This window comes from Mesorhizobium sp. M2A.F.Ca.ET.042.01.1.1, assembly GCF_003997405.1.
Classification (GTDB): Bacteria; Pseudomonadota; Alphaproteobacteria; order Rhizobiales; family Rhizobiaceae; genus Mesorhizobium.
Genome location: NZ_RZRX01000006.1, coordinates 1 through 43595 on the forward strand (window position 1 = coordinate 1; position 43595 = coordinate 43595).

Annotated in this window: 44 protein-coding genes, 3 tRNA genes and 1 pseudogene; 15 read left to right on the forward strand and 33 right to left on the reverse strand. The window is 61.0% G+C overall.

Features of this window, described 5'->3' with window-relative positions:
* The 5 genes from EOA23_RS01785 to EOA23_RS01805 all read right to left on the reverse strand — a co-directional run.
* Positions 1–626 (reverse strand): medium chain dehydrogenase/reductase family protein (locus EOA23_RS01785; RefSeq protein ID WP_148669350.1); only part of this gene is annotated, 626 nt, incomplete at its 3' end.
* Positions 627–635: 9 nt separating this feature from the next.
* Complete coding sequence (locus EOA23_RS01790; protein WP_127302683.1) at positions 636–1649, reverse strand: Gfo/Idh/MocA family oxidoreductase; 1014 nt, start codon at positions 1647–1649, stop codon at positions 636–638.
* A 7-nt stretch (positions 1650–1656) separates the two neighbouring features.
* A complete protein-coding gene (locus tag EOA23_RS01795) occupies positions 1657–2724 on the reverse strand; it encodes an alcohol dehydrogenase catalytic domain-containing protein (protein ID WP_127302684.1) in 1068 nt (355 codons plus the stop codon).
* Between the two features lie 22 nt (positions 2725–2746).
* Complete coding sequence (locus tag EOA23_RS01800; protein ID WP_245473957.1) at positions 2747–3544, reverse strand: glucose 1-dehydrogenase; 798 nt, start codon at positions 3542–3544, stop codon at positions 2747–2749.
* Positions 3545–3904: 360 nt separating this feature from the next.
* Positions 3905–4573, reverse strand: a complete 669-nt coding sequence (locus EOA23_RS01805; RefSeq protein ID WP_127302685.1) for a TetR/AcrR family transcriptional regulator — start codon at positions 4571–4573, stop codon at positions 3905–3907.
* A gap of 183 nt (positions 4574–4756) precedes the next feature.
* Between EOA23_RS01805 and EOA23_RS01810 the strand changes: the two genes are divergently transcribed.
* From EOA23_RS01810 to EOA23_RS01840, 7 genes are all read left to right on the forward strand, one after another.
* On the forward strand, positions 4757–5677 hold the full coding sequence (locus EOA23_RS01810) for a shikimate dehydrogenase (RefSeq protein WP_281058739.1): 921 nt from the start codon (positions 4757–4759) through the stop codon (positions 5675–5677).
* 24 nt (positions 5678–5701) lie between these two features.
* Positions 5702–6688, forward strand: a complete 987-nt coding sequence (gene dctP / locus EOA23_RS01815) for a TRAP transporter substrate-binding protein DctP (protein ID WP_127302687.1) — start codon at positions 5702–5704, stop codon at positions 6686–6688.
* A gap of 60 nt (positions 6689–6748) precedes the next feature.
* Positions 6749–7267: a TRAP transporter small permease gene (locus tag EOA23_RS01820; protein WP_348628540.1), complete on the forward strand. Its 519-nt coding sequence runs from the start codon at positions 6749–6751 to the stop codon at positions 7265–7267.
* Positions 7264–8565, forward strand: a complete 1302-nt coding sequence (locus EOA23_RS01825) for a TRAP transporter large permease (protein ID WP_127302688.1) — start codon at positions 7264–7266, stop codon at positions 8563–8565. The genes EOA23_RS01820 and EOA23_RS01825 overlap by 4 nt, the downstream gene beginning before the upstream one ends.
* A 15-nt stretch (positions 8566–8580) precedes the next feature.
* Complete coding sequence (locus EOA23_RS01830; protein WP_127302689.1) at positions 8581–9012, forward strand: type II 3-dehydroquinate dehydratase; 432 nt, start codon at positions 8581–8583, stop codon at positions 9010–9012.
* A 180-nt stretch (positions 9013–9192) separates the two neighbouring features.
* Positions 9193–9957, forward strand: coding sequence for a cyclase family protein (locus EOA23_RS01835; RefSeq protein ID WP_189341466.1), 765 nt, complete (start codon positions 9193–9195; stop codon positions 9955–9957).
* A gap of 13 nt (positions 9958–9970) precedes the next feature.
* Positions 9971–11872 carry a sugar phosphate isomerase/epimerase and 4-hydroxyphenylpyruvate domain-containing protein gene (locus tag EOA23_RS01840; protein ID WP_127302691.1) on the forward strand — a complete coding sequence of 634 codons (1902 nt, stop codon included), beginning with the start codon at positions 9971–9973 and terminating at the stop codon, positions 11870–11872.
* A 1325-nt stretch (positions 11873–13197) separates the two neighbouring features.
* Here the strand turns inward: EOA23_RS01840 and EOA23_RS01845 are convergent.
* The 11 genes and pseudogenes from EOA23_RS01845 to EOA23_RS35520 all read right to left on the reverse strand — a co-directional run bounded on the left by EOA23_RS01845 (position 13198) and on the right by EOA23_RS35520 (position 21095).
* A pseudogene (locus EOA23_RS01845) lies at positions 13198–14507 on the reverse strand (integrase arm-type DNA-binding domain-containing protein).
* Between the two features lie 228 nt (positions 14508–14735).
* Positions 14736–14811: transfer RNA gene (locus EOA23_RS01850), tRNA-Phe, on the reverse strand.
* A gap of 342 nt (positions 14812–15153) precedes the next feature.
* On the reverse strand, positions 15154–15369 hold the full coding sequence (gene yacG / locus EOA23_RS01855; RefSeq protein ID WP_126062560.1) for a DNA gyrase inhibitor YacG: 216 nt from the start codon (positions 15367–15369) through the stop codon (positions 15154–15156).
* Positions 15366–15992, reverse strand: coding sequence for a Maf-like protein (locus EOA23_RS01860; RefSeq protein ID WP_042640800.1), 627 nt, complete (start codon positions 15990–15992; stop codon positions 15366–15368). The genes yacG and EOA23_RS01860 overlap by 4 nt, the downstream gene beginning before the upstream one ends.
* A gap of 19 nt (positions 15993–16011) precedes the next feature.
* Positions 16012–16230 carry a translation initiation factor IF-1 gene (gene infA, locus EOA23_RS01865; protein WP_006200926.1) on the reverse strand — a complete coding sequence of 73 codons (219 nt, stop codon included), beginning with the start codon at positions 16228–16230 and terminating at the stop codon, positions 16012–16014.
* Between the two features lie 87 nt (positions 16231–16317).
* Positions 16318–16770 carry a low molecular weight phosphatase family protein gene (locus EOA23_RS01870; protein ID WP_281058738.1) on the reverse strand — a complete coding sequence of 151 codons (453 nt, stop codon included), beginning with the start codon at positions 16768–16770 and terminating at the stop codon, positions 16318–16320.
* Positions 16771–16924: 154 nt separating this feature from the next.
* Positions 16925–17410, reverse strand: coding sequence for a UPF0262 family protein (locus EOA23_RS01875; RefSeq protein ID WP_127302692.1), 486 nt, complete (start codon positions 17408–17410; stop codon positions 16925–16927).
* A gap of 2 nt (positions 17411–17412) precedes the next feature.
* Positions 17413–18705 (reverse strand): histidinol dehydrogenase, encoded by a 1293-nt coding sequence (hisD, locus tag EOA23_RS01880; protein WP_127302693.1) that lies wholly within the window; start codon positions 18703–18705, stop codon positions 17413–17415.
* Between the two features lie 2 nt (positions 18706–18707).
* Entirely contained in the window at positions 18708–19142 is a 435-nt protein-coding gene (locus EOA23_RS01885; protein WP_042640811.1) for a DUF2948 family protein, read from the reverse strand.
* A gap of 345 nt (positions 19143–19487) precedes the next feature.
* A complete protein-coding gene (murA, locus tag EOA23_RS01890) occupies positions 19488–20780 on the reverse strand; it encodes a UDP-N-acetylglucosamine 1-carboxyvinyltransferase (protein WP_127302694.1) in 1293 nt (430 codons plus the stop codon).
* 138 nt (positions 20781–20918) lie between these two features.
* Positions 20919–21095, reverse strand: a complete 177-nt coding sequence (locus tag EOA23_RS35520; RefSeq protein ID WP_189341467.1) for a hypothetical protein — start codon at positions 21093–21095, stop codon at positions 20919–20921.
* Positions 21096–21320: 225 nt separating this feature from the next.
* On the opposite strand from EOA23_RS35520, the gene EOA23_RS01895 reads away from it, so the two are divergent.
* Together EOA23_RS01895 and EOA23_RS01900 are read left to right on the forward strand one after the other, a co-directional pair.
* Positions 21321–21395, forward strand: a tRNA-Thr gene (locus tag EOA23_RS01895).
* Between the two features lie 78 nt (positions 21396–21473).
* Positions 21474–21548: transfer RNA gene (locus EOA23_RS01900), tRNA-Cys, on the forward strand.
* A 67-nt stretch (positions 21549–21615) separates the two neighbouring features.
* Here the strand turns inward: EOA23_RS01900 and EOA23_RS01905 are convergent.
* Both EOA23_RS01905 and EOA23_RS01910 read right to left on the reverse strand, forming a co-directional pair.
* Positions 21616–22362 (reverse strand): GGDEF domain-containing protein, encoded by a 747-nt coding sequence (locus EOA23_RS01905; protein WP_245456175.1) that lies wholly within the window; start codon positions 22360–22362, stop codon positions 21616–21618.
* Between the two features lie 210 nt (positions 22363–22572).
* Complete coding sequence (locus EOA23_RS01910; RefSeq protein ID WP_245473961.1) at positions 22573–23283, reverse strand: thermonuclease family protein; 711 nt, start codon at positions 23281–23283, stop codon at positions 22573–22575.
* 217 nt (positions 23284–23500) lie between these two features.
* On the opposite strand from EOA23_RS01910, the gene EOA23_RS01915 reads away from it, so the two are divergent.
* Positions 23501–24037 carry a hypothetical protein gene (locus EOA23_RS01915; protein WP_127302695.1) on the forward strand — a complete coding sequence of 179 codons (537 nt, stop codon included), beginning with the start codon at positions 23501–23503 and terminating at the stop codon, positions 24035–24037.
* Positions 24038–24067: 30 nt separating this feature from the next.
* Here EOA23_RS01915 and EOA23_RS01920 read toward each other — a convergent pair whose 3' ends face one another.
* From EOA23_RS01920 to EOA23_RS01970, 11 genes are all read right to left on the reverse strand, one after another.
* Positions 24068–24628 carry a hypothetical protein gene (locus tag EOA23_RS01920; RefSeq protein ID WP_127302696.1) on the reverse strand — a complete coding sequence of 187 codons (561 nt, stop codon included), beginning with the start codon at positions 24626–24628 and terminating at the stop codon, positions 24068–24070.
* Complete coding sequence (locus EOA23_RS01925) at positions 24625–25200, reverse strand: L,D-transpeptidase (protein ID WP_127302697.1); 576 nt, start codon at positions 25198–25200, stop codon at positions 24625–24627. Before EOA23_RS01925 ends, EOA23_RS01920 begins: the two co-directional genes overlap by 4 nt.
* On the reverse strand, positions 25187–26350 hold the full coding sequence (locus EOA23_RS01930; RefSeq protein ID WP_127302698.1) for an AAA family ATPase: 1164 nt from the start codon (positions 26348–26350) through the stop codon (positions 25187–25189). Before EOA23_RS01930 ends, EOA23_RS01925 begins: the two co-directional genes overlap by 14 nt.
* The gene (locus EOA23_RS01935) at positions 26347–26949 is read right to left on the reverse strand and encodes a TadE/TadG family type IV pilus assembly protein (protein WP_245473962.1); all 603 of its coding nucleotides are present in this window, start codon (positions 26947–26949) and stop codon (positions 26347–26349) included. Before EOA23_RS01935 ends, EOA23_RS01930 begins: the two co-directional genes overlap by 4 nt.
* A gap of 41 nt (positions 26950–26990) precedes the next feature.
* Positions 26991–27521, reverse strand: a complete 531-nt coding sequence (locus tag EOA23_RS01940) for a TadE/TadG family type IV pilus assembly protein (RefSeq protein ID WP_127302699.1) — start codon at positions 27519–27521, stop codon at positions 26991–26993.
* 5 nt (positions 27522–27526) lie between these two features.
* Entirely contained in the window at positions 27527–29107 is a 1581-nt protein-coding gene (locus tag EOA23_RS01945; protein ID WP_127302700.1) for a pilus assembly protein TadG-related protein, read from the reverse strand.
* Between the two features lie 68 nt (positions 29108–29175).
* On the reverse strand, positions 29176–29472 hold the full coding sequence (locus EOA23_RS01950) for a hypothetical protein (protein WP_127302701.1): 297 nt from the start codon (positions 29470–29472) through the stop codon (positions 29176–29178).
* Positions 29459–30904: a type II and III secretion system protein family protein gene (locus EOA23_RS01955; protein WP_127302702.1), complete on the reverse strand. Its 1446-nt coding sequence runs from the start codon at positions 30902–30904 to the stop codon at positions 29459–29461. The genes EOA23_RS01950 and EOA23_RS01955 overlap by 14 nt, the downstream gene beginning before the upstream one ends.
* Before the next feature lie 49 nt (positions 30905–30953).
* Entirely contained in the window at positions 30954–31991 is a 1038-nt protein-coding gene (gene cpaB, locus EOA23_RS01960; RefSeq protein ID WP_127302703.1) for a Flp pilus assembly protein CpaB, read from the reverse strand.
* 101 nt (positions 31992–32092) lie between these two features.
* Positions 32093–32332: a Flp family type IVb pilin gene (locus EOA23_RS01965; protein ID WP_127302704.1), complete on the reverse strand. Its 240-nt coding sequence runs from the start codon at positions 32330–32332 to the stop codon at positions 32093–32095.
* 53 nt (positions 32333–32385) lie between these two features.
* A complete protein-coding gene (locus EOA23_RS01970; protein WP_127302705.1) occupies positions 32386–32622 on the reverse strand; it encodes a Flp family type IVb pilin in 237 nt (78 codons plus the stop codon).
* Positions 32623–33115: 493 nt separating this feature from the next.
* Here EOA23_RS01970 and EOA23_RS01975 point away from each other — a divergent pair, with 493 nt between their 5' ends.
* From EOA23_RS01975 to EOA23_RS01995, 5 genes are read left to right on the forward strand one after another with little or no spacing between them, the layout of a single operon-like run.
* Positions 33116–34501 carry a CpaF family protein gene (locus EOA23_RS01975; RefSeq protein ID WP_127302706.1) on the forward strand — a complete coding sequence of 462 codons (1386 nt, stop codon included), beginning with the start codon at positions 33116–33118 and terminating at the stop codon, positions 34499–34501.
* On the forward strand, positions 34501–35472 hold the full coding sequence (locus EOA23_RS01980) for a type II secretion system F family protein (RefSeq protein ID WP_127302707.1): 972 nt from the start codon (positions 34501–34503) through the stop codon (positions 35470–35472). Before EOA23_RS01975 ends, EOA23_RS01980 begins: the two co-directional genes overlap by 1 nt.
* A gap of 12 nt (positions 35473–35484) precedes the next feature.
* Positions 35485–36441, forward strand: a complete 957-nt coding sequence (locus tag EOA23_RS01985) for a type II secretion system F family protein (RefSeq protein ID WP_127302727.1) — start codon at positions 35485–35487, stop codon at positions 36439–36441.
* Between the two features lie 52 nt (positions 36442–36493).
* Positions 36494–37042 (forward strand): tetratricopeptide repeat protein, encoded by a 549-nt coding sequence (locus EOA23_RS01990; protein WP_127302708.1) that lies wholly within the window; start codon positions 36494–36496, stop codon positions 37040–37042.
* Positions 37042–37581, forward strand: coding sequence for a prepilin peptidase (locus EOA23_RS01995; RefSeq protein WP_127302709.1), 540 nt, complete (start codon positions 37042–37044; stop codon positions 37579–37581). Before EOA23_RS01990 ends, EOA23_RS01995 begins: the two co-directional genes overlap by 1 nt.
* Positions 37582–37601: 20 nt before the next feature.
* Here the strand turns inward: EOA23_RS01995 and EOA23_RS02000 are convergent, their stop codons facing one another.
* The 4 genes from EOA23_RS02000 to EOA23_RS02015 form a co-directional block, all read right to left on the reverse strand.
* Complete coding sequence (locus tag EOA23_RS02000) at positions 37602–38588, reverse strand: phosphatase PAP2 family protein (RefSeq protein WP_127302710.1); 987 nt, start codon at positions 38586–38588, stop codon at positions 37602–37604.
* Between the two features lie 25 nt (positions 38589–38613).
* Positions 38614–39939 (reverse strand): penicillin-binding protein activator, encoded by a 1326-nt coding sequence (locus EOA23_RS02005; RefSeq protein WP_348628541.1) that lies wholly within the window; start codon positions 39937–39939, stop codon positions 38614–38616.
* A gap of 72 nt (positions 39940–40011) precedes the next feature.
* Positions 40012–40380, reverse strand: coding sequence for a hypothetical protein (locus EOA23_RS02010; RefSeq protein WP_042640852.1), 369 nt, complete (start codon positions 40378–40380; stop codon positions 40012–40014).
* Between the two features lie 72 nt (positions 40381–40452).
* Positions 40453–43595 (reverse strand): tandem-95 repeat protein (locus tag EOA23_RS02015; RefSeq protein ID WP_189341469.1); only part of this gene is annotated, 3143 nt, incomplete at its 5' end.

Consider the following 43595-nt stretch of genomic DNA (forward strand, 5'->3'; position numbering starts at 1 on the left):
TCCTTGATCCGGTCGGCTGCAGCGATTGGGATGGGAGCAAATGTTGTCGTTGTCGATCCGATCCAAACCCGCCGCGACGTCGCGCTGAAGCTCGGCGCAACGGAAGCGATCGACCCGTCCGCTGCAGCCGCCGATACAAGACCGATCGTGCCGCCGCCGGAGACAACCACCGTCTCGCTGGCGTTGGTCCCGCCGGAACGAAGCACGGCGTAGAAGCCGCAGGTGAAAGGCTCGATCAGAGCGCCACGATTGTCGTCCACGCTGTCCGGCAGTTTGTGCAGCCAATCGGGGTTGACGTTGAAATACTGCCGATCGGCGCCATCCATCGAGAAGCCGAAATGATGCAGGCGCTCCGGCGTGCGAACCACGCACTCGCCCACAACACGGTCCCCGACGCGGAAGTTCTTGACGGCCTTCCCGACTTCCACGATCTCGCCGCACCATTCGTGCCCGGGCGTCACTGGATAGGAGATGGGAATGATGTACCGCCCAGCCAGGAGCTCATAGTCCGAGTGGCAGATGCCGACAGTGCGGGTGCGCACCATAACCTCGGTGTCATCAATGACAGGCATCGGAACATCAACGACGACCGGTCGATCAGGCTTTTCGAAAACAAGGGCCTTCATGGTCTTCTCCTAGACTGCCACGACCGCCCCATCCTGCGCCGCGGAGGCAATGATGGCTTCGAGGATCGCGATGTTGTTGACGAGTTCTTCGCCGGTGACCGGATACGGCGCGTCGCCGCGCACGGCACGGGCAAATGCCACGAGGTTGTCGCGCACAGGCTCAGCTGGGGCCACTTCCTTCACGGTGATGGGTGAGCCCGTTTCGGCTGATGTCACGACCCAGCCCGCCGGGGACTCGACATGCGCCTTGTCGCGGATGTCGATCCACCCCTTGGATCCAAACACCGCGAAGCGCGAGACGAACGGCGTCACAAGCGTCGCGGAAATATAGGCCGTGCCGCCCGACTTGAAGCGGATGTGGGCGCTCATCGTGTCACCTTGCGGAAAATCAGAACCAAGGTTCTCGCAGGACACGCGGACGTCGCGCGCGGGACCGAACAGTGCTGTCGAGAGGTCGGTGAGATGAATGCCTGTGGCGGTCATGCCGGCCACAGGGGCTTCGGCGGCATTGAGGCGCCAGTTGTCGGCATTGAGGGCCAGGAACTTGTCATGGCTGAAATTGGCCTCGACCTGCAGGAGGCGACCGAGCTTCCCGGATCGGGCAGCCTGAAGCATTTCCGCCACCGGCGGCTCCCAGCGGCGCTCATGCCCCATGCCGAGCACAAGATTCCTTGCGCGGCAGGCATTAACCGCGGCCTCTGCACCCCTTCGGGTATGGCTCAGGGGCTTTTCGCAGAACACATGCTTGCCCGCAGCAACCGTACGCTCGATCTGCTCGGCGTGCAGCGAATGAGGCGTTGCAAGAATAACCGCCTCGACGCCCGGATGGGCCAGCGCTCCCCTGTCGTCCGGATAGCAGACCAATCCGTTCGCGGCTGCGAACTCGGCTCCCGCTGGACTGGGCTCGGCGGCGCAAACGATATCTATCTCGTCGGGAGCCTTCTGAAGGACGGCGGTCATCTTCTTGCCCCACCAGCCGAGGCCGATCATTGCGACTTTTACAGGCGGTTTCTTGCTGCTCATGTCGAACTCAAACCGTAACGAGAATTTTCATGTGGTTGACGGACTTGTCGAGAAGGGCTTCGAAGCCCTTGGCGACGACATCGTCGGCCGAAATCTGCGCGGTGCAGATCTTTTCAACCGGCAGCAGTCCTGCCTCGACCATTCGGATGATCCGTGGCCAGGACTGCACGGGGTAGCACCAAGTGGCCTCCACGGTGATGTCCTTCAGTGCCCAAAGCATCGCGTCGATGGATGCGGGCTTCATATGAAGGCCGGTCTGCACCACCTTGCCCTGTCGACGGATCGAGGCAGCGCAAGCATTGAGGCTGGATTCGAGGCCGACGCATTCAAGAGCAACATCGACGCCGACGCCTTCTTCCGTATGATCGCGGATGAGGGCGGGTACGTCGTCTTTTGTCGGATCGAGACAGATCGCGTCGGGAACCAACTGCTTGGCGAGGCCACGGCGATAGGCATTGGGCTCGCTGACAAAGATGACGGCCGCGCCAGCCGCCCTAGCGGCAAGTAGCGCCAGTGCGCCGATGGGGCCCAGACCGGAGATCAGCACCGTAGAACCCGAAGTCACTTCGCCGCGGTCGACAGCATACACCGCGACGGCCGCCGGCTCGATCATCGCAGCCTGTACGTCGCTGACGCCTTTCGGCACTACGGCAACGTTGTAGTCGTTCACGACAGCGTATTCCGCCATCCCGCCCCAGGCCCAACTCAGCCCGACACAGCCCATCTTCTCGCTTAGATGATAGAGTCCCCTTCGGCCATAGTAGTCATTGCGGGGCGAGATCAGCGGCTGGATCGACACCCGGTCTCCGACCTTAACATTGGCGGCTGCCGACCCCTTGTCGGCCACAATGGCGCTGAACTCGTGGCCGAGAATCTGCGGATTGGTGGCGCCGGTATAGACGTGGGGTGTTTGCGGCGTGACGATCGGCCCGGCAATGTATTCATGAAGATCGGTGCCGCAGATGCCGGTCACCAGCGGCTTGACGAGCACGTCGTTTGGGCCAAGCACTTTTGAAGGCCCGGCTACATTCTCGACACGTATATCCCTGGCTGCGTGAAACCTTACTGCCTTCATCAAATGCGCTCCTGAGACAAGTTCATGTCAACACCATTCCACCGTCGACCATGAAGGTCTGCCCGGTCACATAATCCGACCCTGTCGACGCAAGGAATGTGGTGACGCCGGTGATGTCTTCCGGCTGCGAATAGCGGCCGATCAAGATCGACTGGCTGAATTCGTTGATCGCTTGATCCGGCTTATCAGTCAGGCCGAGCGTCATGAACTCGCGGTCGAGTTGTTCCCAGAGCTCGGTGCGCACGACACCGGGTGCGAAGGCGTTCACGGTGATCCGGTCAGCTGCCAACGCCCGCGCCGCCGCTTGAGTCAGTGCCACTACGGCAAACTTCGACGCACAGTAGTGCGCGAAGAGCGGATAGCCCTGCTTGCCAGCAATCGAGGCCGTGTTGAGGATCTTGCCGCCAGTCCCTTGAGCCTTCATCTGCGCGGCAGCCTCCTGGGTTCCGATCAACACGCCCAGGGCGTTGACGTCCATGATGCGACGCCAGTCATCCTCGGTCACATCCATGAATGGGCGCGTCTGGCTGATGCCGGCATTGTTGAACATCACATCTAGCCGCCCGAACGTTTCGACCGCTGCGGCGATCAATTTCCGGGTGCTCGCTCTGTCGGTAACGTCCACCTCACCGGCAAAGGCCGAGCCGCCGATATCGTCTGCAACTTTCTTCGCGGCTTCGATGTTGATGTCGGCGACACAAACCCTAGCGCCGTTGTGGGCGAGATCGCGTGCGATCTCCGCGCCAATGCCACGGCCTGCACCGGTGACGATGATGGATTTTCCGCTCACTGAGCCCAACACCGTGTCCTCCCTGATCACGGTTAACTCTGTTTCGTTCACTGTTGCATGGACAGCATTATTCGCTTTTACAACAAGAACTTGCGGGACAAGCTCCTCTCAAGCCCGCACCAGTGATGGTAGCTGCATGGGGCCGTTCAGCCCGTCCTAATTTTCTCAAATTGAGAATTCTCGCGGAGTTGAAGACCAAGGACCGATCAAGTTTGACGCGACGGTTCGAGCAGCTTGCGAGGCTCACTGGCCAGGCAAGCATTTGTCGTCGTTTGGCTGATCGGCTTTCGCGTTCAATATCGGGCGTCGACACTGTCGCCCGTTCCTTGCCGGCGCCGACGTTTGTGTTTGGCCCGGAAACGTCGCTATTGAGTGATTCACAACCGCGCTTCATCTACGTCCGTGGTTATCCGGCTTCAGTGCCAGCCCGACCACCATCTCCACCATGTGCTGCTTCAGTGATCTTTGCCCGTCGGCCCCGAACAACGTGTCGCCAAATATGTGCGAGAAGGTCGCTCGGTTGGAGACATTAAAGAAGCTCATTGCACTGATGTGCCAATGGAGCTCAAGTGGCGCCACATCATCGCGAAAAAGGCCCAATTCCCGCCCGCGTCGGCAGATCGCCTCAAGGTTCTGAACCGCGCCTGCATTGAGCAGGCGGATCTGCTCCGATCTCGCCAGATACTGCCCGTTATGAATGTTCTCGATCATGACCATCCGGATAAAGTCCGGATGGCGGCTGTGATGATCGAAGGTAAACTCTGCCAGCCTCGTGAGCGCAGCGACCGGACTAAGATGGTCGAGCTCGAGGTCTTCTTCGCCAGCGCGGACCTCGCGGTAGGCTTCTTCCAGAACCTTGCCGTAAAGCCGTTCCTTGTCGCCGAAATAATAGTAGATCATCCGTTTCGACGTGTCCGTCTTGGCTGCGATCTCATCAATGCGCGCGCCCGCAAGGCCGTTGGCCGCAAACTCCGCCATTGCCACCGCGAGGATGTTCTTGCGCACGCCCGCCGGATCCTGCTTCCAGCCGCCTCGCCCATTCGCTGTCTTGTTGTCCATGGCGGGCTACGATCCTTCCTTGGCTGGCCATCCGTTCGCCCAGCTTATTAGCAAATTAACTGCCTCGTACAAAGCTGTTGACGAAATTAACCAGGCAGTACAATGTTGGCGCGGATTACGGGAGGAACTTGCCGCGGCAAGGCCGTTATCCGGGAGGATGGGTTGGCTTCAGTAGCGACCAGCATCAAGACCAGGCGGGACGCTGCTCCCGATACGCAGCGCATACTTGTCGGTTTGATAGGACGCGGTATTCAGTTGTCGCGCACGCCGGCGATGCATGAGGCCGAGGGTAGGGCACGTGGCATCGCCTATATCTATCGCCTGCTGGATGCCGACGGCATGGGCGATGGCAGAGTGCGGCTGGAGGAAATAGTCTCTTTCGCCAGCTATTTCGGCTTCGATGGGCTGAACGTCACCTTCCCCTACAAGCAGGACATTATTCCGCTTCTCGACGAACTGTCCGAGGCGGCGGAAGCAATCGGATCCGTCAACACCGTCGTGCTGAGGGGCGGCCGCCGTATCGGCCACAACACCGACCTGCACGGGTTCAGGGAAAGTTTCACGCACGAGATGATCGGCGCGCGCCAGGACAGCGTCCTTCTGCTCGGCGCTGGCGGCGCGGGTGCGGCGATCGCCTACGCATTGCTGGAGAGCGGCATCGGGCAACTGCGCCTGTTCGATGTTGCGCAGGGCAGGGCCTCCGCGCTTTCGGAGCGGCTTGCGGGACGGTTCGGCGCCGATCGTGTGACAGTTGCTCCCGACGTCGTGGCGGCAGCGGCTCGGGTCGATGGGATTGTCAACGCAACGCCCGTCGGCATGGCCAAATCGCCTGGCATTCCCCTTCATCCAGCGTTGCTGAGGCCAGACTGCTGGGTAGCCGACATCGTCTACTTCCCGCTTGAAACGGAGTTGCTCGCCGAGGCACGGCGGCGAGGCTGTCGCACGCTGAGCGGGGAGAGCATGGCTGTCCATCAAGCGGCGCGCGCTTTCCAGCTTTTCACCGGCATCGCGCCGGACATCGATCGAATGAGGACTGCGTTCGCCGCCTTTGATGAGTCGCCCGCTGCGGGACCAGAGGGCAGCGGGCCAGCAACAGCAGACTAAAACCAGTAAAACAGGGAGGAAGATATGACGTTGAACGCAACCCGACGCCAGTTTCTTGTCGGCACAGCTCTTGTGGCGTCCGCCACGGCCTTTCCGGCTTTCGCCCAGGACAAGACGAAGCTGCGCTTCTCAGCAGTGTTCTCCGAGCAGGACATCCGCGCGGAGATGATGAAGAAATTCGCTGACGCCATCAAAGACGACTTCACCTTCGAAGGCTACTACGGAGGTAACCTCTTCAAGCAAGGAACAGAGCTTGTCGCCATGCAACGCGGCAACCTCGAAATGGGCAACATCGCTCCGCAAGACGTCTCCAAGCAGATCCCGGCATGGTCGATCGTCACCGCAGGCTATCTGTTCCGAGACGCCGGCCATATGAGGAAATTCTTCGCAAGCGAGCCGGGCGCGGACCTGAAGAAGATGACTGAAGACCAGCTTGGCATAAAAGTGCTGGGCCCGACATATTTCGGTGTACGCCAGGTTGGCCTCAAACCTGACAAGCAGGTCAAGACGCCGGAAGACCTGACCGGCGTGAAACTCAGGATGCCGGGTGGCGACGCCTGGCAGTTCCTCGGCAAGGCACTGGGGGCCAACCCGACCCCGATGGCCTATGCGGAGGTCTATACCGGCCTGCAGACAGGCGCCATCGATGGGCAGGACAATCCGCTGCCGAATGTCGAGAACATGAAATTCTACGAGGTCATGTCGCAGATAGTGCTCACCTCGCACCTCGTCGGCTTCGATCTCCTCGCCGTCTCGAAGAAGGTGTGGGACGAGATGGGCGCCGAGAAGCAGGGGCGGTTCCAGGCAGCGGCCGACGCGGCCATCGAGTTCTCGACCGGCAAGCATCTGGCGCGGGAAAAGGAGTTGGTCGAGTTTTTCAAAGGCAAGGGGCTGAAGCTCTATGAGCCAGACGTCGCCGCCTTCCGCAAGCACGTGCAAGAGCAGTATCTGGCCTCCGACCTGGCGAAAGACTGGCCGGCCGGCATGCTGGAGAAAATCAACTCGCTCTGAACAATCCAGGTCCAGGGTGAATACCCTGGAGCCGGCTGCCGCCGCCGTGAGGGACCAATCTTGAACGCCAATCCGCGCGAAATCGCCGGCCGACTCTATCGCTTCGCGGAGGCCGTGCTGGCCGCCATGATGGCGCTGATGTTTGCCGTGTTCATCCTGCAGATCGTCTTTCGCTATCTGCTGAACTTCCCGATCGGCTGGACCAACGAGCTCAGTGTGATGCTGTGGATCTGGCTGGTGCTTTGGGGGGCCGCCTTCGTGATCCGGGAGGAAGAAGAGATCCGCTTCGACCTCTTCTATGCATCGGCAGGACCAGGCATCCGCCGCATCATGTTCCTGACTGCGGCCGTGGCGCTCATCGTGCTCTATACGATCTCGTTGCCAGCGGTGTTCGACTACGTGACCTTCATGAAGGTCGAGCACACTGCCTACCTGAAGTTCCGTTTCGACTGGCTCTTCTCGATCTATCTGGTCTTTGCCGTCGCGACCCTCGTGCGCTACCTTTGGCTTTCCTGGCAGGCAGCCTTCGGTCCGGCCCCTGAGAAGCCGGATCCGACACAAATGGGGTCCGGCACGTGAACCTCGCCAGCCCCTTCTCACTGTCGGTCATAGCGATCACCGCGCTTGCCTTTCTGGGTCTGCCGATCGGCCATGCCATGATCGCCGGCTCGATCCTCTATCTGCTGCTTGCCGGGCTCGATATGGGCACCGTCGCCGAGCAGCTTTTGAACGGCATGTACGCCAACTATATCATTCTCGCCGTCCCCTTGTTCGTGCTGGCTGCGGAGCTGATGAATATCGGCTCGATGACGGAGCGCCTGCTGCGCTTCTGCAATGCCATCGTCGGCCGTTTCCGCGGCGGCCTCGCCTTCGTCAACATCGTCCAGGCGATCATCTTCGCCGGCATGTCCGGATCCGCGATCGCAGACGCCGCCGGCCCAGGCAAACTGATGCAGAAGATGATGACAAAGGACGGAAAATATCCGCCGAGCTACGCCGCCGCTCTTTCGGCCGCGACGGCGGTGATCGGGCCGATCATCCCGCCCTCTATCCCGATGGTCGTCTACGCGCTCGTTTCCGACGCCTCGATCGGCTACCTTTTCCTCGGTGGCGTCGTGCCCGGTCTTCTGATGGCCACAGGTCAAATGATCATCGTCGCTTACCATGCCCGCGTCCGCGGCTTCCCGGTCGAGCCGCCGACGCCGCTGCGCCAGATGCCGCGCATCACCTGGCAGGCGCTACCCTCCCTGATGATGCCTGTGGTGCTCCTGGGCGGCATCTACAGCGGCGCAACAACGCCCACGGAGGCTGCCGCCGTCGCAGGCGCCTACGCGCTGCTGGTTTCGGTCGTCTTCTACCGCAGTGTCAGCTTGGCCGATTTCTATCGCTCGGTCCTGGTCAGCGCCCGCACCAGCGCCTCTATCGGCATGCTGATCGGCGGCGCCCTGGTGTTCAACTATGTGGTCACCGTCGAGAACATCCCGCAATCGGTCAGCACGCTGCTGCAGCACTGGCAGCTGTCGCCCATCGGCTTCCTGATCCTCGTCAACATCCTGCTGTTGCTGCTTGGATGCGTGCTGGAGGGGACGACCATCCTGCTGGTGATCGTCCCGGTGCTGATCCCGACCGCGCGGGCGCTGGGTATCGATCTGGTGCATTTCGGCGTCGTGGTCGTCGTCAACATCATGCTTGGCCTGGTCACGCCCCCTTACGGCCTGCTGCTCTTCATCATGACCAGGATCGCGGAAGTGCCATTCAAGGAACTAGTCCGCAACGTGCTGCCCTTCCTCTGGGCGATGATCGCTTCGCTGGCGCTGATCACGTTTTTTCCAGGTCTCGTGCTCTGGCTGCCGCGCCTGCTCGGGTACCAAGGCTGACGGGAGTCGAAGGAAATGAAGCCGATCTTTGTGATCAACGGCCCGAACCTCAATCGCCTCGGCACTCGTGAACCCGAGATTTACGGGAGGACGACGCTCGACGAGATCGAGGTCATATGCCGCCAGGCGGCGGGTGAGCATCCTTTGCGCTTCCACCAGTCCAATTTTGAAGGTGAGATCGTGAGCTGGATTCATGAGGCAATTGATGACGGCGCCGGCATCGTCATCAATCCGGCCGGCTTTTCCTTCACCTCGATTGCCATTCTCGACGCCTTGAAGATGTTCAAGGGGCCGATCATCGAGCTGCATATCTCGAACATCCACCGGCGTGAGGAAATCTATCATCGCTCGCTGGTTTCCAAGGCCGCGACCGCGGTCATCGCCGGTCTCGGACCTCGCGGATATTCGACTGCCCTGAAATCGCTGCGCGAGTTGATCAAAGAATAGCAGGCCCATCAGCGGTCCGCGGGGTCCGCGCGGACAGAAATGAACGAACTGGTTCGTACAGTAAGTGCGTGGATCTTGAAACCAAACAACAGAGGAAGGAGAAATCGCATGTGCCCTCCAGGATGTCTTCATTCGATCTGCGAAACCGCCACCCGCAGAGGCTTGCTCAAAGCTGGGTTCATGCTTGGACTTGGCGCGGCGGCCGTCACCGCACTTCCGTCGGTGCGCCCAGCCGAGGCGGCGGCACCGATCAGTTTCACCGATACGGTCGACCTCTCGCACGCGCTCTACGAGGGCTTTCCGACCTTCAGCGGCGAGAAATGGTTCACCGTCGAACATCTCGTCACCTTCGCCAAGGACAAGGTAAACCTCAATCGCTGGACGATCGTCGAGCACAGCGGCACGCATATGGACGCGCCGATCCATTTTTCCGCCGACGGGATGACGGCCGATCTGATCCCGATCCATGATCTCATCGTCCCGGTCGCCGTCATCAACATCGCGGCCCGCGCCGCCGACAATGCAGACACCGCCTTGACGCCGGACGACATCAAGGCTTGGGAAGCGAAGAACGGTCCGTTGCCGGAGGGCTGCTGCGTGGTGATGAACTCCGGCTGGCACAAGCTGGTCGGCGATCCAAAATTTTCCGGCCGGGACGACCAGAAGCGCAACCATACTCCGGGCTTTCACGTGGAGGCCGCGCAGTTCCTGATCAGCGAACGGAAGGTGAAGGGTATCGGCGTCGACACGCTTTCCCTCGACACAGGTCTCAATTCGGGCGGCACATTTCCGGTCCACTATGAATGGCTGGGCAGCGGCCGCTGGGGCGCGGAATGCCTGGCCAATCTCGACGCGATCCCGGAATCCGGCGCGCGTCTCTTCCTCGGCATTCCAAAAGTGAAGGGCGCGACCGGCGGACCGACACGGGCGATCGCGCTTCTATGATGCGCAGGCAACCATGAAGACCTCCATCGCCACCGTCTCGATCAGCGGCGACCTTCGCGAAAAGCTCGCCGCCATCGCTGCGGCCGGGTTCGATGGCGTGGAGATATTCGAAAACGACTTCCTCGCCTTTGACGGCACGCCGGCAGAAGTTGGGCGCATGGTTCGTGACCACGGACTGGAGATCACGCTCTACCAGCCATTTCGCGATTTTGAGGGCCTGCCGGAGCCCCAGCGAAGGCGCGCCTTCGACAGGGCCGAGCGCAAGTTCGACCTGATGCAGCAATTCGGCACCGATTTGATGCTGGTCTGTTCCAACGTGTCACCGGCGGCACTTGGTGGGATCGACCGGGCCGCCGCCGATCTTCGCGCGCTCGGCGAGCGCGCGGCACGCCGTGGTCTGCGCGTCGGCTACGAGGCGCTTGCCTGGGGACGCCATATCAACGACCCCCGCGACGCGTGGGAGATCGTGCGGCGCGCGGACCACCCGAATGTCGGACTTATTCTCGATTCTTTCCACACGCTTGCGAGAAGGATCGACGTCAAAACGATCCGAGCCATCCCCGCAGATCGCATCTTCATCGTGCAGCTTGCCGATGCACCAATGATCGATATGGATCCGCTCTATTGGAGCCGCCATTTCCGCAACATGCCGGGGGAGGGTGACTTGCCTGTCACCGATTTCATGAGGGCGGTGGCGGCGACCGGATATGATGGGCCGCTGTCGCTGGAGATCTTCAATGATCAGTTCCGCGGCGGCTCGCCGAAGTCGATCGCCCTCGATGGAAGACGCTCACTGATCAATTTGATGGATCAAGTTCGCCGGGCCGAGCCCGCGACATCACTGAATGTGCCTGACATGCCCGACCGTGTCGGCGTCTTGGGGGTCGAATTCGTCGAGTTTGCCGCCAATGAGAAGGAAGGTGAGGAACTTGCGGCACTTCTTTCGACGATGGGCTTCTCGCTATCGGCTCGTCACAAGAACCGCGACGTGACGGTGTGGCGCCAAGGCGGTCGCCGAAGCATGAACATCGTCATCAATACGAGCCATGAAGGTTTTGCGCATTCCTCGTATGTCGTCCATGGCACCAATGCGTATGCGATGGGCCTGCGGGTGATCGACTCTAGCGCTACTGTCAGTCGGGCTCGAACTTTGGGTGTCGAAACATTCTCGGAGCAACGCGGGCCCGGCGAGTTGTTCATTCCTGCCATCCGTGGGGTCGGCGGCGGTGTCATCTATTTCGTGGACGACGCGCTTAAAAAGGTCTGGGACCTGGAATTTGAGCCCAACATTTCCGATGCGCAGGACGAAGCAGGCCTCACGCGGATAGATCATGTAGCGCAGACGATGAACTATGGCGACATGCTGACCTGGCTGCTTTTCTACACGTCTATCTTTCAAACAAGGAAGCTGCCGATGGTCGATGTTGTCGATCCGGGGGGATTGGTCCGCAGCCAAGTTGTCGAGAGCGACGGCGGCGGGATGCGTATCACGCTTAATGGCGCCGAAGGCCGCAAGACACTGGCTGGGCATTTCATTGCCGAAAGCTTTGGCTCCAGCATCCAGCACATAGCTTTCGCCTCTGACGAAATATTTGCCACTGCGGCCAAGCTCAAAGCTTTCGGCTTCCAACCGTTGCAAATTTCCCAAAATTACTATGACGATCTGGCCGCCCGCTTTGATCTAAATCCCGAATTTGTCGATCGCCTAAGGCAAAGCAATATACTTTATGATCGTGACGACATAGGCGAATACTTCCAGTGCTACAGCCGCAGCTTTGGCGATGGCTTCTTCTTCGAGATCGTTGAACGTCGCAATGGCTACAGAGGCTACGGCGCCGTTAATGCACCGTTCCGCATTGCGGCGCTGAAACGTCTGATGCCACCTGCCGGAATGCCAGGAAGTGTCTCAATTTAAAGTTACGATTCCGGGGGAGCCTGCCGCCACCGTGTCGTTAGGCATGCGGTTTTGTGGCTGTTCGATGAACTAACGCGTAGCGTACCGCGGACGTTCAGGAACATCCGCTGCCCGCCAGGCTGCGCCAGCAACCTGGAGCCTCCCGAGAAGATCCGGTCACATCCGCTGGGCGAGTTTGGCTTTGCCTACCACAATGCTTGTGGACGCCGACAAGGTTGTCGAGACTATGCTGGCTTGAAGGTCGGCTTCCTAGTTCAATCATCACCAATCGGAGCTTCCGATTTCCGCCCCATTTCGGTTATTCATTAGGAGGAAGTTTCCTGGCGACCTGCGGCCGCAGCGTCGATCTAATGGTTAGTCTCGTTTGTCGTCACTAGGTTCGCCAGACCATACGAGATCATAGGAAGGAAATGGGTTGGCGAACCAGCTGCTAACGTATTGATTTCCTGTAGAAAACGATGACCCTCCGGGTCCACCAAATCCATCGCAACTGCCCGGCTATCGATCGTTGAGCGCCTCGCAATATCGCCATAAGCAGTGCGGGAAAGCCTGAAACCAACCACGAGGGGTGGCGCCGCTTCGACGTTGCGATGGATGCCAATGCCTTCGCAGGGCGCGGAACTGCCAGCTGCGAGGCGTGCTACAATTTGTGGCACCTATTGTGATACAAATCGCCGGCCAAAGAGGAAAAAACAAAGCAAAAACAACGACATAATCGATGCAGCGATCCCAGCCAACTGAACCACGAGAAGTTCTCTCTATGGCCTTGGCGCATTTAAACCGCAACCCGCGGTCGGGGCGATATGACGAGAAGACTACTAGGTTCGTGGTTCCTCCCGTAATCGTTTGACACGCTCGCGCACCTCTCCGAGGCGTTTCTCCTTGGCCTGAAGGTCTCGCATCGCACGTTCCAGGCGATCATAGAGCGGAAGCCATGCCTCGCCTTTGTCGCTACGCGCAACGATGATCTCTGCAACACGGTCAAGCGCACGCGCGATCCGTTCTACAGTAACCGGGCGAGGGGTGGCTGAGTACCGGCTCATGGCGTCGCTCTCTTGTTGCCTGCGGGTCTGACCTTCCCTATTGCAAAATTGCCTTATGAGCAAAGCGCAATGCCCGGCCTAAATCTTTTCCGATACGTTGCTGTCGGCGGTGAAACTTGACAAGGCAGGCTATGCTTTGCCTACTGGACGCCGGATGAAGCGAGCCTGCACAGCGCTCAAATGACCGCTTTCTCCAGCCGTTGCCGCGCCACACCGCCCGGAAAAGTAGCCGGGACGGCTGACGATCTGAAGAGCAAGGCTTCTCTCACACCTCCTTGGGCGTCAGCGCCATTTCCGGAGATTGGAGGTTCGTCTCAATTCTTCGCTGGCCGCCGAGTTTGGATTCGAAGTGGGCGACGGCAATGCTGCATAGGGAGCAGACTCCCTGTGCCCTCTCATTGAGATTACGCGCGCATTTTTGCTCTCGAGTTCATCCAGATAGTCGGCCCACCATTGCATCATCTTCATGCGCTCTTCCCAGTGCTCAGCCCTGGCGTAGGCGCGGCGAACGTCGTTGTTCTCAATGTGGGCCAGCTGACGCTCGATGGCATCTGGATGCCACTTTCCGCATTCGTTTAGCAGAGTTGATGCTGTTGCTCGAAAACCGTGCGCGGTAGCCTCTTCCTTGCCGTAGCCCATACGCGCAAAGCGGCGTTAAGCGTGTTGTCGGAAATCGGACGCGAATCCGATCGAACACTAGGAAACAGAAGCGATCCACCACCGGAGATTTCTCTAAGCGAGGTCAGGACACTGACGGCCTGCCTCGAAAGGGGAACGCGGTGCGGCCGTCGCATTTTCATGCGTGCTTCAGGGATGATCCACACCGAGCTTTCGAAATCGAACTCTCCCCATTCTGCCGCGCGCAGCTCACCCGGGCGGGGAAACAGCATTGCCATCAGCTTCAGGGCGGCTCGGGTTGAAGGCTGTCCGTCAAACGCATCGACCGCCCTCAGCAAGCCGCCTAGGGCCTTTGGATCGGTAATCGCCGCACGCGGCGTGACAGTCGGGCTGATGAGTGCGCTCCTCAGAGCGATCGTCGGATCTGCCTCTGCGCGTGCCGTTGCGATAGCGTATCGAAACACGGTGCCGATTGTTGAGCGTAGGCGCCTGGCCGACTCGTATCGACCGCGAACCTTCACGCGACGAAGGGCAGTGAGGATGGTGGCCAGATCGATTTCCCGAATGCACTTGTCGCCGATTGTCGGATAGGCAAAGCCGAGGAGCCATTTGACCTTGCTGATCGTCCGGTCGGCACGTTCCCTCCTTCTTCAGCTTCTCAACATATTCGTCCGCAATTGAGCGAAAGGAGTCCTTTGCCGAGTCGGCCTTCCGCAAGCTGCGTTCCTTTCCAGCATCTATGCCAGCCAGCAGGAGCCGTTTAGCGTCATCGCGCGCCTGGCGCGTCTCGGCGAGGGAGATAAGGGGATAGCCGCCCAGTGCTAGCAGTTTCTGCTTGCGTCAAAGCAGTACGCGAGCCTCCAGAGGCGAGAGCCCGTGGGCTGCACTCATAGCTGCAGCCTGCCTCCGTCTGATAGTTTGACTAGCTTGGAAGCGGGGCGGGCGTTGCGGCATTTCACGTCGGAGAGGACCATTTGTCAGGTCTCTCTTGGCTGTTTCGATACCATCAGGATGTCGAATACCAACGGAAATACCATCCCCCCGCCTCGTTGGACCAAATGCGCCCGAAGCGCTCCCAGCCCTGCTCAAATGCGCCATTCGACGCAAAAAGGCCAACAATTTCAGCCGCTTGCAGAAGCCGCGGCGTAGAAGCTTCGGCGAAAGGGAATGTCGGGAGAGTGCCCTTCCCGAGAGATGGGGGATGGTGCCCAGAGGCGGATTCGAACCACCGACACGCGGATTTTCAGTCCGCTGCTCTACCAACTGAGCTATCTGGGCCTGCGCCGGCTAACGGGATGCGCCCGCCGGGTTTCGCGAAGGCACCAGGCGGCGCCCCTTGAAAGCGCGTGGGTTATAGCACGGGAATCTTGGGTGTCCAGCGCCTAACGGGCGATTTTCCGGGGCAATTGTCGCAGGCGCCTGATGGGGTTCGAACGATGTCGGCAAAGGAGCAATCGCACTTGCCGGCAAAGCCGGGATCTGATTGCCCGCAACCACGCTAAGCATGTCCCGAAGTGGGAACCGGTTTCGGGATAAGACATGCGTAAAATCAAAACCTAAAGCGCATGGGGCGATCTGAAAGATCGCGACGCGCTTTAGAAGGGGGCGTGCCGCTGGCGCTTAGCCCTCGTCCTTGGGGCCCGGCTTCGGGCTGTCCTCGTCGTCCTCTTCGCCGTCACGGCCGGGGATGACATAGGCGCCCTTCAGCCAGCGATTGAGGTCGATGTCCTTGCAACGCGCGGAGCAGAACGGATAGTGCTCGCGCGAGGACGGTTTTCCGCATTCGGGGCAGGGCCGCTTTGGCCGAAGCGGTGTCACCTTGTCGTCCAGGCTCATGGCCGCGCGACGTGCCAGTTCTTGTGCGCCTTGAAGCCTTCGCCGGAAAGCAGCGCCACGCTCTCATAAAGCGGCAGGCCGACCACATTGGTGTAGGAGCCGACCAGCTTGACCACGAAGGAGCCGGCCAGGCCTTGCACGGCATAGCCGCCGGCCTTGCCGCGCCATTCGCCGGAGGCGACATAGGCGTCGATCTCCTCGCGCGGCAGCCGCTTGAAGCGCACCCTGGTCTCCACCAGCCGCTGGCGCAGCTTGCCGCCGGGCGTGATCAGGCAGACGCCGGAATAGACGCGGTGCGAGCGGCCGGAGAGCAGGCCGAGGCAATTGATGGCGTCGTCGATCGTCTCGGCCTTGGGCAGGATGCGCCGCCCCACCGCCACCACCGTGTCGGCGGCGAGGATGAAGGCGGGCGCGTAATCTTCCTCGCTTTTCAGCGAGGCCAGCGCCTTCTCGGCCTTGTCCTTGGACAGGCGCTTGGCCAGCGAACGCGGATGCTCGGCGCGCTGCGGCGTCTCGTCGACATCGGCGGGCAGCACTCGGTCCGGCTCGATGCCGGCCTGCTGCAAGAGTTCGATGCGGCGCGGCGAACCCGAGGCAAGCACGAGCTTCTGCAGGATGCTCATCGTGCTTAACGCCGATTTGCTACTTGAAACGGTAGGTGATGCGGCCCTTGGTCAGGTCGTAAGGCGTCATCTCGACCAGGACCTTGTCACCGGTCAACACGCGGATGCGGTTCTTGCGCATGCGGCCGGCCGTGTGGGCGATGATTTCATGTTCGTTTTCGAGCTTCACGCGGAACATCGCATTGGGCAGCAGTTCGGTGACCACACCTGGAAACTCGAGGACTTCTTCCTTCGGCATTCGATACCTTTGCTTGGATGGTAGTTCCAGCACCCGGCTGGAAATTGCGGCGGAACCTATATGATAATCGTGCGCTTGTGAACACGCTTAATCCGTGGCGTTTCCTGCCTCTGGAAGCAGGAAACGTCGGCTTATGCGCGTTTTCAGCCGCTCGCGCACGTCGCGATAGGCCGCCATGATGTGCTCGCGCGTCCCGCCGGTGTCGGTCGGGTCCGGCATCGGCCAGTATTCGACCTCGACGGCGAGTGAGCGGGTGAGCTCGAGCGCGGCGTGGTGCGCCTCCGGCGCCAGCGTCACGATCAGGTCGAAATAGTCATCCTCCAGATCCTCCAGCGTCCGGGGTTGGCGCTCGCCAAGCGACAGGCCGTCTTCGGCAAGCACCGCATCGACGAACGGATCGCGCTCGCCGGCGCGTACGCCGGCCGAAGCGACGAAGGTGGTGGCGGGCAGCATGCGGCGCGCCAGCTGCTCCGCGATCGGCGAGCGCACGGCGTTCATGCCGCACAGAAACAGGATCGAGTGGGGTAGGGCGGCCGGCACTAGAGCATCCCAAAAAGTGGGAACTGGTTTTTGGAAAAGATCATGCTCCAACAAAAGACCATGACCCCAAAAAGTGGGAACCGGTTTTTGGAAAAGATCATACTCCAACAAAGAGCTGGACCAGGACGGCGGTTCAACGAAACGTCATCCTGATCTAGCCCCGCCAGTGCAGCACGCAGACCAGCGTGAACAGCCGCCGCGCCGTGTCGAAATCGATCTCGATCTTGCCGGCGAGCCGATCCATCAGGGTCTGCGAGCCCTCATTGTGCAGGCCGCGCCGCCCCATGTCGATCGCCTCGATATGGCTGGGCGTCGAGGAGCGGATGGCCTCGTAATAGCTTTCGCAGATCAGATAATAGTCCTTGACGATGCGCCTGAGCGGCGTCAGCGACAGGATGTGGGTGACCACCTCGGCGCCGTTCTCGCGGCTGACGGCAAAGACCAGGCGCGACTCGGCCAGCGAAAGCTTGAGCCTGTAAGGACCCGCGCCGTCGTCGTTGACCGGCTTGAAACTGTTCTCCTCGATGAGGTCGAAGATCGCCACCGCCCGCTCGTGCTCGACGTCGGGCGTCGAACGTCCGATCGTTTCGTCGAGCTCGACGTCGATCAGCCTGTCGCGGGTTTGGTCGCGGCCGGGCATCGCTACATGTTCAGCCTGATCGCAACGGAGCGGGCATGCGCATCGAGCCCCTCCGCCTTGGCAAGCGCGATCGCGGCGGGCGCCAGCGCCTTGAGCTGCTCCGGCCCGAGCTTCAGGATCGAGCTGCGCTTGACGAAATCGAGCACCGACAGACCCGAGGAGAAACGCGCCGAGCGTGCTGTCGGCAACACGTGGTTGGAGCCGCCGACATAGTCGCCGATGACCTCCGGAGTGTGCCGGCCAATGAACACGGCGCCCGCGTTGCGCATCCTGGAAAGGAAGCCCTCGGCATCGTCGAAGGCGAGCTCGACATGTTCCGCCGCGATCCTGTCGACCAGCGGCAGCGAGGCATCGAGCGTCGGCACTAGGATCACCGCGCCGAAATCGCGCCAGCTGGCGGCCGCCGTCTCGCCGCGCGGCAGGACTTTCAACTGGCGTTCGACCGCCTGCTCGACCGCCTTGCCGAATTCGGCATTGTCGGTGATCAGGATCGACTGCGCCGAGACATCATGCTCGGCCTGCGCCAGAAGGTCGGCCGCGATCCAGTCCGGATCGTTGTCGGTATCGGCCACCACCAGCACCTCCGACGGTCCGGCGATCATGTCGATGCCGACCGTGCCGAACACCTGGCGCTTGGCCGCCGCGACATAGGCATTGCCCGGCCCGACGATCTTGGCGACCGGCCTGATCGTCTGGGTGCCATAAGCAAGCGCCGCAACGGCCTGCGCGCCGCCGACGCGGTAGATCTCCGAAACGCCGGCAAGGTCGGCCGCCACCAGCACCAGCGGATTGATGACGCCGCCCGACGCCGGCACGACGATGACGATGCGCTCGACGCCGGCGACCTTGGCCGGCATGGCGTTCATCAGCACCGAGCTTGGATAGCTCGCCGTGCCGCCGGGCACGTAAAGGCCAACGGCCTCGATCGCCGTCCAGCGCGAGCCCAGTTCTACCCCGGCGGCATCCGTGTAGCGGTCGTCCTTCGGCTTTTGCCGCTCGTGATGCGAACGGATACGGTCGCCCGCGAATTTGAGCGCCTCGACGGTGGCCGGATCGGCCGCTTCATAGGCCTTGGCGATGTCGTCCTTCGACACGGCGATGCCGAGCGCGCCGAGATCGGCTTTGTCGAACTTCAGCGTGTAATCGATCAGCGCCTTGTCGCCTTCGGCGCGCACGCGGGCGATGATGTCCCGCACCACGGCCTCGACATCGGCCGACACTTCCCGCTTGGTGGTGAGGAAGGCCGAAAAATGCTGTTCGAAATCGGTATCGGACTGGCGGAGCGTGATGGCCATCGTCAGCCTCTGTGCACAGGTCGCGAGGTGGCTTCCCAGGCGCCGCCGACATCGGCAAGCCGTGCCTCGACGCATTCGACGTCGAGCATGATGGTGCCGCCGCCCGAAAACACCAGTTCGACGATGCCGGCCGGCTTGCTGATGGCAATGAAGCTGATCGCCAAAAGCGACAGCACTTCGGCGGGCTTGTCGCGTTGTATGCCGCTGGTCTTGACGCCGAGCACGCGGTCGAAATGCAGAACGCTCTGCCGCCGTTCATTATGCTGGCGGAACAGGCCCGATTTCGCTTCCCAGACGAAGCGGTTCATGGTCAGCACGAAGCGCTTGGCCGCCGGCAGGTACTCCAGGTCGGAGACCTTCATCACGGCGTCCTGGACATGCGCCGAGACGATGCTCAGATCCTGATCGTCGAGCGCGATGAGCTTGAGAGCTGCCATGCGGAATTTGTACCTAAGGTTGGTTTCAGCCTTCTGTTAGGCGGTCTTTCCGGTCCGTGCAACCTCGGCACGGATGCAGCAAAGGCAATCACGCCAGGTCTGTGCTGCCCCTCATCGCCCTACCGGGCACTTCTCCCCGTATAGTGACGGGGAGAAGGGAGGCTTTCGTCAGGGATTTCGCCAATCGCGAACGTTCCAGCAAAGGCGACAAGGCTGCAGTCGCGGCCTTCCCCGTTCACGGGAGAAGGTGCCCGAAGGGCGGATGAGGGGCAGCGCCAGCTTCAAAAATTGGCCGCCCCAACGCGCGCGAGACCTATGTTGTCTCGAGCACCTGCTTCGTGCGCGTCAGCCCGAAATGCGCTCGATCACCGCGCCGCAGCCCGAGAGCTTCTCTTCCAGCCGCTCGAAGCCGCGGTCGAGGTGGTAGACGCGGTTGACCGTGGTTTCGCCCTCGGCGGCAAGGCCGGCGATCACCAGCGACACCGAGGCGCGCAAATCGGTCGCCATGACGGGAGCGCCCTTGAGCTTGGCGACGCCGTCGACGATCGCCGTCTGGCCGGAAAGCGTGATGTGGGCGCCCAGCCGCGCGAGCTCCTGCACATGCATGAAACGGTTTTCGAAGATCGTCTCGGTGATGCGCGATTTGCCCTTGGCCATCGTCATCAGGCCCATGAACTGCGCCTGCAGGTCGGTCGGAAAGGCGGGGAAGGGGGCGGTGGTCACGTCGACCGGCGCAATGCCGGCGCCGTTGCGCTTGACGCGGATGCCCTCGTTGGTGGGCGTGATCTCGGCGCCGGTCTCGACGAGAACGTCGAGCGCCGTCTGCAACAGGTCGGGCCGCGCGCCTTCAAGCACCACATCGCCGCCGGTCATCGCCACCGCCATGGCATAGGTGCCGGTCTCGATGCGGTCGGGGATGACGCGGACACGGGCGCCGGACAGCGCCTCGACGCCCTGGATGGTGATGGTGGAGGTGCCGGCGCCGTGGATCTTGGCGCCCATGGCGATCAGGCACTCGGCGAGATTGACGATCTCCGGCTCGCGGGCGGCGTTTTCGAGCACCGTCTCGCCCTTGGCGAGCGAGGCCGCCATCATCAGCACATGGGTGGCGCCGACCGAGACCTTCGGGAAGACGTAACGATTGCCGACCAGGCGGCCATTCCGGGTCTTGGCCAGGACATAGCCATTGTCGACGTCGAGTTCGGCGCCAAGCACCTGCAGCCCCTCGAGGAACAGATCGACCGGCCGCGTGCCGATGGCGCAGCCGCCGGGCAGCGACACCTTGGCCTCCCCCATGCGGGCAAGCAGCGGCCCGATAACCCAGAAGGAGGCGCGCATCTTCGACACCAGCTCGTAAGGCGCGGTGGTGTCGACGATGTTGCGGGCGGAAAAATTGATGGTGCGCGAATAGCCTTTCTGCTGGCTCTCGCGGCGGCCGTTGACGGAATAGTCGACGCCGTGGTTGCCGAGGATGCGGATCAGCTGCTCCACATCGGCCAGATGCGGCACGTTTTCGAGCGTCAGCGTGTCGTCGGTGAGCAGCGAGGCGATCATCAGCGGCAGTGCCGCGTTCTTGGCGCCCGAGATCGGAATGGTACCGGCCAGCTTATTGCCGCCGACAATTCTGATGCGATCCATAAGAAAACGTCCCCTCGGCCAGAACAGGCCGGTTCAATCGGTTGATGCGCCCGGCTTAGACCATTGGCCGGCTTGGTTCAAGAAATAGGATTTTCCTAAAACCGGACCGACTATGGCCGGGCAGTATGGCTGATTTGGTCAGTCCTTGTGCATTTTTCCAGCAGCCGGCAAGCCTTCCGACCGCTGATCGGCGTCGCCAGCGCGCCGCGAACGCGTCTGCGCCTTGCGCTTCTGCAGATTGGCGCGCAGCGCCTCGGCCAACCGTTCCTTGCGCGCGGCTTCGCCCTTTTTCGGTGGATTTGTCTTGTCGTTCATCATCCATCCCTGACCGGCGGCTCAGCCGGCCACGATTCCGCAATGGCTAACATTTTAACGCGCCTATGTCATGAAAGCAGGCCGTCCGGCGGGTTTCACGCTGTGGATCGGCCGCGCATACCGCCCCAAACCGCTTAATGGCGGCCAGGAATCAGATGCGACGCTTTGGGTTTTTCTTGGCCTTGCGCTTGCCGGTTCGATATGGCAGAAGCGCCGCCATCGCAGGCTGCGGTAGCTCAGTGGTAGAGCACTCCCTTGGTAAGGGAGAGGTCGAGAGTTCAATCCTCTCTCGCAGCACCAGCCTTCCCTGTAATTGCCGCATCGGGCAGCGCCTGACGATGGGTCTGGCGCCAACCCATGGCAATGTCGCGCCTGCGAGGCCTCGTGGCGGAATGGTTCACGCAGAGGACTGCAAATCCTTCACTCCCGGTTCGATTCCGGGCGAGGCCTCCAGTTCCAGCGCCACCATAGCCCAGCCGCATTTGCCGGTGCGGCCAAGAAGCAGACCGATCGCGCCGGTTCAGTTGGTGACGTGCGACAGCCGCAGGCCGGCTTCGTCGGGGGCCTCTGCCATGCCTTCCTCCGCGAAGCGGTACATGTCCTCGAAATCGAGCTCATGTTCGAAGACGACGCCGCCGACGCTGATCGCAAGCACGTCCTTGTCGCCCTTCGGCGCGAAATAGATCTCGCCGACCGCGCCGCGAATACGCTCGCCGATCTCCTTGGCGTCCTGGTCGCTCGCACCCGGCAGGAAGACGCCGAACATCGAGGTTCCGAGACGGCCGATCAGATCGTCCTTGCGCACCGCGGATCGGATGGCCGATGCGATCAAGCGCAAGGCCTCGTCGCCCCATTCCAGACCGAAGCGCAGGTTGATCGACGCCAGATGCTCCGGATGGATGACCAGAAACGCGCCGGAGCGCGGACCGGCCGGCCTCGCCGCTCTCCTGTCGACCATCGATGTGAACACCTTGCCGTTCAGACAGCCGGTCAGCTGATCGTAGGTGCCGGATTTGGTGAGTTCCTGCCGGTAACGGCGGATCTCGATCTGTTGCCAGCCGGTGAGGGCAAACAGTGGCAGGCCGATGACGATCGGCACGATGATGGCCGTGGCGGCCCCGCGGGCGAACGGCGTCAGGCTGTCGCTGAAAAGCATCAGGTAGTTCAGCGCCAGCGAAAGGGCGACGCAGCCGGCGGTGCCAAGCACGGCCAGCAAGATGAGGTGCTTCCACGTTTGAGCCGGCGCGATCGGTGTTTTCGTGGTCAAGGGCCAATCTCCTGTTCGACGCATTGCTTTACAGGAGGTCCGTTGCAATTTCGGTTTCAGGGAAGCGTACAATTTGATGCAAAGTCGGCTTCTTCTCCATGGAAGCGCTGGATCCGGCGCACCGGCTGCCGTTGGATCAGGCCAAGTTTTAAAAGTGCCGAACCGCTCTGACCATTCTGCTTTCACGCAATTCCGTGACGGAAACCGGCGCTATTGCGGCGGTCCGAAAATGCCCATCCTGGCTTCTCTCGCCACCGCTTCCGCCTTGCCGTAGATGCCGGTGGGAGCGGCCAGCGCCCAGCCGTTGGAGACCAGCCAGGCCCCGACATCCTGCTTGCCGAGCGCGCAGGGCGCGGCGATGGCGAAGCGGTCGGCATCCGGCGGCAGCAGGCATTTGAGCGCCCGGCCGCGCAGCCAGGCGTTGAGGGCGGCCCGCGCGCGCTGGCCGCAGGGCCAGGCAGTGTTGTCGAACGTGCAGGTCCTGTCGGGGTCCATGCCGATCGTGCCGCTGATGGCGACCCTGCGTCCCATGGCCTCGAAGACCGCCGAGGAGATCGCGACCGGACCGAAAAGCAGCGTCTCGCGCCAATCCCGCGGCATCGGCGTCTTCGGTCGCGGCGCGAGCCCGAGTTCGCCGAGCGGAGCGCGCGGCTCGATGCGCTCGATCCCGGATGGGTCGAGCGGCGGCGGCGCAATGAGATCCTCGGCGATCTTGCGTGCCGGCTCGCCCGGCCGCGTGTCTTGAACCGGGACCTGAGAGGCAGGCTCGAGGTCGCCGGCATCCTGGGTCGGCGCGACCGGAGGCGGGTCGGGCGGCAGCCAGCGCCTGCCCTCGGCGATCAGCAGCATGCCGGCGAGCAGCCCGAGACCACCGAGCATCGGCGCCAGCAGCGGGCGGCTGGGCGGTCTCGCCTGGCTCACGCGCGGGCCTCCATGGGATCGCGCCGACAGCCGGTGATGCTGCTCGAGCCCAACCCGTTAGCTCCTGTCGACACGGCGCCACCCCGACCGTTGATCCGTCCGCACATTAGATCCGCACATTAGACATGAGCGACATTCCTTGAAAAGCAAGGCGTTGCGTTAAGTCTCGCGCAACCAATGCATCCTAGAATCGGTCATCGGATGTCGAGGGGATGACATGATGCGCAAGCCGATCCTGCTTTATGCCTTTCCGGCCCTGATGCTGGTTCTGCTGGCGGCGGAGCGCATGGCGGCGCTGCTTCTCGGCTTTTATCCGGCGAGCCCCGCTGTCTGGCACGCCTGGCTCGAGCTGCGGCCTTACTCGACCATGTTCTGGCAGCAGGCGCATGTCTATCTCGGCGGGTCGATGGCCGTCGACGCCGCTATCCTTGTTTTCGCGGCGGGCGCTTGCTGGATGATTTGCCAGGCAAAGAGGTCGGCCGGCTTCTTTCTGGCCAATCACGCAGCCCTGATCTTCGCGGGGCTTATGATGGCGCAGAGCAGTCACGCGGAAACGGCGAGCACCGTTGCCGCGTTCGTCACACCCCATGGTCTCCAGTTCTCGGTTATGGTCGATCTAAGCTTGCAGAACTGCCTGGTGTTGTGCCTCGGTCTCGCGGCGTGCGCCTATTGCCACGTTGCTTTCCTGCGCGAGGCGAAATTGCGCGCCGAGGCACGTTCGGTGCGTATGCTGGCGCTGCAGCGCGATCTATAGGCGGTCGGGCTCAGGCGGCCGCCCGCGCGATCAGTTGATCTTCTTGTAGTAGACCTTGCCGTCGGGCTGCTGGATGCGCTGGTAGGACGGATTGGGGCCGGGAGGCGCGACCTTGCGCTTGAACGAGGGCTGCGCGTCGGCGGGATCGGCGCCGCCTTCATAAGCCGCTGAAGCATCCGCCACCGTTGTGTTGCTGAGCATGGCCGGCTCGGGCGCGCCGGGCGCCGGCGCGCTGGCGGCGACCGGCTGGCCTTGCTCCAGCCTGGCGACATTGCCGTTGATCCGGCCGAAATTCGCCTGCAGCTGGCGGTCCAGCGTCTCGAACCGGCTCTGGAAACCGTTGTTGACGGTGTCGATGCGGGCGCCGATGCGCTGCTCGAACTGGCCGAGCTGATCCAGCCGCGCCTCGATAGTCTTGAGGTCGTTGACGCCGCGATAGAGATAGACCGCGGCCGTCACGTTGATGGCGGTGACAAGCAACGCGCCGACGGCGATGACGCCGATCATCCTGGCGCGGCTGGGCTTTCCCGGAACGGCCTCCCGGTGACCGAGTTCGATTGCCGGAACGTCCGGCTCGCTGATCATCGTCATTCAACCACCACCTTTGCCCCCACCGAGACGCGCTTGAAGAGATCGATCACATCGGTGTTCGTCAGCCGGAAGCATCCGGACGTGCCGTCGAAACCGACGCCCCTGGGATCGTTGGTGCCATGGATGCGATAGAGCGTGTCGCGCCCGTCGCGCGAAAGATAAAGCGCCCTGGCGCCGAGCGGATTGTAGGGACCGGCCGGCACCATCGCCGGCAGTTCCGGCTGGCGCGCGCGCATTTCCTTGGGCGGACGCCATTCGGGCCATTCGGTCTTGGAGGCGATCTTGACCGTTCCGGTCCAGCCGAAGCCGTCGCGGCCGACGCTGATCTGATAGCGCAGCGCCTGGCCCTGGCCGGTCACCAGATAGAGCGCCTTCTCGTTCTTGCGGATGACAATCGTGCCCGGCTGCTCGCCGGTCTCAAAGGCGACCGCCTTGCGCAGGCTTGGGCCCATGGCGGGCAGCGGCGGCAGCCCCGATGCGGCCTGCGCGAAATCGCAGGCCGACACCAGCGTCAGCCCGGCGAGGCACGCGCCGGCCAGATGCATTGCAGCGAAGCGCCTAGCGCTGGGCATTGTCCAGCCGCTCCTTGAACATGCGTTTCAAGTCCTTGTTGAAGCGCGCGCGTCCGTCCACCTCGGAGGGCAGGATGGCGCGATTGAGCGCATCGGCCAGCAGCGTATTGTCCAGCGCCAGCGACTTGATGTGCGGCGCCTTGAAGATCTTCTCCAGTTCGCTGCGCGAGAAGTGGTTGCCGAACCATTTGCGCTTGTGCTTGTTGGCGACCAGCGTGATGCTGACCTTGTTGCCGCGCAATTCGCGGATCTTCTTGTAGAGCCGCTTGCCTTGCCTCAGCGAAGCGACGTTGAGCTCGAAGACGATGAAGATCTCGTCGCTCGTGCGCAGCACCGAATCGTGCCACGGCGTCTCGATGTTGGGCAGGTCGATAACGATGTCGTCGAAGCGGTAGGCGACGAGGTCGAGCAGCCGGAAGACGAAATCGGAACCGTGCGGCTCGAACGGCAGCTGCGGCCGCTCGAAGGAATAGAGCGTGAGGCCCGACGGCCGCGACAGCTTGATGACGTCCATCAGCTCGACATCGAGCCGGTCCGGCTGGCCGATGATGCCGGAGAGGTCGAACTGGTTGAACTGGTTGAGATAGGCGCCGCAATTGGCGCTCTGGAAGTCGAGGTCGACGAGGCAGGTCGCGGCCGCCCGCTCGGCCGACTTGGAGGCAAGGTACTCCGCCGCCGAGATCGCCAGCGTGGTGGCGCCGGCGCCGCCGCTCGCGGCAATGAAGGTGATGATGCGGCTCTTTGTGCCCTGGCTGCCGGTGTCGTGGAAGGTGACGGCGTTGAGCAGCTCCTTGGCGTCGAGCGGCTTGTGCAGCCAGTCGGACGCGTTCATGCGCACCAGCACGCGCGTCTGCTCGGAGGTGAGCTCGTCCGAAATCGCGATCAGCGGCACCGACGCCCAGGCCCCGCGCGCCTCGACGATCGCCGGATTGCCGAGCAGCTCGCCATTGCCGAGGTCGAGGATGATGATGCCTGGACGGCTGTCGACAGGCGGCCCCTTCAGGAACTCCGCCGCATCCGAGACCTTGACGTCATAGATCGCCAGCGCATCGAGCCGCGTGGTGACGTCGCGCTTGAAATTCGGATCCGACGAAAACAGGGCTACCTGCTTGCGCTTGGTTGGGAGAACTCTTGTGTCGATGGCGTTCATGGTGACGTACTCTTTAAATCTTCACCCGTTACTGTACTCAGCATGGATGGCATCGTTTTATCTGCAAACCCGAGCAGCCCGCCCAAGAAGAAGAATTGGAACGGAACGTTCTGTAGGCTGACGGTGATAGTCGGCACTGGGCCACCCAAGCGCGTCTGGTAACCGAGGCCGGTGGCGGTATAGGTCACCACGACATTGGCGCGTTGCAAGCCGGGAAAAAATTGGCACATCCCCGGTCGTTGGTTGGCGGCCAGTCCCGGGCAGGCATCATCATTAGTCGCTGCCGTATCACCGCGGAAAATGCGGCTGAAAGCAGCAGCGTTGAATATCGCGGAATTGCCGTTACACGAGCCTGTGCTGCCGGAATATTTGCACTCGAACGAGTATGTTCCAGCCGTAATCGGGGCTCCTGGATTTGTACCTGGGTCGGCCGCTGCAAGCGTGGCTGCGTTGACGGCTGGATCGGAGACGGAGGCGAGCCTTGCACCGATCTGCACCGCCTTGGTCGCTGCGTTCCATTGATAAAATGCGTAACCGAAATCGACAAAACCCAAGGTAAGAGTAAGCAGAAGCGTCATCGCGATGGCCATCTCGACCATCGTCGCTCCATCTTCCGCTCGTAGGAATCGTTTCAGCATCATCAAAATCGGATCAACCGCTCCTGATGGCTGGTCCCCAGTGTGACGGTGGTGATGTTGAATAATGACAGCAGGCCGACGCTATCCAGTTCGCTGTATTTGTAAGTGCCGGACGCCGTGACGATACAGACCTGCGATGTCGTCGACAGATAGAGGACAGTGCCGCTTGAATCGATAGCGTTCACGCAGGTGGTGGAGTCGATAGTGACATCCGATTTTTGCCACCCGGGGATACGTGCGGGCGCCGTCCCCGCTATATTGCCGAACACGGTGATGTTCTTTGCCCGGTCCGCGCAATCGATCGCCGCGAGCCCGGCGTCAGTATAGAGCTTGCTGTTGCAGCGGGCGGCGAACCGGGCTCCGTCGGTAAGACCTGCTTCCATTAAAAGCTTGTCGTGAATGAGATTGCCGAATTCAAACACGCCGGCCGACAGGAGCAACATGAGCGGCGCCACCAGACTCATCTCGACGATGACGGTACCGCGCTGATCGGACCAAAAACGCTGAAATATGCGGGACAGCAGCTTCGACATTGCCGTCACCGATAGAGTTGCGCTTCATTGCGCAGGAAGTTGTCGAGTGTACCCTGACCCTCGCGTCCGCTGATGTCCACCAGTTCCACCATGACCGAGGCGTCGGAGGAGGCTGACGCTACCGGCTCGGTCAGAAAGAAGCTGGCGAAGGCTTCGACGGGGAGGTTGGTACTGTTGCCGTTGAGATCGTACCCGGCAGCCTCAAGCGCATTGCAATTCAACAGCGCGCCATAGAGTAGGCGGCGATCGACAGTCGTCACCGGTGGCTGACAGCCGCTGGGTGGCGTTCCAACCTCTCCGCCAGTTGACTGCACACCGACTAGCGACTGAGCGGCAGTGGGGGGCGATGGGGGTAGCGTTCCATTCGCCAAAGCGGCACGTTCGTACTTGTAGACTTCATAACGAGTCGGCGTGGTTGTATTCCAAGCACTGGGATAAGAGGCACTCCCAAAATTAGTTTGCCAATAGTTCCCCGCCCCAAGAAGCAGGTAGTCTCCGGCTCCCATACGGCCACCCATATACGGTGTCGTCTGATCTCTCGGCAGGCCCTTGTTACCGGGGCCGTTAAATGTCAGCTGATTGTATTGTGGACACTGGTTCGAGTTTCCGTTGGACCGTACTCCGCCCTTGCGTACATTTTCCGCTGGGCCGTATTCCGGGGTGTTGAAGGCATTGCCGCTGGCGTTGATTCCAAATCGGACATTGAAGGCGTCCTGAACCGGTCCCGTGTTCTGGCCGGTTTTGGTGTTTACCCCCTGCGCCGAATAGCAACCCAGCGGCTTCGATGTGGCGATTGTTTGGGCTAGTGCCTGCGCACCATTGCCGACGCCGTCCGGCGGCTGCAGGAAACCGAAATTGCCAGGACCATAGGCCGCATTGTTCCCAACCATTCGAAGTTCGATTAGCCGGCGATGGACTGCCGGATCCGTTACGGCCTGCTCCAGCGTGACGCCACCCGCTGTATTGGTGCCATTCACCATCTCATAGGGATTACACATGAAGACGGGGGTGTAATTGCAAACGCCCGATGTAAAACCCGCCACCGAGACAGCGGTAAGATTATAGCTCTTGTCGGTCGCACTTCCTGAGGACGAAACGGAGACCGGGAACATGGGCGTGAAGCCTTCCGGCTGGGCCCATACCTGGATGAAACGGGTCGTTATTGGCGAGGCGGCATAGTTGGCCGACGTAATAGGATCCGAATCGTTCGTTGGAATACTTGCCAGGAAGCACCACGAGATTTGCCCTTTCGATCGGCAAGCAGGGTAGGTCGCGTCAACGGTGGCTGCTCCAGCGCCGGTGGTTAGCGAAACAGACCCACCGTCAGAGAACATTGTGCTATTGGATACCAGGTTTGTGAGAGCATTCTCGGCGCGCGTCCACGCGTCAGATCTGCCGCTTAATTCAGCGGCTGCAGCGAGTGCCAAGGCGTCCGTGCCCTTCTGCAAGTCGTTGTCCAGATTGTTCATCCGGCTCATGTCGATAGCCAGCAGGGACAAGCCGATAATGGCTGGCAACATGACGCTGACTAGTATCAGCGCTATCCCACTCTGATCGTGCCAGAACGCGCGAATCGTCCGCAGCATGGCCTACCCCTTACCCCGTGGTGTCAGGCGCCTCGCATGCCTGATGCAACCGCTTCCTTTCGTTCAGTTCATTGTGTGCTCGTCCCGGACGGCCCGACATTGACTGTCATGTTCGTCGTCGGCGCGGACGTGCTTGGCGGAAGTTTGTATTTCTGCACGACGCCGACAGACCGCGCGCCGTCACCCTCGATCTTCGTGTTGTTGGAAGCCGGGTTGTACGGATCGACCGTCTGCAGCAGCTGATTGGTCTTCTGCGAGTCGCCCGATGCCAGTGTCATCGTGTCGTAATTGTTCAGATAGTCGGCCGCGCAGCCCGCGAGCAGGCTGGAGCCAAGAAGAACGAGCAGGAGCTTACTTTTTGACATAGAGCAGCTTGTCCTTCGATTTGACGTCGAGCATGTGGCCATAAGGACCGGTGACCCCGTCGCCATGCTCATACATCCGGATCATGTCCTTATTGACTTCGAGCTGGCCGAGCAGCATCAGTTCCGGATCGTTGGCCGGCTTGGTCTTGTCGAATGGTGTCGCCAATTGTTGGCCAGGCTTAACTGGACGCACGACATTCGGCGTGACGATGATGACCAGCTCGGTCTCTTCCTTCTGTGTGCTCGAATTGTGAAACAGCGCGCCGATGATTGGCACTTGGCCAAGCCACGGCACCTGCTCTTGAAGCCTCGTGTTCTTGCTGGAGAGCAGCCCGCCCACAGCGAAGCTCTGGCCGTCGCGCAGGTCCACCGTGGTCGACAGCTTGCGGTTGGTGAAGATCGGGTCGCCGGCGGGCGTAAATCCCGTTAGGTCGCTGACTTCGGGTGCCAGTTTGATGTGGATCTTGCCGTCGTCGAGCACGACGGGCGTGAAGTTCAGATTAACGCCGAACTGCTTGTATACGATCTGGATCTCGCCATCGGTGCCTATGCTGCGGATCGGTACCTCGCCACCGGCATTGAAACTGGCGACCTCGCCGGAAACAGTCGTGAGATTTGGTTCGGCCAGAAGGCGCACGACGCCCTTCTGCTCAAGCGCCTCGATAATTAGGTCGACCTTTACATTGCTGGATATGATCTGGGTAATCAATGCTCCGAACGGATTGCTGTTCGACAGGAGTCCGGTCACAATATCGCCTGGCCCAGCCACAACGTTGTCTTTATCGACTGCACCGTTGCCGGTACCAAAGCGCGTGGTTCCGCTGCTGTTGTGTCCTCGGAACGACACGCCGAGATCGCGACCGGCATTGCGCTTGGCCTCAAGGATGCGCACCGACAGATTGACCTGTTGGCTGTCATCGATCGTCACAGAGTTGATGATCGCGTCCGGCCCATATTGCTGGGTTACCTCCACGATGGATGCCAGCGTTGCAGCATCCTTGACATGGCCGGAAAGCCTGATCTTGCCGTTGATGGAACCGATTTCGATGCGCGCCTTTGGCGCCACCTGCCGGATCGCCGCTGCCATGTCGCTGACATCCTGGCCGACCTCGATCTGGATGGCGCCGAGCGAGCGCTTGTCCTCGGAAAACAGATTGACGGTGGTCGTGCCGACGGTCTTGCCGATGATGTAGAGCGTCTTGTCGGTCATCGGCTGCGCGTCGGCGATCTTCTCGTCGCCGACCACGATGTCGCCCAAAGTGGCGTTCACCTGGATGGTGGCGGATTGAGAGACGGGCACGAAAACGCGATGCAGCGATGGACTCGATACATCAATGAACCGGTCAGCCGCCCTGGCCGGATGGCCAAGCGTCGCCGGTGCAATCAACAAGGATAGCGCGACCGCCGCTATCCTAAGCCATAACTTCTGCATTCCCCGTCTCCCCGGCTGTCAATCGGCAGCCCCCGCTTACCGCTTGGTTCTAATGTTGTCGCGGCACGTCGTAAGTTTCGAGCTTCACTCCACGGAAGACGCCGATCGTCGCGCGGGCCGGAGGCTCCGGCTGAATGTATTTCACGACCTCCTTGACGACTTCCTTTACCTCCGGCGCCTCAGCAACGACCGGCGCGGGCTTGACCTTGCTCAATTCGTCAATCTGACTTCCAACCCGCTCCACCGCCTGCGCCAAGCCGTCTATCTTATCGTTGGCGCGTTTGCGTTCTTCGGCGGCCGCAGCATCGGCTGCCTTCTGCCGGTCCAGTTCCGCCTGCCTCTTGGCGACATCCTCCGGCGTGTCGCCGGTCAGATCGGCAACCGTCACACGCTCCGTCGCTTCGCCCTTGTTACCTGCCGCTTGCCGCAGCGCCAGGGATAATTGTCCCGCCCCAGCCGCCAGTGTCAGCTTCTGCGCGTCCTTGGTGCTGACCTCCACAGTCACGGCCTTGACCACGGTGGGGCTGTCCTTGCTCTCGTCGGCAACCTGGTCGACTGCAAGAACCTTGACGCTCTGCAACAGGACATCGACGAAACTCTTCGCGACGCCGCTATCGTTCGTCGTGCGCGTGAGGAGGATATCCACCCGGTCGCCGGGAAACACGAAGCCCGCAACGCCCAACACGTCGTTGACCCTGATGGAAACTGCTTTCATGCCTTCCGTAAGAACCGCTGAAAGTGTTGCGCGCTGACCGGCACCCGTGATCTTGCTGGCAAGTACCGGCTCATTGGTACTGATGGCTTGCAACGCTTGGCGCGTGCCGTTGCCGGCCAAGGCCTCCTTGACTGTCTTGAACGAGCCGGTGGGCACGGCGCCTGCCGGCCACGCAATCTCGCGCAGCTTGTTGTCGGTCAGTGTGTCACCGAACTTGAGAGGAACGGCCGCGACGACGACGGTGTCGCTCGGGACATCGTTGCCTCGTGCGAGCGCATTGCGCTGGCTAGCCAGCCAGAAATTGGCGAGGACGACCGCAAGCATGCCGAAAACGCAGGCGAGAACGATCATCACGATTGTATTGGCGCGCATAACCCCAAACCCCAAGTAGGCCGAGAAACGCCGGCCACGTCAGCCTTGCGACCGTTCAGGCACGGATCAATTTTACCCGTGATCCGTGCCTGAACGAAGAATCAGGTACCAGTGCCGGTTGTTGCCTTGCACGTACCACTAGTCCCGGCGGTCGCCGTCAGGCCCTTGCCGTCGAGAATGCCGCATAGGCCGGTAAAACGCCCGCTTACCCAGCCGCCGATTGCAACGATCGCCAGGATCGCCGCGCCGGCTATGATGCCGATCAGGATCGAATACTCCACCATGGCAGCGCCGTTTTCGTCGTCGTGGAACCGCCGGGCCATTTCGATAAGTTTACCCATTTGCGTTCTCCCGTCAGGCCTGGATCAATTGATCCAGGCCTGATCGAATAGCCTCAAGTACCGGTACCGGTGGATGCCTTGCAGGTACCTTTGGTGGTCGCGGTAAGTATGCCCTTGCCATCAAGGATACCGCAGAGGCCCGTAAAGCGCCCGCTCACCCAGCCGCCGATGGCAACGATCGCCAGGATCGCCGCGCCGGCGATGATGCCGATCAGAATGGAATATTCGACCATGGCAGCGCCGTTTTCATCGTCGCGGAACTGCCGGGCCATCGTCATGAGCTTCTTCATGCCAATTTCTCCCTTTGGAGGTTTGAACCCGACGAGACGAGCCTAAGGATGAACCCCATACCCAAGCATCCCCCGTCACCTTCAATCCTAGGTCGTGCGAAAAAGCAGTGTCAAACGGATTAACGGAAGCTTAACCTTTCAATACTCGACTTTTCGCACTTTCATTTGCGACAAGGGTTTGATTCGCTTCATTTTTCAAGTCTCCTTAACCATTCGTTCACAATTCGGCCACGGTTAGGCCTTTTTGCGGTTGAATTAGGGTTCCTACATACTTCTTTATATCTAATGGCTTAGGGGCATCGTCGCTCCCGCTGCGGCAAAGGTCCTAGGACTTTAGTCTGGAGCTAAAGATTGACCAGAAATAGTTATGTGGCATCACCGCCACTTTTTTAACTATGTCGCAAGTAATTGTCGGTGCTTTGCCTCGCGCCGCTTGTGCCCCTCGTGGTTAACGCTTAGTTTCCAGTCTGGGGATATCAAAAGGGCGGGCGGCATGTTGGGTCGCTTCATCAAAGGGCCAAGTGAGCAGCGGGCGCCGCAATCGACGTCGGCGCCCGCGATTGCCAATGGCACGGTAGTCGTGCAGCCGGCGCAGGCCGAGCCAGCATCCGACGATTTTCTGTCGCTCAAGGTCGATTTGCATCGGCATCTCATAGACAGGTTCAATCTGACGGCCCTTGAAAACGCCTCTAAGGACGAGATCCTGAATGAAATCCGGCCGATCGTGCGGGAATTTGTGCGCGGCAGAAATGTTCCGCTAAACGCGCGTGAGTTGGATCAGCTGACAAGCGATACGGCCGACGAGATGCTAGGTCTCGGCCCGATTGAACCGCTGCTCAAGGACGATTCAATTGCCGATATCCTAATCAATACTCACAACCACGTCTTTATTGAGCGTCGCGGCGTGCTTGAGGAGACCTCGATCCGCTTTCGGGACGAGGCGCATTTGCTGCGGATCGTCAATAAAATCGTCTCAGCCATTGGGCGACGGGTCGATGAATCCGCGCCGATGGTCGATGCGCGCCTCGAAGACGGGTCGCGCGTCAATGTCGCCGTGCGACCGGTCTCAGTTGATGGTCCGCTCGTCTCGATCCGAAAATTCTCCAGAAATCCCTATTCGCTTGAACGCTTGATGGCCTTCAACTCGATCCGCCAGCCCATGATTGATCTGCTGCGGATCGCCGTCCAGGCGCGTAAGTCGATCCTAGTTTCAGGTGGTACCGGCAGCGGCAAAACCACGCTGCTAAATGCTCTGTCGAGTTATATCCCGGCCAAGGAACGACTGATTACCATCGAGGACGCGGCGGAATTGCAATTGCAGCAGCCGCATGTCGGTCGCCTCGAAACGCGCCCGCCCAATGTCGAGGGCAAGGGTGAAGTCCGCCAACGCGAGCTGGTCAAGAACGCACTGCGCATGCGCCCCGACCGCATCATCGTCGGCGAGGTGCGTGGTGAGGAAGCCTTCGACATGTTGCAGGCCATGAACACCGGCCATGAAGGCTCGATGACCACCATCCACGCCAACACGCCGCGCGATGCGCTGTCGCGTCTAGAGCAGATGGTCGGCATGGCTGGCCTGCCGATGACTCAGGAATCGATCCGCGCCCAGATTGCGTCCGCCATCGACATCATCGTGCAGACGCAGCGTCTGGCCGATGGTGGCAGGCGCGTTATTTCCATCTCGGAATTGACCGGCATGGAAGGGAACGTCGTCCAACTCCAGGAACTCTATCATTTTGTTCGCCGCGAGGTGGCAGCAGACGGGCAAATTATCGGCGAATTTCGCGCCACCGGAATCCGCCCCCGCTTTGCCCAGGAGGCGGCAACGCTCGGCCTGCACTTCGCCAAGGACGCTTTCAACCCGCAGGTCCCCCTCTGATGATAAGTAGCGAGACGCTTATCTACTTCGTCTACGTGCTGGCGGCAGCGTCAGTCATCCTGGCAGCCGAGGCGCTCTATGTCACTTATGTAAGAGGTCGCGATCGCACCGGCACGATAAACCGACGACTCAAGCGCTTGGCGGATGAGGCCCCCGCGGAGCAGGCCCTGCAGAGCCTGCTGCGCGAACGTGGACTGACCGAGTCTGGCGATTACGTGTTCGGGGCGATTGCGCTCAACAGGCTCTACACCCAATCAGGTATAACCGGGAATCCGCTGACATTCGTTGCGATCTTCGTACTGGCTGGGCTGATCGTAGCGCTGCTTTTGAAGCTGCTGACGGGTATTTCCGCGCTTCCAGCCCTAATTTGCTTTGCATTCGTAGCATTTGTCTTGCCTCTGCTATTTCTCCGCCGGGCCCGCAACAAGCGAATCTTGAAGTTTGCCCGCCAATTGCCAGACGCCTTGGATATGATTGTGCGCTCTCTGCGCGCCGGCCATCCGGCCTCGGTGGCGATTGGGTTGGTTGGCCGCGAAATGCCTGATCCGCTCGGCACCGAATTCGGCATTGTCGCCGACGAGGTCACTTTCGGCCTGAGCATAGAGCAGGCGGCACGAAAGCTATCGGAGCGTGTCGGTTTCGAGGGGCTGCATCTTCTCTCTGTGTCTCTGTCCATTCAATCTAAGACAGGCGGCAATCTCACGGATATCCTTGCCAACCTGTCCAAGGTTCTGCGCGAGCGGCAAAAGCTTCGGCTGAAGATCAGGGCCCTATCGGCAGAAGGGCGCTTTTCGGCCTGGGTCATCTCGCTCTTTCCGATAGTGATGTTCGCTATCCTAGCGCTCGTTGCCCCGAGCTACTACGGAGCTGTTTGGGGCAACCCGCTCATCTTTCCGGTGTTCACACTCTTCGGCATCTGGGCGCTACTCGGCGACTTCATCATGTATCGTATGGTAAATTTCGATTTTTGATTGGAGCCGAACATAAACCTCTTGTTGAACATTCTGGGTTCCGAGCTTCTCGTTTCCCTGTCGGTATTTGCGGCTGCGGCGGCGCTGTTTCTGTTCGGCGCATTCGTTTTATTGCCCGCCTTTCAAACGCGAAGGCTGGTCACTGAAAGCTTGATATCGGAGGGGGTCGTCAACCGGCGGTCCCTGGGTGTCCAAGAGCAACTGGTCAAGATTTCGGCTCAGCGGCCTGTTGAAGCCTATTTCCGTGCGCTGGAGAAAGAGCGCGGTGAGCCAAATGCCCTTGAGGCCAGATTGTTTCGGGCCGGCTTCTACCACGCGAGCGCGCCGGCTCTTTACACCCTGTCGCGAATTGGCGCCGTCGCCCTTGCCTTTCTTATCTGCTACACCCTGTTGGCAATGGTGTTGCCGCCGAAAATACCCGGCTTCATTTCATTGGCCGGAGCCTCGTTGTTTGGCTTGGCTTGCCTGGTCATTCCAAGTATTGCGCTGGATCGCTTCGAGAATGCTCAAAAACAGATTTACCGTCGCGGCTTTCCCGATTTCATGGATATGATGATTACCTGCGCGGATGCAGGTATGAGCTTGGAGGCCGCGGTCGAGCGAGTGTGCCAAGAAATGGCCGGAACGCACAAATGGCTGGGCGTTCAACTTTCGATCATGAATCTGCAACTTCGCGCCGGCAAGTCTCTTCGCGATTCTTTGCGGGAACTCGCAGACCGTATCGGCCTGGAGGAAGCAAGGGCCTTGGCGGTGCTGTTCCGGCAATCAGAGGAACTTGGCACCAGCCTCACCGAAGCGTTACGCGTCTACAGCGATGAAATGCGGACACAGAGAATCCTTCAGGCGGAGGAACGTGCCAACGTGCTACCGGTCAAAATGATGATTCCGCTGGGCATTTGCATCTTCCCAGTGGTGTTGATGATCGTCCTTTTGCCGGTGATCATTCGCATGAGAGGCATTTTCTTCTAGTACATCATATGATTAGATTCTAAAATAGAGTCGGGGACTCGTGGGACACACAATGACAAAGCGCCTCGCAGTCGCGACCAGCCTGCTGCTGATCTTTCTGGCCGGTTGCCAGACGAACGACTCCACAGGCGGCGTGGTCCGCACCAACGAGCCGGCGAAAGGCGATTATACCGCCTTCGGCGACGCATTCGACGGCTTGAAGACAGTCAGTGACGTGGACTACTATGCCTCGGATCAGGCAGTCACCGAAGCCAAGACGCAGTTTCGCTCCGAGAATTACGGCAATGCCGGGGCGTTGTTCTACAAGGCCACCCGGCTTGCGCCCAATGACGGTGTCGCTTGGCTGGGTCTTGCCGCATCCTGCGACCGCATCCGGCGCTTCGATCTGGCCGATATGGCCTATAGCAGGGCCTACCATCTGCTCGGCGCTACGGCGGAGTACTATAACAATCTCGGCTACTCCTACCTGCTGCGCGGCAAGCTGCAGGACGCTCGGAACAACTTCCTCAAGGCCTATGAGCTCGCTCCCAACGATCCGACCGTGGCCAACAATTTGAAACTTTTGTCTTCCAGCGTGCGAAACATCGAACGGCAGACGTAATGTTGCTCTATGCGTCGCTGGTGCTGAAGGCACTCACCATACCACTTTTTGCAAGGATAGCTTGGCTCGATTTCACGACGCAGAAGATATCGAATCGCGCCGTTCTCCTGCTCCTCTGTCTGGGGCTTGGGTCATTGCAACTTGTGTCCGTTCAATCAGGATCATGGTTCGAGATGGCACTAAGCGCGCTTAGCAGCCTCTTTCTATTCATTGTGCTCTTTCCCTTCTGGGTGCTGCGCAAGATTGGCGCCGGTGACGTCAAGCTGATGGCGGTAATGCCGTTCCTGATTGGTCAAAGCGGCCTTGTGGTCTTTACCCTCTTCCTTCTTGTCTTCGCGATCATCACGACGTTGCTCGTGAAAAACCCCTTCATATTGCCTGCTGGCGCTTTCCGCCTCTATGTCCAGCACATGGATCGAAAAGGCGTGGTCCCATTTGGTGTGCCGATCTCGGCCGCTGCTGTGTGCGCAATGGTGTTCCAGATCTATGTCGCACTGGTTGTGGCGACGAGCTCTGGAATATTGGAGCAGCTCAACTAACGAGCTGTAGCCGGGGCGCGTTACGACGGCACATTCGTGCGATGGCCACAGTATTTCCAAATCAGCAGCGTTGCCGCGATGGCCACGTAAGCGTCGACGGCATAGTGCCAGCCGAAGTAGACGGATCCGAACATGATCGCTGTGAAATAGAACCAACCCCAATACCGGACTATCCGGCCTGAGCGTGAGAGGAATAGAGCGTTAAGCAAGGCCACGGCCACATGCAGACTCGGCATCGCCGCGATGCCGGTTCCGAAGACGGTGCGGTCAAGGGCGTAAGAGGAATAGAGGTAGTCCGAGGTGGCAATCATAGCCCCGCCCGAGGGACTTGACGCAAGCGTGGATATCAGATCGGCGAAACGGTTGCCGTCGCCCATCCGATCGAAGAAGATCGGCCCTGCCGAAGAGCCGATAACCCGCAGCACGCTGCCGAGAATGACGGCAACAAGCAGTAACGACAAAAAGTAGCGCGCTCGACTATTGCGGTCGTTGGTGAAAGCGGCGACGAGAACGACGCCAACCATCTGGATAAACCAGACCGGCCCGTAAAGGACAAACAAGCCGGGCTCCAGCTGTTGCGGAAGAACCGCATGGGCCGCCCTCCAGGGATCGCCGCCATGTATTTTGGCATCCAGCCATGCCAGGAATGGGTCAGCAAAGAACGGGACATAGAGCGGCGTGACGTGCTTGAGCGTGGAGAACGCGGCGGCGCAAAGAACGAAAATGCCGACTACGATTAATGCGCCTTTGCCACGGACGCGCAATTTCTCAACGATGAAAGTCAAAGGGGAACGAGGCCGGGAGGACACGGCCACGCAAACCATCCCTAGCAGCGCGAAGACAGGAATGGCGAGCGAATATTTTTTCAGCGTGTATTCCGTCAGCATCGCGAAAAAAGTAGCGGGCGCCAGCACGGCGGTTGCGCCGACATACGCCAGACAAAGAACGGCCACGCTGCGTGTCGTGATGCTGAGTTGCCTCGTCTGAACAGCGTCGGAAATGTCCACTTCTCCCCGGCCCGAAAGCCGCCCTCTAAAACCCCGCCGTCGACTTCTCCACCAGCTTCAGCTGGCCCTTCTCCACCTTGAAGAACGGCATCGACCTTTGGCTCGAGCCGTCGCTGCGGAAGCGGAACAGGCCGGTCGAGCCGCGGAAGCCGGTCGCGTTTTCCAGCACCTGCTTGTTGAAGCCGTCGGGGCCGGCGGAGCTCGCTATGCCGGCGCTCAGCGCCACCATGTCGTAAGCATAGGCCACGTTGACGTCCGGCTGGTAGTTGTAGGTCGCCTTGAAGCGGTCGGCGATCGGCCCGGTCTCGCTCTGGTCGAGCGTCGCGATATAGGCGCCCTCATAGAGCGGATCCACTGGCCGCTCGAGCCAGCGGTCGGTGCCGATCAGCGTCACCGTCTTGCCCGGAATGCCTTTCGCCTTCAGCGCCGCAAGCACCGCGGCCGGGCTGCCGTCGCCGCAGGCGAGGACGACGGCATCCGGCGCCTCGACCAGCGAGCCCATGTCGGACACCACCTTGGCGCCGCCATCGGTCGGGGAATAGGGCAGGGTCACCGCAAGCGTGGCGCCGTAGATGCTGAGCGCGTTGGCCACCCGGGATTCGACGGCGCTTGAATCCGCGCCCGCCGGCACCATCAGCACGAATTTCCTGGCGCCCTTGCCGGCGATTGCCGCCGCGCCGGCCGCGGCGCTGTCGGCTTCGCTCAGCCGCACGGAATAGACGCCGGGGCCGCCGGCGAAATTGTCGGCCAGCGCCAGCACCGGCGGCCGCTTGGAGCCTGAGAGCTTGGCAAGGTGCTGCGCGGCCGCGAGCTCGGACGGGCCGACGACGACCTTGGCCGTGCCCGACGTGATCGCCTTCACCGCGAGGTCCTTGGCGTAGCCGCTGTCGCCGCGCGTATCCTGGATCGTCAGCGTCAGCAGCTTGTCGCCGAGATCGGCCATTGCGAGCCGCGCGCCGTCATACATCTTTCGGCCGTTCTCGCCCGTGCTGCCGGGCGCCGAAAGCGGCAGCAGCATGGTCACCTTAGTCGGCCCCGTGCCGAGCATCAGGTTGGCCTTCGCTGCCACGGCCGAGGTCGGGCCGCTGGACGTCGCGCTGGTCGCGATTCCGGCGCTCTGTGCCGCGGGGGCCGGGTTGCCAGTGGTCGCGCTGCTTGCCTGCTGCGCCGCGGCGGCGCCCGCCTGGCCGGCCGGCGCTGCGATCGCCGACGGATCGAGCACGTCCGATGCGCCGCTCTTGGACTGGCATCCAGACGCTGCCGCCGCTACCGCAAGGGCGAGCGCCATGGCTCGCCAACGTTCGCGTCGGAGATCCGGCGTCCTGCCGGCATGCGCGGCAGCCGGCCGCATGGTCGCTGAGGCTTCCGCCCGGGCTTGCATCGTCATCATTGCAAACGGTCGGCGCGGCGCACGCCCGTCAGCTCAGTGCATATACTCGACCATGCGGTCGTGGAAGCACTCGCATTTGTTGAGCGTGTCTTCGTCCTTATAGTTCGTCTTGAGGTAGCCATAGGCCATGCCGCAGGCGACCTTGGCTTCAGACGCCCAGACGAAGGCGGGACGCGACGAGTTGATCCATTCCGGGCTGTTGGCGACGGCGACCGACTCGTCCATCAGCTTCACCACATGGTCCTTGAGCTCGACCATGTTGTCGGTCAGCACCAGGTCCGATGTGCCCACGGTGCGGCAATAATTCACCGCCGGCTCGCCGATGATGTCGGCGGCAAAGCCCGTCGACCCGGCCAAAAACAGCGCCGCGGCCGAAGCCAGCAATCTTGCGGAATGTCTCATGTAAGCCCCTCGTTGAATTGCGAATTCATGCGTTGCTAATGTGTAGCATAGGAGTGTGGCCACGCATAAGTGCTAAATGGTGACAGGATGCTGAACATGGTTCGTGTCATCATAGAGGATGTTGATCGTGCCGGCAGCAGGTGCGTTCGTCAGTTGCGCCACATCGACGAAATTAGCCTGGTTGCCCGAGCCGCTGCTGTCGACGCTAAGGGTGTGCGTTGTGCTGTTGTATTGGACATAGTTGCTAAGGGCGACATTGTCCGCTTTGTCGAACAACGCTGTCAGGTCGATCTGATCTCCTTCACCCTTGTTGTAGTCGGTGATGAGATCCTTGACGTCCAGGCTGTCTAGCTTGAACGTGTCGGCGCCGGTCCCGCCCGCCATCGTGTCCTTGCCCAGACCGCCAATCAGGATGTCGTTGCCGGCCCCACCGTCGATGATGTCGTTGCCGCCCCGACCGATGATGACGTCGTTGCCGCCATTGCCAAAGAGATGATCCACGCCGGATGTACCATAGATCTGGTCGGCAAGCGTCGCATCTCCATTGACGGTGATGCCCGGATCGCCCGGATCGTGCGAGAAGAACGAGAAGTTGACCGTACGCGCTTGGTAGTTGCCGCCGTCATTGTCGAAATACGAGAGTGTCCACGTATCGTTGACTGATGGTGGATGCGTAATCAGGTAGGAAGCAAGCGTCGTGCTTGTCGCTTTGCCGCTGGCATCGAGCAAGTAGATGTGATCGTAGTCAACGGTAGCTTTCATCAAACCGGTCGCCGGATCGTAGAACCAGCTTTGCTCGAACGTTGCCGGGCTCGTATCGTCCTCGACGATCGCGAAACGGTCCGTGCCGATTCTCACCTCGACCTGCACTTCCTGTTCGCGGTGCGAACCAGCGCTGCTATCGCCGTAAACGCCCGGGTTCCGCTCGCTGGGATCGATTGGCGTGGTGAACGGCGACTCCTGGAAATCGGTATAGACGACTATGGTCGAGCCGTGCGGATCGGCCGTGATCGCATTCACCGTCGCCTGCGACAGGTGGAGCGTTGCTACCTGGTCGTTGCCAGAGGTCAACGGGCTGTTGCCATTACCGATCTGCGAGGTGTCGCTCGGCAGGCTGGTCGGCGGCACCTCATGGATGCCGACCGTCTGGCCGACATGGACCGTGCCGTCATAGACGTCGAGCGAAAGACTTTTGGTCACTGTGTCATTGGCCGTAACCGTCGGCTTGTAGACCAAGTCGTCCAATAGGTTGATGCCGCTCGAGGGATTATAGAGCACCGTACCAGTTGTGAGCGCAACATAGCTGACGCCGTTGAAGTAGAAGACGCCGGCCGGGATCGCTCCGGTGGCTGTGACGACGAGGTTGTCTCCATCCGCATCGGTCGGGATGTTCACCAGCAACGGATAGCCGTCCGGATAGCTGGGTGTGCCGGAGGTCTGCTGCGACGGGTCGCTTGACATCCAGTTTTCAGTGTTCGCCACCGTCGGCGAATCGTTGACGTCCGTCAGGTTGATGGTCAGCGTTGTCGTCGATAGATCGCCGTCGCCGTCCTTGATCGTGTAGACAAAGACGTCGGTCGTGTTGGCATTGATGCTGTGCGCCGTCGACTGGTAGGTGTAGGAGCCGTCGGCATTGAGGTGCAGCGTACCGTGCAGACCGACAATGTCGGTGTTAACGCCACCGCTCACCGCCGTCGTTGTATCAGCTCCCGCCGCGCGGACGCCGTCGATGGTGGCGCCGTCCGCGCCGCGAACGTCATTGACCAGAACGCCGGCCGCCGCGAGTACGGTGAGCAGGGAGCCTTCATTAACGCTGCCACTGTCGTTGTGCGCCGTCGGCACGTCGTCGACGATGCTGATGGAGAGCGTCGTGGAGGCAGGATCGCCGTCGGAGTCCACGACCTGCACGGCGAAGTCGTCATGGGTGGTGTTGCCCGAGGTGTTGTCGAGCAGCGTGTAGGAGTAGGTGTAGCCCGTCGCCGGCGTGCCGGTGATGGTCAGGTCGCCATACTGGCCGTGCACCAGGATGCCGCCGACCGCATTGGTCACGTCCACCTGGACGTTGTTCTTGTCGGTCACATAGAGGTGGCCGATCGTGTCGCCGCCGGTGGTGATGTTGAGCGAGCCCGTCGCCGTCTCGCTCGGATCGCTGTTGTTGGTGCCGTTGTTGTCGGCGATCTCACCCGAGCCCGCGGGCTCGCCGCCGCGCGCCGGAAGGCCGGCTTCGGTGACGCTGGTGTCGGAGCCCCCGGCGATCGCGATCGTCGGCGTCGAGTCATTCAGCAGGTTGATCGTCACCGTCGCCACCGACGGGTCGCCGTCGCCGTCGACGATCTGATACTGGAATGTCACCGTGCCCTGCTCGCCGGCGGCCGGCGTGTAGGTGAAGGTGCCGTCATTGTTGTAGGTCACCGCTCCGGAGCCGGTCAGCGAGTTCGCCACCAGGCTCACCTTCGTCGGATCGGCGATGTTGACGCCATCGGCGCCAGGCACGTCGTTGGCGAACACGTTCACCGTCACGGCGGCATTCTCGCTCGCTTGCGTGCCACTGTCGTTGTGCGCCGTCGGCACGTCGTCGACGATGCTGATGGAGAGCGTCGTGGAGGCAGGATCGCCGTCGGAGTCCACGACCTGCACGGCGAAGTCGTCATGGGTGGTGTTGCCCGAGGTGTTGTCGAGCAGCGTGTAGGAGTAGGTGTAGCCCGTCGCCGGCGTGCCGGTGATGGTCAGGTCGCCATACTGGCCGTGCACCAGGATGCCGCCGACCGCATTGGTCACGTCCACCTGGACGTTGTTCTTGTCGGTCACATAGAGGTGGCCGATCGTGTCGCCGCCGGTGGTGATGTTGAGCGAGCCCGTCGCCGTCTCGCTCGGATCGCTGTTGTTGGTGCCGTTGTTGTCGGCGATCTCACCCGAGCCCGCGGGCTCGCCGCCGCGCGCCGGAAGGCCGGCTTCGTTGACGCTGGTGTCGGAGCCCCCGGCGATCGCGATCGTCGGCGTCGAGTCATTCAGCAGGTTGATCGTCACCGTCGCCACCGACGGGTCGCCGTCGCCGTCGACGATCTGATACTGGAATGTCACCGTGCCCTGCTCGCCGGCGGCCGGCGTGTAGGTGAAGGTGCCGTCATTGTTGTAGGTCACCGCTCCGGAGCCGGTCAGCGAGTTCGCCACCAGGCTCACCTTCGTCGGATCGGCGATGTTGACGCCATCGGCGC

Coding starts and splice junctions, on each gene's coding strand:
- EOA23_RS01790 (WP_127302683.1), bottom strand. CDS start 1,649: ATGAGCAGCAAGAAACCGCCTGTAAAAGTCGCAATGATCGGCCTCGGC.
- EOA23_RS01795 (WP_127302684.1), bottom strand. CDS start 2,724: ATGAAGGCAGTAAGGTTTCACGCAGCCAGGGATATACGTGTCGAGAAT.
- EOA23_RS01805 (WP_127302685.1), bottom strand. CDS start 4,573: ATGGACAACAAGACAGCGAATGGGCGAGGCGGCTGGAAGCAGGATCCG.
- dctP (WP_127302687.1), top strand. CDS start 5,702: ATGACGTTGAACGCAACCCGACGCCAGTTTCTTGTCGGCACAGCTCTT.
- EOA23_RS01830 (WP_127302689.1), top strand. CDS start 8,581: ATGAAGCCGATCTTTGTGATCAACGGCCCGAACCTCAATCGCCTCGGC.
- EOA23_RS01835 (WP_189341466.1), top strand. CDS start 9,193: ATGCTTGGACTTGGCGCGGCGGCCGTCACCGCACTTCCGTCGGTGCGC.
- EOA23_RS01840 (WP_127302691.1), top strand. CDS start 9,971: ATGAAGACCTCCATCGCCACCGTCTCGATCAGCGGCGACCTTCGCGAA.
- yacG (WP_126062560.1), bottom strand. CDS start 15,369: ATGAGCCTGGACGACAAGGTGACACCGCTTCGGCCAAAGCGGCCCTGC.
- EOA23_RS01860 (WP_042640800.1), bottom strand. CDS start 15,992: ATGAGCATCCTGCAGAAGCTCGTGCTTGCCTCGGGTTCGCCGCGCCGC.
- infA (WP_006200926.1), bottom strand. CDS start 16,230: ATGCCGAAGGAAGAAGTCCTCGAGTTTCCAGGTGTGGTCACCGAACTG.
- EOA23_RS01875 (WP_127302692.1), bottom strand. CDS start 17,410: ATGCCCGGCCGCGACCAAACCCGCGACAGGCTGATCGACGTCGAGCTC.
- hisD (WP_127302693.1), bottom strand. CDS start 18,705: ATGGCCATCACGCTCCGCCAGTCCGATACCGATTTCGAACAGCATTTT.
- EOA23_RS01885 (WP_042640811.1), bottom strand. CDS start 19,142: ATGGCAGCTCTCAAGCTCATCGCGCTCGACGATCAGGATCTGAGCATC.
- murA (WP_127302694.1), bottom strand. CDS start 20,780: ATGGATCGCATCAGAATTGTCGGCGGCAATAAGCTGGCCGGTACCATT.
- EOA23_RS35520 (WP_189341467.1), bottom strand. CDS start 21,095: ATGAACGACAAGACAAATCCACCGAAAAAGGGCGAAGCCGCGCGCAAG.
- EOA23_RS01915 (WP_127302695.1), top strand. CDS start 23,501: ATGATGCGCAAGCCGATCCTGCTTTATGCCTTTCCGGCCCTGATGCTG.
- EOA23_RS01920 (WP_127302696.1), bottom strand. CDS start 24,628: ATGACGATGATCAGCGAGCCGGACGTTCCGGCAATCGAACTCGGTCAC.
- EOA23_RS01925 (WP_127302697.1), bottom strand. CDS start 25,200: ATGCCCAGCGCTAGGCGCTTCGCTGCAATGCATCTGGCCGGCGCGTGC.
- EOA23_RS01930 (WP_127302698.1), bottom strand. CDS start 26,350: ATGAACGCCATCGACACAAGAGTTCTCCCAACCAAGCGCAAGCAGGTA.
- EOA23_RS01935 (WP_245473962.1), bottom strand. CDS start 26,949: ATGGTCGAGATGGCCATCGCGATGACGCTTCTGCTTACTCTTACCTTG.
- EOA23_RS01940 (WP_127302699.1), bottom strand. CDS start 27,521: ATGTCGAAGCTGCTGTCCCGCATATTTCAGCGTTTTTGGTCCGATCAG.
- EOA23_RS01945 (WP_127302700.1), bottom strand. CDS start 29,107: ATGCTGCGGACGATTCGCGCGTTCTGGCACGATCAGAGTGGGATAGCG.
- EOA23_RS01950 (WP_127302701.1), bottom strand. CDS start 29,472: ATGTCAAAAAGTAAGCTCCTGCTCGTTCTTCTTGGCTCCAGCCTGCTC.
- EOA23_RS01955 (WP_127302702.1), bottom strand. CDS start 30,904: ATGCAGAAGTTATGGCTTAGGATAGCGGCGGTCGCGCTATCCTTGTTG.
- cpaB (WP_127302703.1), bottom strand. CDS start 31,991: ATGCGCGCCAATACAATCGTGATGATCGTTCTCGCCTGCGTTTTCGGC.
- EOA23_RS01965 (WP_127302704.1), bottom strand. CDS start 32,332: ATGGGTAAACTTATCGAAATGGCCCGGCGGTTCCACGACGACGAAAAC.
- EOA23_RS01970 (WP_127302705.1), bottom strand. CDS start 32,622: ATGAAGAAGCTCATGACGATGGCCCGGCAGTTCCGCGACGATGAAAAC.
- EOA23_RS01975 (WP_127302706.1), top strand. CDS start 33,116: ATGTTGGGTCGCTTCATCAAAGGGCCAAGTGAGCAGCGGGCGCCGCAA.
- EOA23_RS01980 (WP_127302707.1), top strand. CDS start 34,501: ATGATAAGTAGCGAGACGCTTATCTACTTCGTCTACGTGCTGGCGGCA.
- EOA23_RS01990 (WP_127302708.1), top strand. CDS start 36,494: ATGACAAAGCGCCTCGCAGTCGCGACCAGCCTGCTGCTGATCTTTCTG.
- EOA23_RS01995 (WP_127302709.1), top strand. CDS start 37,042: ATGTTGCTCTATGCGTCGCTGGTGCTGAAGGCACTCACCATACCACTT.
- EOA23_RS02005 (WP_348628541.1), bottom strand. CDS start 39,939: ATGCGGCCGGCTGCCGCGCATGCCGGCAGGACGCCGGATCTCCGACGC.
- EOA23_RS02010 (WP_042640852.1), bottom strand. CDS start 40,380: ATGAGACATTCCGCAAGATTGCTGGCTTCGGCCGCGGCGCTGTTTTTG.